The organism is Pseudomonas sp. OA65 (assembly GCF_017498305.1).
Classification (GTDB): domain Bacteria; phylum Pseudomonadota; class Gammaproteobacteria; order Pseudomonadales; family Pseudomonadaceae; genus Aquipseudomonas; species Aquipseudomonas zanjanensis.
In genome coordinates this window covers 141,413-197,031 of the sequence record NZ_JAGDEZ010000009.1, presented here as the reverse complement: position 1 = coordinate 197,031, position 55,619 = coordinate 141,413, and the positions used below count along the sequence as shown (strand labels likewise).

Genomic DNA, 55,619 nt, shown 5'->3' with positions numbered 1-55,619 from the left:
GCCACGTCGCGGGTGCGCGGGGCATTGAGTTCGGGGCGAAACGGCAGGCAACCGAGCAGGCGGAAATCGCCGCTGCGCAACAGGGGCGAGTGTTCCTTGAGCCGTGCGGAAAACGCTTCCATGCTTTCGTCGGTGCGGACCTTGTTCAGGATCACCCCGAGGACTTTCGGGTCCTTCGGCCCGCCGAACAACTGCGCTTGCAACTCCACCCGCCCGGAAAGCTCGGTCAGCACTTCGTTTTCCGGTGCCGACACCAGGATGACCTCGGCGTCGAGGCTCTTGGCCAGGTGCAGGTTGACCCGGGCGGCGTAGCTGGCGTTGCGGGTCGGGACCATGCCCTCGACAACCAGCACGTCTTTGCCGATGGCCGCTTGCTGGTAAAGCGTGATGATTTCTTCCAGCAACTCATCGAGCTGGCCATCGCCGAGCATGCGCTCCACATGCGTCAGGCCCAGGGGTTGCGGGGGCTTGAGGCCATGGGTGCGGGCCACCAGCTCGGTGGAGCGCTCCGGCCCGGTGTCGCCGGGATGCGGCTGGGCAATGGGTTTGAAAAAGCCGACTTTCAGCCCGGCCCGTTCAAGGGTACGCACCAGCCCGAGGCTGATGGAGGTCAGACCCACACCAAAATCGGTGGGCGCGATAAAAAAAGTTTGCATGCGAATTCTCTAAGGGGGAATGGCGCGACCTATGACTGGCCGTCTACCCACGATTCAGTCGCCAAGGTTATCGCTAACCGGGCCTTGAGCGCACCAGCCGCAAGCAAAGGGCTGGCCTATTTTTCCAATACGTTGCGCAGGGTCCAGCACCCAGGCCCGAGACTGCCACGGCGGTTGGTGGCGCAGGTGCTGGGTGTGGCCACAGGACAGCTCGGCCACCCAGTGTCCGTCCTCGTCCTGATGGAAACCGGTGACCGTCGGTCTGTTCGAGCTAGCCCGTTTGTCCGGGTTCCGTTCGCTTTCGGGCAAATCCTTGTTTAGACTTGTCCGTTCTTCATTCTTATGCAAAAGGTCTCGCCCCATGCTGATCGCCGCCAATAAGGCTGTCTCCATCGACTATACCCTGACCAACGACGCTGGTGAGGTCATCGACAGCTCTGCCGGCGGCGCTCCGCTGGTCTACCTGCAAGGCGCGGGTAATATCATTCCAGGCCTGGAAAAGGCCCTGGAAGGCAAAGCCGTCGGTGACGAGCTGCAAGTGGCCGTTGAACCGGAAGACGCCTATGGCGAATATTCCGCTGAACTGGTCAGCACCTTGAGCCGCAGCATGTTCGAAGGCGTGGATGAGCTGGAAGTGGGCATGCAGTTCCATGCTTCGGCGCCCGATGGCCAGATGCAGATCGTCACCATCCGTGATCTGGAAGGCGACGACGTCACCGTTGACGGCAACCACCCGTTGGCCGGTCAGCGCTTGAACTTCCAAGTCAAGATCGTTGACATCCGTGACGCCAGCCAGGAAGAAATCGCCCATGGTCACGTCCATGGTGAAGGCGGCCATCACCATTGATTTGTGCGCTACGCTCAAGTTGACTGGAGAGGCGCCCTATGGCGCCTTTTTAGTCGCTTGCTGTTAGCATCACCCATGGCTGTTTCGAAAAGATCCGCAAACCTGGAGTTCGTCATGAGTGCTTTCCACGACCTTAAACTGACAGCCCTGGATGGCCAGGAGCTTCCTCTGGCGCCTTTCAAGGGGCAAGTCGTGCTGGTGGTCAACGTCGCCTCCAAATGTGGCCTCACGCCTCAGTACGCGGCGCTGGAAAATCTCTATCAGCAATACAAGGACAAGGGCTTCAGCGTGCTGGGCCTGCCCTGTAATCAGTTCGCCGGGCAAGAGCCGGGGACCGAACAGGAAATCCAGGAGTTCTGCAGCCTCAACTATGGCGTGACATTCCCGCTGTCCAGCAAGCTGGACGTGAATGGTCATGAACGTCATCAGTTGTACCGCCTGCTGGCGGGCGAGGGTGCCGAGTTTCCCGGGGACATAACCTGGAACTTCGAAAAATTCCTGCTCGGCAAGGACGGCCGGGTGCTGGCGCGTTTCTCACCTCGCACGGCGCCGGATGATCCTGCCGTGATCCACGCGATCGAAAAAGCGCTGGCTTGATCCCAATGATGTATGGCGGTCCCTTTGTGACGAGGGAGCTTGCTCCCGCCGGGCTGCGAAGCGGCCCTGGCTTTTTTGCGGTCGCTGCGCAACCGAGCGGGAGCAAGCTCCCTCGCCACAGGGGATGTGCTTGAGGCTGTGATACTCAGCGCTCCCTTTTGATCCTTGATCATTCAAATCAATAGTGCTACCCAGCACTCCTCATGCTCCATATTATCGTCGTCATATCCGACCTGTGACTTCGTCCCGTGGAGTGCCCCATGCCTGTAAAAGCCCTGTTCAAACCCTTCCACCTCGGCGCGTTCGAGTTGCCGACCCGGGTGGTGATGGCGCCGATGACCCGTTCCTTTTCGCCGGGCGGCGTGCCGAACGCCAAGGTGATCGAGTACTACCGTCGTCGCGCGGCGGCCGGGGTCGGCCTGATCATCACCGAGGGCACGACGGTCGGACACAAGGCCTCCAACGGCTACCCGAACGTGCCGCATTTCTACGGCAATGCCGCCCTGGCCGGCTGGAAGAAAGTGGTCGATGCGGTGCATGCCGAAGGCGGCAAGATCGTGCCACAGCTGTGGCACGTCGGCAGTGTGCGCCGCATCGGCACCGAGCCGGACGCCAGCGTGCCGGGCTATGGCCCGACCGAAAAGCTAAAGGATGGCCAAGTGGTGGTCCACGGCATGACCCAGGCGGACATCGACGAGGTCATCGCCGCTTTTGCCCAAGCGGCAAAGGACGCCCAGAGCATCGGCATGGACGGGGTGGAAATCCACGGTGCCCACGGCTACTTGGTGGACCAGTTCTTCTGGGAAGGCAGCAACCAGCGCACCGACGGATATGGCGGCAGCCTGGCCAACCGCTCGCGCTTTGCGATCGAATTGATCCGTGCCGTGCGCGCGGCGGTGGGCGAGGGCTTCCCGATCATTTTCCGCTTCTCCCAATGGAAACAGCAGGATTACACCGCGCGCCTGGTGCAGACGCCTGAAGCCTTGGGCGAATTCCTCAAGCCCTTGTCCGAAGCGGGCGTGGATATTTTCCACTGTTCGACGCGACGTTTCTGGGAGCCGGAATTCGAAGGCTCCGAGCTGAACCTGGCCGGCTGGACCCGCAAGCTCACTGGCAAGCCCACCATCACCGTCGGCAGCGTCGGCCTGGATGGCGAGTTCCTGCAGTTCATGGTCAACACCGATAAGGTCGCGCAACCGGCCAGCCTGGAAAAGCTGCTGGAGCGCTTGAACAACGATGAGTTCGACCTGGTGGCGGTGGGACGTGCGCTGCTGGTGGATCCGGACTGGGCGCAAAAAGTCCGTGAAGGGCGGGAGCAGGAGATCTTGCCGTTCAGTCGCGAGGCGTTGATGACCCTGGTTTAAGCGTGTCTGATCCGGCGCCATCGCGAGCAGGCTCGCTCCCACAATGGATCTCGGCTGAACGCAAACTTTGTGCGCGCTGAAGATCAAAATGTGGGAGCGAGCCTGCTCGCGATGACGATTTCAGTATCACCGAACAATCAGCGCACAGTCGGCGCAGCAGGCATCACCTGCTCCCCGACACAAACCCCGCGCAACTGCGCCTCGAATTGCTCGATCACCGACGCCCAGCCCTGGCGACTGGCATGTTGGCGCGCATTGAGCCGCACGCAACGCAAGGTCTCGCGCTCTTCCAGCAGCCAACGGGCGGCATCGCAGAACGCCTCTTCATCCCCCGGCATCGCCAGCACGCCGTTGTAGCCGTGGCGAATATGTTGCGCCGCGGCGGCCTGGTCGTAGGCCACCACGCCCAGCCCGGACGCCAGCGCCTCCAACACCACATTGCCGAAGGTTTCGGTCAGGCTCGGAAAGACAAATACATCCCCGGAGGCATAGTGGCTGGCCAGCGCCTCGCCGCGTTGCGAGCCACAAAAGATCGCCTCGGGCAATTCCTGCTCCAGCGCGGAGCGCTGCGGGCCGTCGCCAACCACCACCAGCTTCATCCGCCGCCCCGGGAAAGCGCTGCACAGCGTGGCGAAACTGCGCTTGAGCAGTCCGAGGTTTTTTTCCGGTGCCAGGCGTCCGACGTGGATCACGGCGATGTCATCGTCGCCCAGGCCCCACGCCTCGCGCAGGCTCGTCGAGCGTTTGATCGGATGGAACAATTGGCTGTCCACGCCCCGGGACAACAACGCCACGCGCTCGAAATGGCGTCGCTCCAGTTCCATGCGCTGGCTGAGGCTGGGCACCAGGGTCAGGCTGGAGCGGTTGTGGAACCAGCGCAGGTAATGAGTGAGTCCGCGACTCAACAGCCCGAGGCCGTACTGCTGGGTGTATTGCTGGAAATTGGTGTGGAAACCGCTGACCACCGAGATGCCCAGGCGCCGTGCCGCCCGCAGGGCTGACAAACCCAGCGGCCCTTCCGTGGCGATGTAGAGCACGTCCGGACGACGGCGTTTCCAGCGCCGGAGCAGTTTGTGCATCGACGCCTGGCCCCACTGCAAGCCCGGATAGCCCGGCAGCGGCCAGCCCCGGCACAGCAACAACTGGTCGTCACTGGCCTGGCGCGGGTCGTCGGTCTGGCGAGGTCGTATCAGCTCGACCTGATGCCCGCGGGCGCGCAGGCCGTCGTACAGGCGGCCCAAGGTATTGGCCACGCCATTGATTTCCGGCGGGAAGGTTTCGGTGATCAGGGTAATGTGCAGGGGTGTGGTCATGACCCCAGTGTCGACCGGGGCCATTTCGTCATTGTGACGCCAGGATGATGGATTTGTGACCAGCTCAGCCCTGACGGGCCAACGCGGTCTCGGCGCCTTGCTCACGGACCCAGAACAACGTCGCCCCGGCCACCGCTGCCGGCATCATCAGGATGTTCACCACCGGGATCAGCAGCACCAGGTACACGCTGCCGCCAAAGCCCAGGCTCTGCCAGCGTTTTTCCCGCAGCCAGGCGAGCATTTCGTTCCAGCCCAGCTTGTGGTTGTCCGCCGGGTAGTCGATGTACTGGATCGCCATCATCCACACGCCGAACAGCAACCACAGTGGCGCCGCCACCAGATTGACCACGGGGATGAACGACAGCACGAACAGCCCCAGGGCGCGGGGCAGGAAATAACCAAGCTTGCGTGCCTCGCGGCCGAGCGTCCGCGGAATCATGGCGATCAACTCGGCCCAACTGAAGGCCGGAAAGTCATCGGTGCCGCGGATGACCACCTCGACTTTCTCCGCGAGAAAACCGTTGAACGGCGCGGCTATGATGTTGGCGAGCATGGTGAAGGTGAAAAACACCATCAGCACGACGAGCACTACGAACAACGGCCAGAGCACATAGCTGAGGAAACTCAGCCATTCGGGCAGCGACGGCATCAATGTATCGACCCACAGGCTGAACTGATGGCCGGCCAGATAGATCAATCCGACGAACAGCACCAGGTTGATTGCCAGGGGCAAGAGTACGAACAAGCGCAGGCCCGGGCTCAAGACCAGCTTGAGGCCCTCTCGCAAATATTGCGGGCCGGACAGGACGGGGGCGGGCATAGGTGGCTCCGAGCGAAGGTGAACGCGCCGACCTTACCGGCTTTGCCCCGCCCGGGAAAGCGGCGACACGGCGTGTAACAACGTTTCCAGAGGCGAAGTCCCCTATTGAAAGGCTCGTCGCAGATAGAGCTCACCTATGAGCTGGATTGTTAAACCGTATTTCCTTAATCTTCGCTCCCTCGATACGCTGCACCCATTCTTTTTCAGGACTGTCGAACCCAAGCCTTCCCCAAGTGCGTCAACGGTCCTTTTTTATTCGCGCCGCTCACCCGGCGTTCCGGCCCGCAAGGTCCGGTCAACAGGAGCAGGTCATGTCTGAAGTGCGTCATTCGCGAGTGATTATCCTTGGTTCCGGCCCTGCCGGTTACAGCGCTGCGGTTTATGCGGCCCGTGCCAACCTCAAGCCGCTGCTGATCACCGGCATGCAGGCCGGCGGTCAATTGACCACCACCACCGAAGTCGACAACTGGCCGGGCGACGTCCACGGCCTGACCGGCCCGGCCCTGATGGAGCGCATGAAGGAACACGCCGAGCGCTTCGAGACCGAGATCGTCTTCGATCACATCAATGCCGTGGATTTCGCCGCCAAGCCGTACACCCTGACCGGCGACAGCGCGACCTACACCTGCGATGCCCTGATCATCGCCACCGGTGCCAGCGCTCGTTACCTGGGCCTGCCGTCGGAAGAAGCCTTCATGGGCAAAGGTGTTTCCGCCTGCGCCACCTGCGACGGCTTCTTCTACCGCAACAAGCCAGTGGCTGTGGTCGGTGGCGGCAACACCGCCGTCGAGGAAGCCCTGTACCTGGCCAACATCGCCAGCACGGTCACCTTGATCCACCGTCGCGAAACCTTCCGCGCCGAGAAGATCCTGATCGACAAGCTCAACGCCCGCGTCGCGGAAGGCAAGATCATCCTCAAGCTCAACGCGACCCTGGACGAAGTGCTGGGCGACAACATGGGCGTGACCGGTGCCCGCCTGAAGAACAACGACGGCAGCTTTGACGAGATCACAGTGGACGGCGTCTTCATCGCCATCGGCCACACCCCGAACACCTCGTTGTTCGAAGGTCAGCTGGAACTCAAGGACGGCTACCTGGTGGTCAAGGGCGGCCGCGACGGCAATGCCACCGCCACCAGCGTCGAAGGCATCTTCGCCGCCGGCGACGTGGCCGACCACGTCTACCGCCAGGCGATCACCTCGGCGGGTGCCGGTTGCATGGCAGCCCTGGACACCGAGCGTTATCTAGATGGCCTGCAGAACGCTTCGTTCTGATTCATCGGGCGTAAAAAAACCGGCTTCGGCCGGTTTTTTTGTGCCTGTCACAAGATCTACGGATGGATGCTGGACCCTGTGGGAACGGGCTTGCTCGCGAAAGCGATGTGTCAGTCAACGTTGATGTCGACTGGAACACCGCTTTCGCGAGCAAGCCCGCTCCCACAAGGTTTTTTGTGTTGTCAGACGCAGTGCATTTCAGACCAGCTTCGCCAGGCATGCCTCCAAAATATCCAACCCCTCTTCCAGCACCGCCGGCTCGGTCGTCAACGGCGCCAGCAACCGAATGATGTGCCGCGACTTACCACTGGGCATCAGCAGCAGACCCGATTCCCGTGCCAGGGCCAGCAGTTGCGTCAGTTGTGCCGAGGCCGGAGTGCCATCGGCGTGGGCCAGCTCGATGCCGCGCATCGCGCCGACGCCGGTCAGGCGGCCCAGGTAAGGGCTCAGCCCGCGACGGCGCCAGGATTCGTAGCGGCTGACGATCGCCTCTTCCTTTTGTGCACCCCAGGCGTTCAGGTTGGCGTCGGTCATTTCGTCCAGGGTCGCCAGTGCGGCGGCACAGGCAATGGGGTTGCCCGAGTAGGTGCCGCCGAGGCCGCCCTTGGGCAGGTTGTCCAGCAGCGCCTTGCGTCCCACCACGGCTCCCAGAGGCACGCCGCCGGCAATGCTTTTGCCCAGCAGGACCAGGTCTGGCTCGATGCCCAACCGGGGGAAGGCAAAGCGCTGGCCGGTGCGGCCGAAGCCGGACTGGATCTCATCGACGATCAGCACAATGCCCCTGTCGTCGCAGAACCGCCGCAGGAGCTGGGCGAAGGGCACATCCATCGCCAGGAAACCGGCCTCGCCCTGCACCGGTTCGACGATGAAACAAGCCACGTCATTCACATCGATCTCGACACTGAACAGCCGCTCCATGGCCTTCAAAGCCTCATCGCAAGTGACGCCGTTGTCCTGGCTGGGGTACGGCAGGTGATACACCGGCCCGGGCAGCACGCCGACTTTCTGTTTGTAGGGGGCGACCTTGCCGTTGAGGTTGAGGGTCGCCAGGGTGCGGCCGTGAAAGGCACCGTCAAACGCGATCACGGCGGTACGGCCCGTGGCGCCACGCACGATTTTCAAGGCGTTCTCCGCCGCCTCGGCGCCGCTGTTGGTGAGCATGCCGCTGACCGGATAGTCCAGTGGGATGAACGCCGCCAGGCGCTCCATCAACTCGATGTAGGGTGCGTGAGGCGCGGCGTTGAAGGCGTAGTGAGTCAGCCGGGTGGCCTGTTCGCGGATCGCCTCGACGATGCGCGGATGGCAATGGCCGAGGTTCAACACACCAATGCCGCCGACGAAATCGATGTAGCGTTTGCCATCGATGTCCCAGACCTCGGCATTCTTGCCGTGGCTGAGGCTGACGGGATGCACGATGGAGATCGATTGGCTGATGGTTTCGCTGCTCATGGATGACGTCCGGACGAAGAAGTTGCCGTTATCTAAGCCGCGAGCAGAGGGGGCCGGCAAACGAAATAAAGTCGCCGGGTCAATCTTAAAAGTCGGGATGTGGAGCGGGAGGATTTATTTGCGGGGGAAGACCTGTGGGAGCATGGCTTGCCCGCGATGAACGATAACGCGGTTCGGCTGTTAAACCTCGGCGCGCCCATCGCGGGCAAGCCATGCTCCCACAGATGAATGCCCTCGCCACAGAAGAGGGCTGCAAGAAGTCTGTGGATCAGCGCCGTTGCAGCGGCTGCGCCTCGAACGTCACGCCGGCCAGCCCATGGGCCATCAGCGCGCGGATATTGCCGTGGTCACTGCCTTCGGGCGTGGCCAGCACCGAACGGTAATGTTCGCCGAACGCCAGCAGCGCTTCTTCATCGCTCAAGCCTTCGAGCAGCGCCAGGCCCAGGGTCTTGCACGAACCTTCGTTCTGCCCGGCGGCGTTTTCCACGCCACCGTTGTTGAAGGCCTGGGGCTGGTAGTCGTAACCGGCGGCGATAAAGGCCAGGGTGTCGGCGAAGGCATGTTCGCCGCTCTTGAGACGGGTACGCAGGGTATTGAGATCAGGCATCGGGTTTTCCTTTGGCGAACGCCGCTTGTTGTTCGGCGCTGGCTTCTTTCTGGTAGTGGGCTTTCCACTCGGCGTACGGCATGCCGTAGACCACTTCGCGGGCGTCGTCGAGGCTGACCTCGACCTGGCGTTCATCGGCGGCGGCCTTGTACCACTTGGACAGGCAGTTGCGGCAGAAGCCGGCAAGGTTCATCAGGTCGATGTTCTGCACATCCTTGCGGCTGTCCAGGTGGGCAACCAGCCGACGGAAAGCGGCGGCTTCGAGTTCGAGGCGTTGTTGGTCGTTCATGGGAGTCTCTGCGAGGCAGCTTCAAGGGGCAAGCTTCAAGCTGCAAGAGTGGATTTGCGGTGGTCAGGCTTGAAGCTTACAGCTTGAGGCTTGCAGCTGCTACGAAGTAGCCCGGCTTGCCGCAAGGGTAATCGACACCGACTCGGCGAAGCGCAAGGCGTGCGGCTTGTCGACTTCGACTTCGGCGTACAGCACCGATTCGTTGGCCATGACCAGGTCGAGCAATTCCTGGGTCAGGCGTTCGAGCAGGGCGAAGCGGTTGCCTTCCACGTGGGCGATGATCGCCTTGGTGATGGTGCGGTAGTTCAGCGCGTGGTCGATGTCGTTGTCGCGCACCGCTTCTTGGGCTGCGTAGAGGATGGTCAGGTTGATCAACACATCCTGCTTGTTGAGGATTTCATCCTCGTTGATGCCGATGAAGGTGCGCAGGCGCAGGTCCTTGACCTTGATACGTGCCATGGCTGGCTGAAGTTGTGGCATTTACTTGCTCCGTCGAATCAATTGCAGGAACTCCTGGCGCGTGGTGCTGGAATCGCGAAAGGCGCCGAGCATCACCGAGGTGTTCATGGTCGAGTTCTGTTTTTCGACACCGCGCATCATCATGCACATGTGCTGGGCCTCGATCACCACCGCCACGCCGGCGGCCTGGGTGACCTGCTGCACCGCGTCGGCGATTTGCCGGGTCAGGTTCTCCTGGATTTGCAGGCGGCGGGCGAACATGTCCACCAGCCGGGCGATCTTCGACAGCCCCAGGACCTTGCCGGTAGGAATATAAGCCACATGGGCCTTGCCGATGAAGGGCAGCAGGTGATGTTCGCAGAGTGAATAGAGTTCGATGTCGGCGACGATCACCATTTCATCGCTGTCAGAGGCGAACAGCGCGCCATTGACGATCTGCTCGACGCTTTGTTCATAGCCATGGCAGAGGTACTGCATGGCCTTGGCGGCACGCACCGGGGTGTCGAGCAACCCCTCGCGCTCGGGGTTTTCCCCCAGGCCTATAAGGATTTCGCGGTAGTGCTGGGGCAGGGATAGCGTCATGGTGCATCCTCGAAACAAGGCTATTTGACGTGCCGCCCGCCGTTGACGGTCAGGGTCGTGCCGGTGACATAAGGGTTGTCCAGCAGATAACGCAGGCTCTGGTAGATCACTTCGCTGCCAGGTTCGATACCCAGCGCCGACTTGGCCAGGGCCTTGGCGCGGTAAGCCGCGTCGTCTTCGGGGTTGAACAGTAGCAGGGCCGGGGCGATGCCGTTGACCTTGATCGCCGGGGCGAATTTGGCCGCGAACGACAGGGTCAGGCTTTCCAGGCCGGCCTTGGTGGCGCAATAGGCGATATGCCGGGCGCTGCCCTTGCGGGTCACGTCATCGCTGATGTGCACGATATCCGCAGGCGTCGAACGCAGCAGCAGTTCGGCGCCATGCAGGTTGATCAGGTAAGGCGCGAGCATGTGCACGCCGAACATGGCGCTGAAGGCCGTCGCTTCGTTGCCAGGCGCCTCGGTCATCCAGGCCGAGGCGTTGTGCACGATGGCCCGCAGCTGGTTGGTGTGCTGTTTGAGTTGTTCGATAAAGGCCAGGATCCCCGTTTCGCTGGAGAAGTCGGCGAACAGCACCGTCGCCCCCAAGTCGCGCAGCGCCTGCACGCCGGGGCGTTCGGTGCGATAGGTCGCGATCACCGGGTGCCCGTCCTCCAGCAAGCGGCGGGCGCAGTGCAGGCCGACGCGCTGGGCTGCACCCGTGATCAGGATCGGAGCGGTAGCGCTGGACATGGGACGGCTCGGTTCACGGCAAGAGCAAAACTATAACAGCGACGGGCGGTGTGTACCTATTGATGGCTAATCCAGCGGATATATCGCCGTATTCCACTGTGGGAGCGAGCCTGCTCGCGATGTGCTGGGTCAGCCAACACAAATATCTCCTGACACACCGCTATCGCGAGCAGGCTCGCTCCCACAGAGACCGCGGCCAGGGCTGGCAGCATCATCGATTCTGTGTGAAAGGCTTGGCCGGTAATGCCCGCTGTGGCGGGCCGTTGAGCCAGTTCGCCAGCAGGTGGGTCGACATCGGGATAAACAGATAGACCATCAGCGGCGTCAGGATGAGTGTGCTGATAAAAACGCGGTTCAACAGGCCCAGTTCGCCCAGCAACGGCCCCAACAGGAAGTTGAACAACAGCGACACGGGAAAGAACGCGAGCCAGATGGCTACGGCCTGTTTCCAGCGGGGCGGACGCTGGCCGACCGCGCCGAACCAGCCATCGATGCCACGCACCCGGTGTTCGGAGGGATGGGCGAACAGATCACTGCCCCGTCCCAGCCAGGCCGTGCGTGAGGCGGAGTGTTCCCAGGCATGCAGGGTCTGTTCGTCGGCAAACCGGAAGATGATCTGGAATTCATCGTCCTGGGGCGGTGGCGCGAGCACGCCGGAACCCAGGTAGCCGGGGAAGTCGGTGGCCAATTGTTCGCCTTCGCGCAACCAGGCAATCAGATCTTCATAGCGCCCGTTGGCGACGCGGCGGGCCACCATCAGGGTGACGGGTGAGGTAGACATTTTGTATCTCCGTAAGACAGGCGCAGAACTCCGGGTAGGAGATTTTGCAGGAGACGCCCCGGGGTGGTGGGTAGCGTCTGGTCGCCATAAAACACGCAAGGATTATTCCCGATTGCGCAAAAAACAACAAAACCGCATATCAAGTGTTTTTGTTCTTGTCATCGTATGTCTTAGGAGGAGTAAACTGGGATCCAATTTGCTAGTCGGATTGCTGCGAAAATGAGCGTGATCACAGAGGATAACTATGTTTTCCAAGCGTCAGGTGCCTTGACGCGGGAAGATCTGTTCCCCATTCGCGAAGTCGCGCGCATGACCGGCGTGAATCCCGTGACCCTGCGTGCATGGGAGCGGCGCTACGGTTTGATCCAGCCTACCCGCACCGAAAGCGGGCATCGCTTGTACTCGTTGGGCGATATCGAAAAGGTTCGCAGCATCCTGGCCTGGATCGATCGCGGCGTGGCAGTGAGCAAAGTGGGCAAGATCCTGGCCAAGACCGAGTCGGTGCAACCGGTCTCCACGCTGATTTCATCCGATCTGGTCAAGGCCGATTACGCCCAGTGGCAGCAACAGGTGGCTGACGCGGTTGGCAACTTTGACGATGTGGAACTGGATCGTGTCTACGGGCAGGTCTTTTCCACCTACAGTGTGCCAATCGTATTCCAGGACATCCTGATGCCGCTCTGGCAACAAATGCTGTATCGCCAGCCAGAGTTCGGGCAAATCAGTGAATGGGTGTTTTTCGATGGATTCCTGCGTTCGCGCATCGTCCAGCGGCTTTTGCTCAAGCGCGAAAGTGGGGTGCCTCGGGTCCTGGTCTGCGCCTTGGCCGGCCAGTGTCGTGAGCTGGAGTTGCTGGTCACGGCGCTGTTCCTGTCCAAGGCGGATGTGGGCGTCAGGGCGCTGTCGATCGGCCTGCCATTCGATGAACTGTCCCTGGTGTGCCAAAAGGTCCAGCCGCTGGCATTGGTGCTGGTTTCCAATCACGCGCCGACCCCGGACTTGCCCAAGCGCTTGGGCAAACTGGCGATCAGCCTGGATTGTCCGTTGATGCTGGCCGGTGAAGTATCCGACCTGGCGCAGGAATGCCTGGCTGGCTCGCCAATCGGTTGCCTGGGCACTGAAGGAGCGGTGATGCGCAAGCGCCTGCATCAATTTCTGGCAGGCAATCTGGATACCTGAACGGGTTGTGCTAGAGGTGCATGGTGGGATGGGTCAGGCGATGTTGCTGCAGGATGTACTGGCGCAGGCGCTCGGTCTCGTCCTGGTCGTTCTGGTTCAGATGATAGGCAAGCCATCCTCGATCGGTTTCCCGTTCGAAGGCACCGCGCAACGAAATTCTCTCGTAGCCTGACGGGCTGAACCACAAGGCAAATTGCTTCGGTGGTTTGGTACGGCTGCGGTTTTCCAGCAATACGCCCTTGCAGGACACTTCGTGGACCCAGAGTGGTCCCGGCTGGCCCTTGATATTTTCCAATGCTACCGGCTCGTCGAGGACCAGGCGCCACGGGCGAATCTTCGGTCCGTCCTCGTAAATGCTTGGCACACCCAAGCGCAGGTGCATCGCATGGAATTCGTCTTCCACCAGATGCAGCGGAAAGGTCATTTGCTGGTTTTCAAAATTGGCTTGCAGCGTGACCTGCTCATTTGCTGCCAGACGCGTCAGCAGGTCACGAATCTGCGACCCGCCGTTGACCAGCAAGCTCGACGTGACATCCCGCTCGTTCAGCTGCGGGTTGTGTTGCATGGTCCGGATGAAATCCAATTCATCCTGCGTCAAGAGGGCATCGCGCTGCATGTTCGGCTCGAAATAATAATTTACGTGTTCACTGGTGATTGTAGTGACTGACAGTTAATTCGGGGTTTTGTTTGCGCCGTTCGTCGCTTCGAGCCGGGCGATCGTTTCCCGGGCTTCGGCTAACTCCTTTTCCAGCTGGACGACCCGTTGTTGAGCCTTGACCTGAGTGGTGACGTCTTTTTGCACACCGACGAAATAGGTATGCCCGTCCGCCTGGTTTTTTACGGTGGACAAGGACAGCTCATTCCAGAACGGCGTGCCGTCCTTGCGGTAGTTACGCAGCACTTCACGACAGGCACCGCCCTCTCGCAAAGCCTCGCGAATCGCCTTCAGGGACGGTTGGTCCCGATCACCTGATTGCAAGAACCTGCAATCCTGATAAAGGATTTCGTCGCGGTGATAGCCGGTCAATCGTTCGAAGGCCGGGTTCACGTAAATCAGGATATTGTCTTCGCCTTCTTTTTCAGCGATGACAATCCCGTCGTTCGAAGCATTGATGACCAGTTGCATCAGTTGAGCGTTGATCATTGGAAAGCGGCCTTTGAACATTCTTTGATGCGACATCTTAGAAGAAATCGATAGGCTGTCTACTGGCCATCATGGCTGTTGAGAGCCATTCGCAGCCCGGCAGGCGCAACTGATACTATCCCGGCTCTTTTTTCAGGTTCAGGATCAGATCGATGAAAGTCGCCATTCTTTCCGGCTCAGTGTATGGCACCGCCGAAGAAGTCGCCCGGCATGCCACCAAACTGCTTCGCGAGGCGGGCTTCGATGCCTGGCACAACCCGCGCGCGACCTTGGCGGATGTGCAGGCATTCGCGCCAGAGGCTTTGCTGGCAGTGACGTCCACGACCGGCATGGGCGAGTTGCCAGACAGTTTGATGCCGTTGTATTCGACCATCCGCGAACAATTACCAGGGTTCTTTCGCGGCTTGCCTGGCGCGGTGATCGGCCTGGGCGACGCCAGCTATGGGGACACCTTCTGTGCCGGCGGCGAGCAGATGTGCGAGCTGTTCGCCGAACTGGGCGTGCGCGAGGTGTTGCCGATGCTGCGTCTGGATGCCAGCGAAAGCGTCACGCCGGAAACCGACGCCGAACCGTGGCTGGCTGACTTGATCGAGGCGTTGCGCCGTTGAAGGCCAGGCGTGACTCGTTTGGCCAGTAAGCTGGCTGCTAACGCAACTACCGCCGTTGGAAGAGCCGACTAGACTGATTTTCTTGGAGAGGACGTTTTGATGACGAAAATCCCAGGAAGCCGGAGGTCAGAACCGTGAGCGTAGCGCCCGTCCAAACGACACACAGCATCAAGGATCAGGTCAGTGCCGCGGAATGGCAGACCCGGGTGGACCTTGCCGCCTGTTATCGGCTTGTCGCGCTGCATGGCTGGGATGACCTGATCTTCACCCATATCTCCGCGAAGGTCCCCGGCACCGAGGATTTCCTGATCAACCCCTTCGGGCTGATGTTCCATGAAGTTACCGCTTCGAGCCTGGTCAAGGTCGACCAGGCGGGCAACAAGTTGATGGACAGCCCCTACGACATCAACCCGGCCGGCTACACCATCCACAGCGCGGTGCATGAGGTGCGCCATGATGTCGCCTGTGTGTTGCACACCCACACCGCCGCTGGCGTCGCGGTATCGGCGCAGAAGCAAGGTGTGTTGCCGATCAGCCAGCAAGCGTTGTTCGTGCTGTCGAGCCTGGCCTATCACGCTTACGAGGGGGTGGCCTTGAATCATGAAGAAAAGGCCCGCCTGCAGGCCGACCTGGGCGAAAGTAATTTCCTCATGCTGCACAACCATGGCTTGCTGACATGCGGCGGAACCATCGCCGATACCTTCCTGATGATGTTCACCTTTCAACGGGCCTGTGACATCCAGGTCCTGGCCCAGAACGGCGGGGCCGAATTGATAGCCATCGAGCCGCAGATTCTGGCCGGCGCCCGAGCGATGATCGCCGGCGTGACCAAAAGCGCCCAAGGCATGGGCGGTGCCTTGGCCTGGCCGGCGTTGCTGCGCAAGCTCGATCAACATGACACCGGGTATAGAAGCTGATGTCCATGGCCCAGATTCCCCTGCGTATCTGGCGCCAGCGCAGCCAGATCTTCCTGTTCCGTGGCCATGCCATCCGTTATTGGGTCGCGGGGCAAGGCGAGCCGCTGCTGTTGATCCACGGTTTCCCTACCGCCAGTTGGGATTGGCATTACCTGTGGCAACCCTTGGCGCAACGCTATCGGGTGATCGCGTGCGACATGCTCGGTTTCGGCGATTCCGCCAAACCGACGGATCACGTCTACAGCCTGCTGGAGCAGGCCGATCTGCAACAGGCTTTGCTGGCGCACCTGAATGTGAAAGGCGCGGTGCATGTGCTGGCCCACGATTACGGCGACAGCGTCGCCCAGGAGCTGCTCGCGCGGCATTACGAAGCACGCATTTACCTTGCCAGTTGTGTCTTTCTCAATGGCGGTCTGTTCCCTGAAACCCACCGTCCGGTGTGGGCCCAGAGAGTTCTGCTAAGCCCCGTGGGCTGGCTCCTGGGACGAATGTTTTGCCGGGAAAGCCTGGCCAGCAGCTTTCGGCAGATTTTCGGCCCCTCCACCGGCCCTACCGAAAGCGAACTGGATGACTTCTGGAGCCTGGTGGAGGCCCATCGCGGTCCGCGGATCATGCACAAACTCATCGCCTATATTCCCGAGCGGCGCGTGCAGCGTGATCGCTGGGTGCAGGCGATGCGGCGCGGCGAAGTGCCGTTGCGGGTGATCGACGGCGCGGTCGATCCGATTTCCGGTGAACACATGGTGGCGCGCTACGAGGCCCTGATCCCCAACCCGGACACGGTGTTGCTGCCCGACATCGGTCACTATCCACATACCGAGGCGCCGATGCAGGTGCTCAAGCATTACCTGGCGTTTCGCGAGGCCATCGCCGCACCGCGCAGGCAAATGGCCTGTTCCTGACGACGCGAGCTTGTGTGGGAGCGAGCCTGCTCGCGAAGGCGTCAGCACATCCAGCATCCATTCTGACTGAAAGACCGCTATCGCGAGCAGGCTCGCTCCCACAGTAGATCGATTGTGAATACAGAATGTGTGAGCAACAAAAATCCCCTTGTGGGAGCGAGCCTGCTCGCGATAGCGGTACATCTGCCAGCCAGGAAAATCAAAGGCGCCGCCATGGCTTGGGCCCGCATCATCCCCCCGCCTTATCGGCCACCATTCACTGGCAACCGTGTTGATTGTGACCGGCCGACAGGTGCCGGACACTCGTGCCCATCGTCCTATCCGCCTGCTGGAGTTCTGCCATGAATGAGTCTGTGCGCTTCGAAGATAAAGTCGTGATCGTCACGGGAGCCGGCGGTGGCCTGGGACGCGCCCATGCGCTGCTGTTCGCCAAACAAGGCGCGAAGGTGCTGGTCAACGACCTGGGCGGCTCGGCTCAAGGGGAAGGGGCCAACGCCTCGGCAGCAGACCGGGTGGTCGCCGAAATCCGCGAGGCGGGCGGCATCGCCGAGGCCAACCACGACTCGGTGACCGATGGCGACAAGCTGGTCCAAAATGCGCTCGACGCATTCGGTCGCGTCGATGTGGTGGTCAACAACGCCGGGATCCTGCGGGACAAGACGTTTCACAAAATGGACGACGCCGACTGGGACCTGGTCTACCGCGTCCACGTCGAGGGTGCCTACAAGGTGACCCGGGCCGCCTGGCCACACCTGCGTGAGCAAAACTACGGACGGGTGATCTTCACCGCGTCCACCTCCGGCATCTACGGCAACTTCGGCCAATCCAACTACGGCATGGCCAAGCTTGGCCTCTATGGCTTGACCCGAACCCTGGCCATCGAAGGCCGCAAGAACAACATCCTGGTCAATGCCATCGCCCCCACCGGCGGCACGCGCATGACCGAAGGCCTGATCCCGCCGCAGGTGTTCGAGCAACTCAAGCCCGAACTCGTCAGCCCGCTGGTGGTGTACCTGGCCAGCGAGACCTGCCAGGAAACCTCTGGTCTGTTCGAAGTGGGCGGCGGCTGGATGGGCAAGGTGCGCTGGGAGCGCAGCCTGGGCGCTGGCTTCGATCCACGCAAAGGCTTTTCCCCCGAAGACGTCGCCGCCCATTGGCAGCAGATCTGCGATTTCCAGGATGCGGTACACCCGAGTGACAATCTGGAAGCCTTGAAGGAAATGATGGCGAATCTGCAACGCCACGCCATCTAAGCCCTTATCGCCCGGGCCGGTTGCCGCTCGCTGCGGTAACCGTGCTCACGCGGGCTGTACCTAAAAGCCGCCAGGTTCGCGGCGGTCTCGCTATCCATCACGCCTTGATATCTCGCCGGACGGCGTCCATCTGTAAAGCGTGTGCCAGGCGCTGCAAGCCGGCACTCATCGTAGCGGACCCCGTGTCATTGCCATGCGCATTCTGCTGTCATCCCAAGCAAACAACCCCACATAAAAAAGGCCGCTGCAAAAAGCAGCGGCCTAAGCGTGACGTTGCAAAGGAGCTACAAACCAACGTCGGTAAACACGGGGTGATGGACCGATACGCCAATCCATCCGAAGACGGTGCGCCAGGCATGAGGGATGCCATGAGGCTGGTGCTTGCAGGCTCGTTGCCTTGAAAGCCCGGCCAGCATAGGCGTCGAGCTTGGCGGGAAACAGCCCGGATCCGGACATGCACCGTTGCAGGGCGCGTAACAGTCCAAGGCGGGGCATGAGTATGCGCGGCGCTGATGACCCATCATCCAGACCATTCATGCACGGCGCAAAGGCGCGCGCCCCATGGGCTGTAATCCTTTTGAGGTACAACGCGAATACCTCCTTGGTGCGCTTATCGCCTGTGGCGTGCGGCAGTAGGGTGAAGGCTCTGTCACTCACCGGGGAAGACGCATGACAACAATAACAATGCGCGCCATCTTCAAGCCGCAGGCGCTGGCCGTTGCGGTGGCCTTGGGTTGCTGTGCCCAGGCGCAGGCCGTTTCATTCAACATTGGCGAGATCGAGGGTCAGTTCGATTCGTCGCTGTCCGTGGGCGCGAGCTGGGGCATGCGCGATGCCGACAAGGACCTGGTCGGTACGGTCAACGGTGGTACGGGCCAATCCTCCACCGGTGATGACGGACGGCTGAACTTCAAGAAAGGCGAGACCTTTTCGAAAATCTTCAAGGGCCTGCACGACCTCGAGCTCAAGTACGGCGATACCGGTGTGTTCGTCCGTGGCAAGTACTGGTACGACTTCGAGCTCAAGGATGAAGGCCGCGAGTTCAAGGACATCAGTGACAACAATCGCAAGGAGGGCGCCAAGTCCTCGGGCGCGCAGATTCTTGATGCTTTCGTCTACCACAACTATTCCATCGCCGATTTGCCAGGCACCGTTCGCGCCGGCAAGCAGGTGGTCAGTTGGGGGGAAAGTACTTTCATCGGCAACTCCATCAACAGCATCAACCCGGTGGACGTGTCCGCGTTCCGTCGCCCCGGTGCGGAGATCAAGGAGGGCCTGATCCCGGTGAACATGCTGTTCGCCTCCCAGGGCCTGACCGACAAGCTGACCATCGAAGGGTTCTACCAGTTGGAGTGGGACCAGACCGTGGTGGATAACTGCGGCACGTTCTTCGGCAACGACGTGGTGGCCGATGGTTGCACCAGTGGCTACACCGTGGGCAGTCCGGCGATTGCGCCGTTCGTGCCGCTGACACAGGCATTCGGCGAGGAAATCCAGGTCTCCAGCGAAGGGGTAATCATTCCCCGTGGCGGCGATCGCGACGCCCGCGACTCCGGCCAGTGGGGCACGGCGTTGCGCTGGCTCGGCGATGACACCGAGTACGGCCTGTACTTCATGAATTACCACAGTCGTACGCCGACCGTCGGGACCACCACGGCGGGGCTTTCGACGCTGGCGGCGTTGCCGGGCATGGTCGCGATTGCCAACGGCCTGGCCCCCGGCAGCGGCGCGGGCCTGGCGCAAAGCGTGATGCTGGGCCGCGGTGGCTACTATCTGGAATACCCGGAAGACATCCGCCTGTACGGCGCCAGTTTCTCCACGACGTTGCCCACCGGCACCGCCTGGACCGGCGAAGTCAGCTACCGTCCCAACGCGCCGGTGCAGGTCAATACCAACGATCTGACCCTGGCCTTGGTCAACCCGATTGCCGGTGGCGCCGCATCGCCCATCGCCACCTCGCCTGGCGCCGACAACACAGGTTACCGCCGCAAGGAAATCACCCAGGTCCAGAGCACCCTGACGCACTTCTTCGATCAGGTGCTGGGTGCCGATCGCCTGACCCTGGTAGGCGAGGCAGCAGTGGTGCATGTCGGTGGCCTGGAGTCCAAGGACACGCTGCGTTATGGCCGGGATTCGGTCTATGGCCAATATGGCTTCCAGGGCGACACCGACGGCTTCGTCACCTCGACGTCCTGGGGCTATCGCGCCCGGGCGATCCTCGATTACTCCAACGTGATCGGCGGTGTGAACTTCAAGCCCAACCTGTCCTGGTCCCACGACGTGGCGGGCTATGGCCCCAACGGTCTGTTCAACGAAGGCGCCAAGGCTGTCAGCGTGGGCGTCGATGCCGATTACCGCAACACCTACACCGCCAGCTTGAGCTACACCGACTTTTTTGGCGGCGATTACAACGTTCTCGAAGACCGCGATTTCCTCGCGCTGAGCTTCGGCGTGAACTTCTGATCTGGCTGACAAGGAAAACCCAATGCGCAAGATGATCCTGCAATGCGGTGCCCTGGCCTTGAGCCTGCTGGCCGTGAACGTGATGGCGGCGGTGTCGCCGGAGGAAGCGAACAAACTGGGCACCAGCCTTACGCCGTTGGGCGCGGAAAAAGCCGGCAACGCCGATGGCTCGATCCCGGCCTGGACCGGCGGCATCCCGAAAAACGCCGGGGCGGTGGACAGCAAGGGCTTTCTGGCCGACCCCTTCGCCAATGAAAAACCACTGTTCACCATCACTGCCGCGACCGTGGACAAGTACAAGGACAAACTCTCCGAAGGGCAGGTCGCGATGTTCAAACGCTACCCGGAGACTTACAAGATCCCGGTCTACCCGACCCATCGCAGCGTCGGCCTGCCGCCGGAAATCTACGAGTCGGCCAAGCGCAGCGCCCTCAACGTGACGTCCATCAACGACGGCAACGGCTTGTCGAATTTTACCGGCAACCGCTACTACGCCTTCCCGATTCCCAAGAACGGCGTGGAAGTGCTGTGGAACCACGTCACCCGTTATCACGGTGGCAACCTGCGCCGGGTCATCACCCAGGTCACGCCGCAAACCAATGGCAGCTTCACGCCGATCCGCTTCGAAGAAGAAATCGCCGTGCCGTTCCTGATCAAGGACGCCGACCCGGAAAAGGCCAGCAACGTGCTGACCTATTTCAAGCAATCGGTCACCGCGCCGGCGCGCCTGGCCGGCAACGTGTTGCTGGTGCATGAGACCCTCGACCAAGTAAAGGAGCCGCGCCTGGCGTGGATCTACAACGCCGGCCAGCGCCGTGTGCGTCGCGCCCCGCAAGTGGCCTACGACGGCCCGGGCACCGCCGCCGACGGGTTGCGTACCTCCGACAACTTCGACCTGTTTTCCGGGGCGCCGGACCGCTACGACTGGAAGCTGATCGGCAAGAAGGAAATGTACATTCCATACAACAGCTACAAACTCGATTCGCCGAGCCTCAAGTACGACGATGTGGTCAAGGCCGGCCACATCAACCAGGACCTGACCCGCTACGAGCTGCACCGGGTCTGGGAAGTGGTGGGCACGGTCAAGCCTGGCGAGCGGCACATTTATGCCAAGCGCCACATGTACATCGACGAGGACAGTTGGCAGGCGGCGCTGGTGGATCACTATGACGGTCGCGGCCAACTGTGGCGGGTGGCCGAAGGTCATGCCCAGTTCTACTACGACCATCAGAACCCGGGCTACACCCTCGAGGCGCTCTACGACATCATCGCCGGCCGCTACATCGCGCTGGGGATGAAGAACGAAGAGAAACACAGCTACGAGTACGGCTTCGAGGCCAGGGCGGCCGACTACACGCCGGCGGCGTTGCGTTCGACCGGGGTTCGGTAGGCCTGACGGTTGAAAAGATGACTGTGGCGAGGGGGATTTACCTGTGGGAGCAAGGCTTGCCCGCGATGAACGATAACGCGGTTCAGCTTTAAGACCTTAGTGTTGCCATCGCGGGCAAGCCTTGCTCCCACAGCACTTTATTGCCACCAAGGTTGATCCAGACATGACGACCGGCAGCGCCCCTGCCGGTCGTTTTTTTATGGGCACCAATCAGCGCGCTGAATACTTCTCCAAAGGTCGACGACACAGGTCTAGGGTGGTGAGATAACAATAAACAGGATTTTCCCCAATGACCGCCATGACCCCGTGTCCGGACCGTCCAGGATTGCTGCCTCGCCTGTCCTCGACGCATGTGCCGCGGCGGTCCTTGAGCGAGCCGCTGCTGACTTCCGAAGCGCGGGTAAAACTGCTCTGCGCGCCAGCGGGCAGTGGCAAGAGTGCGTTATTCGCCGAGTGCTTTTTGCAGGCCCCCAGTGACTTCCGGTTGCATTGGCTGCCCCTGGGGGGCGCGGCGTTGAGCGCGGCGCAAATGTGCGAATGCCTGGCCCAGACCCTCGGGTTGCCGATGCTGGATGAAGCGGGGCTGTTGGCTCATCTGGCGCGTTTGCAAACGCCCACCTGGTTGTTCCTGGACGACTATTGCCGGGTACCGAATCCCGAACTGGACCAGTTGCTCGACCGTCTGTTGAATACCTGCAGCCCGGCGCTGCACCTTTGGCTCAATGGTCGCCGTCGTCCCCACTGCAACTGGCCGCGGCTGTTGCTCGATGACGAGTTGTACGAATTTGACCCACAGGCGTTGTTCTTCAGCCCTGACGATGTCCAGCCACTGCTACGTCATCTGCCCGGTCCCCAGGCCGCCCGCACGGCCCGCGAGGTGATCCAGCGCAATGGCGGCTGGTGTGCCGGGGTGCGCATCAGCCTGCTTGAGCGCTGCGAATGGGCACGCAGTCATGCATCGCCAGGGCGGCCGGGGACTTTGCTCGACTACCTGGAGTACGAACTGTTCAGCACGCTGACCCCGGATCTGGCAGAGGCCTGGCGGGTGCTGGCGCATCTGCCGCGCTTCAATGCCCGCTTGTGCGAGCACCTGTTCGGCGACACGGTGGGCGCGCAATGCCTGCCGTTGTTGCTGGAGCTGGGGTGTTTCATCGAACCGTGGGAGCAGACCTCGGATTGGTTGCAGATCTTCCCGGCCCTGGCCCGGTTGGTGCGTGAAGAGCCCTGGTCCCAAGGCCGCTCCTGGCATCGACGGGCCTGCCAATGGTTTGCGGCCGAGCAGGACTGGCAGATGGCGTTCGAGCAAGCCATGTTGGCCGAGGAGTTCGAGACCGCCGTCAGCTTCTTGCAGCATTTGAGCTTCGAGCACGTCTTGCAGCGCCGCAACGTGGTGCTGTTGCTGAGCTTGCACGATCAACAGGGCGACGCGTTGACCCTCGGGACGCCGCAATCGGTGGGGCTGGTCACCGCTGCGCTGTTGTTCGCCGGGCGCTTCGACCAGGCGTCAATGTGCATCGAACAACTGGCCAGATTTATGCCGCAGCCTTCGGCCTGTCGGCAGCGACAGGTGCTGTCCAGGTGGCAAGTCTTGCAGGGGTGGTTGCTGCACCTCTCGGGCGATGGCGAACCGGCGCGCGAGCATTTTCTCCAGGCCCAGGCCAGCCTGGACCCGGAGGCCTGGTCCCAACGGGTGCTGTGCCTGGGTGGGCTGACGCAGCAGGCGCTGCTGGCTGGCGATCTGGCCTCGGCGCAATGGATCAACCGCCAGGCGTTGTGCCTGGCGCGTGCAGAGGGTTCGCTGGTCTTCGAAGGTTTGCTGGAACTGGATCACGCCCAGGTTCTGGAGCAGCGCGGCGCGCCGCATCGGGCCGATCATTTGCTGGCCGCCGTCCAAGCGCTGCTGGATAAACCGGGCCAGGATTTTTCTCCTTTGTTGGGGCGTATTGCCTTGCGGCGCGGGCGCCTGGCGCTGCGTATGGGCTTTGAAGAGCGAGCCACCGAGCACTTCCAAACGGGGCTGGAAACGGGCCTGCACAGCCAGGACAAACAGGTGCTTTATGGTTTTCTCGGCAAGGCCTGCCTGGCGGCCAACCAAGGCGACTATGGCGAGGCCTTCATGCACCTGCGCGATGCCGAGCGGACCATGCAGCAGCGGCACATCCCCGACACCGTTTACCGTGGCGTATTGTTGCAAACCAGCTGCCAGTTCTGGTTGCAGCAGGGACGGGCGGAACTGGCCCATGAAGCCTTGACCCGCGTCTTGCGGCATTTTCGCGGACCGCAGGCCAAGCACGCGCCTCCCGCGACCCTGGAGTTGATTGCGCGACTTGAATACCTGCTGGTGCTGGCCGAGGTCTACCTGCAGCGGGCACAGGAACCGCAGGCGCGCTTGCAGGCCATGATCGCCCAGGCACAGCAGGGTGAAATGCACAGCCTGGAAACCGAACTGCACCTGGTGCTGACAGAGGTCGTCTGGTTGTCCGGTGATCGTGCCCAGGCCCGTTCACTGTTGCAGGAAGGTCTCAAGCGAGTTACTTGCTGGCGGGCCCAGCAAGCCTTATGCGAGCTGCGCTTGCGCCAGCCCGAGCTGTTGCGCTGGGGCCAATCGGCAGAACAGGTCGAGTCGCCTGCCGCCGTCGAGGACACCTTGCTCAGTCATCGCGAACTGGAGGTCCTGGAGCTGATTGCCCAAGGTCATTCAAACCAACAGATTGCCGAACAGTTGTTCATTTCGCTACATACGGTGAAAACCCATGCGCGACGAATCCACAGCAAGTTGGGCGTGCAACGGCGTACGCAAGCGGTGGCGAAAGCCAAGGTCATGGGGGTGATGGGTTAGAGCAATGAATGATTTAACTTCACGCACGCTTACACTTACTTTTTTTACAGTCGACTATTGGCCTGTGTATAACGTGTGGGACTGAAGTTAACGATAAGTTGCCACTTCATTTAAACCGAGATGCCGTGCTGTTGTATTCAGCCGCATAATCAATAACAGCTCGAACAGGAAGTTCGAGGCCATCAAATGACAAGGATGTTTTATATGAATACCCCGTTGTTCTCTTCCTACTCCGAAAGACTGATCGCGTTGAAGAACACCCGCGTGGATTTTGCCGTGCAGGTGCTGCTGGGTCATTATCTGGAGCCACTGGGCATCAACCCATTCACGGTCTACCTGAATACATTGCAACGCTTTCCAAGTCAGGAAGTGGAAAGCTCCCAAACGTTGTTCGACGAAACCATGGCCTGCGTTGAAAAGCAAAGCCTGCCCACCTATACGCAAGGCCAGAGTCAACTATCCAGCAAGCGTTATTCTTTTGCTGCCGAAGACCGGCTCAAGACATTGGACTTGATAGCATTTGAAAAAATCGTCATAGATATTGTTTTAAGTTTGACTCAAAAGCCGGCAATCGAGCTGTCCCTGCGTCCCCTCAGGCCCTTGACCGCCGAGGACGTGCATGGCGCATTGAAAGTCCACGCGCCGAATATCAACCCCGGCGGCGTATACGTGACCAGCTTCATTGAGAATGGCCCCGACCAACGCCTGGTGTCGTCTTCCGAGGGGCTGGTCGAGTACCTGCTGGGCCATTTCCAGAATAATGTGATTCCTTATCACTCGGAGGGCAGCCACCAGGGTATCTATACCGCTCGCTTCAGCGGGGAAGACCGCCATGTCCATCCGCAATTGATCACTACACACCTCAATGATCTAGTGATCAGGATTGTCCCGGATTTCCTGGACTGATCCTGGCGCCGCCTCATACCCCATCCGCCAACTCACGGCCCGGGTCGCCGCCAACAGCCGTTGCGCCGCCGGGCCGTTTTCGTCGGCATGGAACAACGAGGTCGGGCCAACAATGGTCATCACCGCCTTCACCTCGCCGACCGCATTGAAGACCGGGGCGGACAAGGCGTCCACGCCCGGCATCAGCAAGCCATGCACATGGTGCAGGCCGCGGCTGCGAATCTGCTCGCAGAGGGTGGCGTAGGCGTGGTCGTCGGCCAGGGCGTGCTGCTCGGTGCCTTGCACTTCCTGCTCGCGCAGGCCGATGGTCTCGCGCTCCGGCAGATATGCACTGAACACCAGCCCGGTGGACGAACTGAGCAACGGCAAGACCGAGCCCAGTTGCGTCACCACGGTCACCGACCGCACGGCGGGCTCGATGCGCACCACGGTCGCGCCATGATTGCCCCACACCGCCAGGAAGCAGGTTTCGTTCAAGTCGTCGCGCAACTCGGCCAAGGGCAGGGCGGCCACTTGCAGTACGTCCATGCCGTTCAGCGCTGCCAGGCCCACGCGCAGGGCTTCGCGGCCCAGGCCGTAGTGGTTGGTGGCGGCGTTCTGCTCGGCAAACCCGCTGGCGATCAAGGCCTGCAAGTAGCGATGGACCTTGCTCGCCGGCATTTGCACGTGCTCGGCCAGGCGCGACAGCGACGTGGAGGGGGAGAGTTCGGCCAGGGCCTTGAGAATGTCGGTGCCGACTTCGGCCGAGCGAACTTTCTGTTTACCGTTGCTGAGCGGGTTTTCCATGGAGGCGCAGGTCCAGAGGCGAATGGGCTAATGCTTGTCAGTTAAGTGGATAGCACGGGCAAACACACAAACCGTGGCGAGGGAGCTTGCTCCCGCTGGGCCGGTCCGACGCCTCGGGCTAGCAGCCCCAAAAACAGGGCCGCTTCGCGACCCAGCGGGAGCAAGCTCCCTCGCCACAGGGTTACTGCCGGGCTTTATTTCGCTTAACTGATCGGCATTGGGGCGAATGGGCGTCTTTATAGCTTGACGGTGGTTACTGAGCAAATTACGTTATGCGTAATCGAATTACGATAAAAATAACCCGGTGCGCCTCAACCACTCCGTAGAGTGACGGGCCGCATTCCAGGAGGCTCCATGAACCTCGATTCCCCAGCGTTGGACCTGGCTTACCAATCAGGCTTCGGCAACGAATTTGCCAGCGAGGCATTGCCTGGCGCCTTGCCCGTCGGCCAGAACTCGCCACAGAAAGCCCCGTACGGTCTCTATGCCGAGTTGTTCTCTGGCACGGCCTTCACCATGGCCCGCAGCGAAGCGCGGCGCACCTGGATGTATCGCATCCGGCCATCGGCCAATCACCCGGCCTTCACCAAGCTCGAACGGCAATTGGCAGGCGGTCCTTTGGGCGACGTCACCCCCAATCGCCTGCGCTGGAACCCGCTGGACATTCCCGCCGAACCTACTGACTTCATCGACGGGCTGGTGCGCATGGCGGCCAATGCCGGCGCGGACAAACCGGCCGGCGTCAGCCTTTATCACTACCGCGCCAACCGCTCCATGGAGCGGGTGTTTTTCAATGCCGACGGTGAGTGGCTGATCGTGCCGCAACTGGGACGGCTGCGGATCGCCACCGAACTGGGCGTGCTGGAACTGGCACCGCTGGAAATCGCCGTGCTGCCCCGGGGCCTGAAGTTTCGCGTGGAACTGCTCGACCCCCAGGCCCGTGGATATCTGGCCGAAAACCATGGTGCACCGTTGCGTCTGCCGGACCTCGGGCCCATCGGCAGCAATGGCCTGGCGAACCCGCGGGACTTCCTGACGCCGGTCGCCCATTACGAAAACCTCGCGCAACCGACCACCCTGGTGCAGAAATTCCTCGGTGAGTTGTGGGTGTGCGAGCTGGATCACTCGCCCCTCGATGTGGTGGCCTGGCACGGCAATAACGTGCCGTATAAATACGACCTGCGCCGTTTCAACACGATTGGGACGGTCAGTTTCGATCACCCTGACCCGTCGATTTTCACCGTGCTGACCTCGCCCACGAGTGTCCACGGCCTGGCCAACCTCGATTTCGTGATTTTCCCGCCACGCTGGATGGTGGCGGAGAACACCTTCCGTCCGCCGTGGTTCCACCGCAACCTGATGAACGAATTCATGGGCCTGATCCAGGGCGCCTATGACGCCAAGGCCGAAGGTTTCCTGCCGGGCGGTGCGTCCTTGCACAGCTGCATGAGCGCCCATGGGCCGGACGGCGAGACCTGTACCAAGGCGATCAACGCTGATCTTCAGCCGGCGAAAATCGACAACACCATGGCGTTCATGTTCGAGACCAGCCAGGTATTGCGTCCAAGCCGTTTCGCCCTGGACTGCCCGCAACTGCAAACCGACTACGATGCTTGTTGGGCCTCGCTGCCTGTCACGTTCGACCCGACCCGGAGATAACCATGACTCAACTTTCCCCTGTCCGTAGCTGGGTCGCCAGCGCCAACGGCCACGCCGACTTCCCGTTGCAGAACCTGCCATTGGGTGTCTTCAGCGTCGATGGTGGTGCCCTGCGTAGCGGCGTGGCGATTGGCGAGCGGATTTTCGATCTGCAGGCGGCGCTGCACGCGGGCCTGTTTGACGGCGCGGCGCGACAAGTCGTCGAAGCCATGGCCGACGGCCAATTGAATGAATTTTTCGACCTGGGCCGCAGCGCCCGGGTGGCCCTGCGTGAACGACTGCTGGAACTGTTGCGCGAAGACAGTCCGTTGCGCGGCAAGGTCGAAGCCCTGGAGGCGAAGCTGTTGCTCCTCGCCGCCGACTGCCAGATGCACCTGCCCGCCAGGATCAACGACTACACCGACTTCTACGTCGGTATCGAACATGCCCAGAATGTCGGCAAACTGTTCCGCCCCGATAACCCGCTATTGCCCAACTACAAATACGTGCCTATCGGCTACCACGGTCGCGCCTCGACCATTCGTCCGTCCGGGACCGACGTGCGTCGTCCCAAGGGCCAGACCCTGCCGGCCGGCCAGACCGAGCCGACCTTCGGCCCGTGTGCGCGGCTGGACTATGAGTTGGAGCTGGGCATCTGGATTGGCAAGGGCAATGCGCTGGGCGAACCGATCCCTATCGGCGATGCCGCCGAGCACATTGGCGGCTTCTGCCTGCTCAACGATTGGTCCGCCCGGGACATCCAGGCATGGGAATACCAGCCCCTGGGGCCGTTCCTGTCGAAGAGTTTCCTCACCAGCATTTCGCCGTGGGTGGTCACGGCTGAAGCCCTGGAACCGTTCCGCCGCCCGCAGCCGGCGCGCCCGGAAGGCGATCCGCAACCGCTGCCGTATCTGCTGGACACCCGTGACCAGGCCGGCGGCGCCCTCGACATCGAATTGGAAGTGCTGTTGCTGACTGAGGCGATGGTCGAGCAGAACCTGCCGGCCCAGCGCCTGACGTTGAGCAATACCCAATACATGTACTGGACTGTGGCGCAGATGGTTGCGCACCACAGTGTAAACGGCTGCCAGTTGCAGGCCGGCGACCTGTTTGGCTCGGGCACCTTGTCTGGGCCTGAAAACCATCAATTCGGCAGCCTGCTGGAAATCACCGAAGGCGGTAAAAAACCGATCGAACTGGCGTCTGGCGAAGTGCGCCGATTCCTTGAGGACGGTGATGAAATCATCTTGCGCGCCCGTTGCCGCCGCGACGGTTTCGCTTCCATCGGCTTCGGTGAGTGCCGGGGCAAGATCTTGCCGGCGCGTTGAGGGGCAGCCATGGAACTTTATACCTACTACCGTTCCACCTCGTCCTACCGGGTGCGCATCGCGTTGGCCCTCAAGGGCCTGGATTACCAGGCCTTGCCCGTCAACCTGATCGCTGCCCCGGGGGGCGAGCACCGCCAGCCGGCCTACCTGGCGATCAACCCCCAGGGCCGGGTGCCGGCGTTGCGTAGCGATGAGGGCGCGTTGCTGGTTCAATCACCTGCCATCATCGAATACCTGGAGGAGCGTTATCCCCAGGTGCCGTTACTCAGCGTCGACCTGACGGTCCGCGCCCGGGAGCGTGGTGTCGCCGCGTTGATCGGTTGCGACATTCATCCCCTGCACAACGTCAGCGTGCTCAACAAGCTGCGGCAATGGGGCCACGATGAAGCGCAGGTGACGGAGTGGATCGGGCAGTGGATCAGCCAAGGATTGGCGGCGGTGGAGCAGATGATTGGCGACGACGGCTATTGTTTCGGTGCAGCGCCGGGGTTGGGGGATGTGTTCCTGATCCCGCAGCTGTACGCCGCCGAGCGGTTCACTGTTTCCTTGCAAGGGTATCCGCGAATCCGGCGCGTGGCGGCGTTGGCGGCTGGGCATCCGGCGTTCCGGCAGGCGCACCCGGCGAATCAGCCGGATACCCCCACTTGATATTGATGTTGGCTGGTCTGCCGTCTTCGCGAGCAAGCCCGCTCCCACATTGATCCGGGTGTACGCCGATCAAATGTGGGAGCGGGCTTGCTCGCGAAGGCGATTCAACGGTCGACAAAGAGGTGCAGCCTCACGACAACTCAATGCACCACCGAATTCGGCGGCAAATGCCCCAAGCGCTCCGTCAGTCGGATTCGCTGGATCGGATCGTCACTGAGCATCAGCGCATGCTCCAGGTCGAAGCGTTCGGCATTGGGGCAATCGAGGCGCTGGTACAGACTGGCGCGGGCCAGATAGTCGGCGGCGCTGGCGTTGCCCAGTTCCAACACCCGTTCGGCATCGATCAATGCGGCAATGTAATCGTCGTTCGCCAAATGCAGTTGGCGCAGGTTGCGCGACAGGCGCTGCAGCATTTGTATCGGCTCGGCGTTGACCAGATGTTCCGCCTTGAGTGGCATGTTTGCGCCGTATTGGCGCTGCAGCAGTTCCCGGCAATCGTTGGGGTACAACCGGCGGCCACCGCAGGGGTCAAGCAGGTGGTCGGCCCCAGGTACCTTCAACAGGAAGTGCCCGGGGAAATTGACACCGACCATCGGAATTTCCAGGCCGCGGGCCAACTCCAGGGCGATCAACCCGAGGGCCAGGGGCTGCCCGCGTTTGCGCGCCAGGACTTTATCCAACAGCGCCGCTCGCGGTCGCAGGGGCGTGAAATCGTCCTGGGCGAAACCCAAGTCGTTGAGCCGTCGTAGCAGAGGTTGGCCCAGCTCGCTGACAGGCAGCAGCGGCAGGCCATGGCTGACCCGCTGTTGCAGTTCCTTGAATTCCTTCAGCAAGGCCGAAACGTCGACGTCGCGATCATGTTCGGCAGCGATCCACAACGCCGCCTCGAACAACGCTGGGGGCGAGCGGTGCAGACAGTCAAAAAAGGCTTGGCGCGGTTTCATCGAACTCTCCGGGCTATGCTCCCGTTTTAGCCCTGCCATGGATTTTCGTCCAGTCTCGAACAGACGCTGCGACAGGTTATGCCGAAAAAGACTGACCACACGGGCGACTTATTCCGGCGTGCTCCAGCAATTTTCGATTGCACGCCTATACTGGCGAAACAAACAAAAGTGATTCGGGAGCCTTACGATGTTTGCTCTCATGCAAAGCTCCCGCCTTGAATCGCTGCACCTAAGCGTAGACCCGACGACCGGGTTGAAGGCGGTGATTGCCATCCATTGCAGCCGTCCCGGGCCCGCCCTGGGGGGCTGTCGTTATCTTGCCTACCCCGACGACGAAAGTGCCGTGGCCGACGCCGTGCGCCTGGCCCAAGGCATGAGCTACAAGGCGGCGCTGGCCGGCTTGCCGGTAGGCGGCGGGGTGGCGGTGATCATGCGTCCGGCCCATGTCGAGAGTCGGGCGGCGCTGTTCGAAGCCTTTGGTCGTTGCATCGAGCAGTTGGACGGGCGCTACATCACAGCCATCGACAGTGGCACGTCGGTGGCCGACATGGATTGCATCGCCCAGCAGACCCGCCATGTCACCAGCACCACCGCCGCGGGAGACCCCGCGCCCCACGCGGCAATGGGTGTCTTTGCCGGCATTCGTGCCACCGCCATGGCTCGCCTGGGCAGCGATAACCTCGAAAGCCTGCGGGTGGCGATCCAGGGCCTGGGCAATGTCGGTTATGCCTTGGCTGAACAACTGCACGCGGCGGGTGCCGAATTGCTGGTCAGCGACATCGACCCTGGCAAGGTGCAACTGGCCATGGAGCAACTGGGCGCCCATCCGATCGCCAACGACGCGCTGCTCAGCACCCCCTGTGACATCCTCGCCCCCTGCGGCCTGGGCGGGGTGCTCAACAGCCAAAGCGTGGCACAACTGCGCTGCTCGGCCGTTGCCGGCTCGGCCCACAATCAATTGAGCAACCTGCAGGTGGCCGACCAGTTGGAAAGACGCGGAATTCTCTATGCGCCGGACTACGTGATCAACTCCGGCGGGCTGATTTACGTCGCCCTGAAGCATCGTGGTGAAGAACTGCCGACGATCACTGCACACTTATCGAAAATCGGTGCCCGACTCACGGAAGTCTTCGCCCACGCCCAGGCGGAAAAGCGCTCACCGGCCCGGGTGGCCGATGAGTTGGCGGAGCGCTTGTTGTACCGCTGAAAAACCAATTGTGGGAGCGAGCTTGCTCGCGATAGCGGCCGTACATTCAATGTCTTCATCGACTGTCCACCGCTATCGCGAGCAAGCTCGCTCCCACAGGTTTTTCTGGTGCTCACAGACTGATCATTTCAGGCAAACACTCACCCTGTGGCGAGGGAGCTTGCTCCCGCTCGGCGGCGCAGCCGTCGTAAACCGGCTGATGCGGTCTGCCTGAATGATCGCAGCGATCCAATGGGGCCGCTTCGCAGCCCAGCGGGAGCAAGCTCCCTCGCCACAGTTTGTGCTCGCCGCTCTATGCGCTTCGTGCTGTCCTTATCCAGCCATTACCTCAGCAGATACACCGGAAAGCATTCGCACAAATGCATCACCCGGCGCCGGGTGTTATCCAGGCGTGCCGCGTTGTCCGGCTGTTCCAACAGGTCGGCGATCAGGTTCGCCACTTCGGCACATTCCGCTTCACCAAAACCGCGTGTGGTCAGGGCTGGGGTGCCGATGCGAATGCCACTGGTGATCGCCGGTTTCTGCGGGTCATTGGGGATCGCGTTTTTGTTCAGGGTGATGTGGGCATTTTCCAGCAGTGCCTCGGCGTCTTTGCCGGTGATGTTCATCGAGCGCAGGTCGAGCAGGAACATATGGCAGTCGGTACCGCCGGAAACCACCCGCAAGCCACGCCGGGTCAGGACATCGGCCATGACCCGGGCGTTGTCGATCACCCGCTGCTGGTAATGCTTGAACCCGTCGCCCAAGGCTTCGTTGAAGGCCACGGCCTTGGCGGCGATGACATGCATCGCTTGCCCGGATAGCCTTCGGCGTACTTGTTGGTGAGCACGGAACCCTGGGCCTGGCGCACTTCTTCGCTGACGTAGTTTTCCGAAGCGATCAGTTCCAGGTGGGTTTCCTGGCGGTTGCGCTCGCGGTCGATCAGGCGGGCAACGGCGGGGTCGAAATTTTGCAGACTCATGGTGTGGATCCTCAGGCAAACGCTTCGCCAACGGCACAGGCATGTGATGCGACGGCGCCAGTGAAGGGGCTGAATGGAGTGCAGCGGGGCAGGTGTCTTTCGAGCCGACGCCGATGAGCGATGCCGTTTCCGCTCCAGATGAAGTTGCGGCGAGCGGTCATGGTCGGCTGCCCTCGGCGATAACGGCGGCTTTGCTTTCCCGGGTGTAGGTCAGCACGAAATGCGCCACGAGACCGAAGATCAACCCCCAGAACGCGGCTGCAAGGCCGAGGAAGCTCATGCCCGAAGCGGTTACCAGAAAGGTGATCAGCGCGGCTTCCCGTTGCTTCTCATCCGCCATGGCGCCGGTCAGCCCAGCACTGATCGCGCCAAACAGGGCGAGGCCGGCGAGGGAGGCGATCAATTCTTTCGGCAGGGCGGAAAACACCGAGGCCAGGGTCGCGCCGAAAGTGCCCATCAGGATGTAGAACACCCCGCAGGCAATCCCGGCGATGTAGCGTTTGTCGCGGTCCTCGTGGGCTTCGCGGCCGGTGCAGATCGCGGCGGTAATGGCCGCCAGGTTAAGACCGTGGGACCCGAACGGGGCCATCAGGGCCGAGCCAATAGCGGTGACCGAAATGATCGAGCGCGCCGGCGTGTTGTAGCCCGAGGTGCGCAATACGGCCATGCCGGGCACGTACTGGCCGGTCAAGGTCACCAGCGCCAGTGGCAGGCCGATGTTGATGATTGCGTGCCAGCTCCATTCAGGCGCGATGAAGACCGGATGAGCCACGGCGATGGTGATTGAGTTGCTGTTGAGTTCACCGAACGAGGCGGCCACCGCGCAGCCGACGATCAGCACCGACAGGATGGCGTAGCGTGGCGAAAACCGCTTGAAGACCAGGTACGCGGCGATCATTGCCAGCACCATCGCCGGCTGCAGCTTGATCGACGTGAATAGCTCGGCACCGAAGCGGAACAGGATGCCGGCGAGCATGGCGGCGGCAATGGCCTTGGGCAGGCGGCTCATCAACTTGTCGAACGCCCCGGACAAACCGACCACGGCGATGATCACCGACGCCACCACATAGGCACCAACGGCCTGGGGCAGGGTCACGGTGGGCAGCATGGACACCAGCAGCGCGGCTCCCGGTGTCGACCATGCGGTGATGACCGGGACACGCAGGCGCCAGCTCAAGAGCAGGCCGGTAATCCCGCTGCCGATGGAAATGGCCCAGATCCACGAAGACACCACGTCGTTGGGCAGGTGCGCTTCCTTGGCTGCCTGGAACACGATGATGAGCGGGCCGGCGTAGGAAATGATCACGGCGATGAAGCCCGCGATAACCGCTGACAGGGATAGATCCTTTCTGAATGTGTCCATGATGTCTCGACTTGGCGCGGCAGGAGCGCGCAGTGGGGGATTGAGTCGATTGATTCGATTCAAGATCAGTGTATTTGAATAAATTGAGTTGATTCAATGGGTGACGTGATTGTTACGAGATATTTTTCTGCTATCACGGATATGTTTGGGGGTTTTATCAATTAACTAATTGATTTATATGGATATTATTTTTAATAAGATTTCTTTATACGACCTTGATAAGCAATTCAATAATCGCATCAATCGACTCAATGAATCGAATGCATCGGATTATTAGTGGCCTAACCTCCATGTGATATGCTCGGATATTCATCATTTCTACGATGGCAGTGATCATTCATGTGGGTTCCCCAGCTAAGCGAGTTCAGCCAGCCGATGTATCTGTCGATTGCCGATGCGTTGGCGCGCGATATCAATAACGGCGTACTGAACGAGGGTGATCGCCTGCCGACCTTGCGGGAGCTGGCCACCACCTTGAATGTCACGCCGGGCACCATCAGCCGGGCCTATAGCGAAGCTCATCGGCGTCGGCTGGTGCAGGGGGAAGTGGGGCGTGGCACCTATGTGCTCAACCAGAAGCAGCTGGAACTGCCCGCCAGCAACAGCGCCGCCGCGCCGCTGAACCTGGGGCAGTCCGAACTGCTCGACCTTTCGATCATCAAGCCCTATAGCGAGACCCTGGAGTACTGGTTGCGCGGCGCGCTGGTGGGCATGGCCAAAAGCACCGATTTTGCGCGCGCGCTCGATTATGCGCCGGACGGCGGCCACCCGGCCCATCGCGAGGCAGGGGCGCAATGGTTGCGTCATTCATTGCCCGACGCGCAATGGCAGCAAGTGGTGATTACCGCCGGGGCCCAGCATGGCTTGATGGTCGCGATGAGCGCCCTGACCAACGCTGGCGACCTGGTGCTCTGCGAGGCGCTGTGCTACCCGGGCATCATTTCCCTGGCCCACGGTCTTGAGCGTCGCCTGCGTGGCGTGCCGATGGATGACGAAGGCATCATTCCCGAAGCCTTGCGGGAGCTGTGCCTGCAAGAGAAACCGGCAATGCTCGTCTGCGTGGCGACCTGCCAGAACCCGACGGCGGCGATCATGTCGCAGAAACGTCGGGCCCAGATTGCCGCGCTGGCCGAGGAGTTCGACTTCATCATCCTGGACGATGACATCTACGGCTTCCTGGCCACCGATCCGTCGATCAAACCCCTGTCGGCCTTTGCGCCGGATCGCTCGGTTTACCTGACCAGCCTGTCGAAATCGGTCATGCCGGCGCTTCGCATTGGTTACATCTACAGTCCGCCGAAATTGCTCTCGCGCCTGACGTCGATGGTGCGCAGCAGTGTGTGGATGCCGTCGCCATTGACGGCGCAACTGGCCAGCAATGTGATTACCGAAGGCCTGGACAAGAAATTGATCCGCATCCAGCGCAACGAGGCGGCGGGGCGACAAGCGATCGCCCGGGAAATCTTTGCCAACTTCGAGCTCAAGACCCAGCCGTACTCCTATCACGTCTGGCTGACGCTGCCCGAGCCATGGACCAGCGACGAATTCACCATGCTCGCCCGGGCCAACGGCGTATTGGTGCTCAGTGGCACTCAATTCCAGGCTGAGCGTTCCGGCGCCACCCGGTGCGTGCGGCTGGTGCTGATGTCGCCCACCAGCCAGGACGAACTGCGCTTCGCCCTGACCAAGTTGGCCAGCCTGATCGATTCAGATCCACGTCGTTATTATTGAAAAAGATCGCAGCCTTCGGCAGCTCCTACGCAGTGTAGGCGCTGCCGAAGGCTGCGATCTTTTTGGTTATTCGTCCGACGGGTTGAGCAGTTCGGACAAGGCGTCCGGCTGGCTCTTGAATGCCTTGGCGAACACATCGCGATTCTTCGCCATGTAGATCCCGGCTTCCTCGACCTGTTGCTCGCTCAGCGATGGAACGGCTTTTTGCAACACTTCGGCCAGCAATTCGGCGAGTTCCAGCATTTTGTCATGACGGTCAGCTTCGGCTTTATCCATGAACAAGCGCTCCAGATCTCGGCTGCTGCGGTATACCACTTCGACGGCCATTCACCACCTCACATGCCTTCACATTGGTTTGTCTTTGTGACTACTGTATTTATATACAGGCAAAAGAATAAGCGAATCCTCTTGCTTTGGATAGTGGCTTTTTAATGTAGACCGATTTCAGCATGTGAGCGCGAAGCGTGTGGGAGCAAAGCTTGCGGGAGCACAGTTTTTGTGGGAGCAAAGCTTGCTCGCGATCAGGCCGCATGAATCTCCCAAAAAGTGCCCGATACCAGCCTATCGCCATCTCACCCTCACTCGCTGGCCTTTTTTCTGCATGCAGAACAACCGTCACGTCCAACCCGCATCATCCGGTCGAACCGACCTAAGGAAACTACATCGTGAAAATCAACTGGGCCGAGAACCTGCGCCAGAACGTCCATCAACTGGCCGAGTCCCTGGGAAACCTCTTCGTCGAGACCTTCCACTACCTGGCGCTATTCGCCATCGGTGCGGTGACCGCGTGGGCGGCGGTGATGGAGTTCTTGCAGATGCTCGAGGCGGGGCACATCAAGATCGATGACATCCTGCTGCTGTTCATCTACCTGGAATTGGGGGCGATGGTCGGGATCTACTTCAAGACCAACCACATGCCGGTGCGATTCCTGATCTACGTGGCAATCACCGCGCTGACGCGGCTGCTGATTTCCAACGTTTCCCACCACAGCCCGCCCGACCTGGGGATCATCTACCTGTGCGGTGGCATCTTGCTGCTGGCGTTTTCGATCCTGGTGGTGCGCTACGCTTCGTCGCAGTTTCCCTCGGTGAAGATCGAGCACCCGCACCGCAAGGTTGGCGCGGGCTCCAGCGAGCATGCCGAAGTGGAGAAAGGTGAAATCTAGATCCCGGCGGCCGAGGGCGCCGGCCCCTGTGCATGCGGCGGTGGCAGCTTGATGTTGTCACCGCCGGTCATGGCTTCGAGGATGGCCACGGCGCTGTGGCCCTGCTCGATGGCAATGCCGAACTGAATGCTTTGCACCAGGCGCTTGAGCCGCTCCGGGTCGTTGCGCTGCTGGGCGCTGATCATGCGTTTGGCGACGATGCGCCCGCTCTTGGACAGGGTCAGCATGATGCTGCCATCCAGTCCCTGGATACTCAGGTTGATTTGATAATGCGGCGCAAAAGCGTCGGTAATGATCTGAAAAGGGTTGTCCATGATGCGTCACCGCCTGATTGAACGTGCAGTTGTTGACCGGCCGTGATCGGGATTAGTTCGCAACACCGGACCATCGGCCATTCCATGATCGTGTTCATCTCAAACTCCTGGGACCAGGCAGGCTTCAAAAAACCAGAGATTGCAGCCTGCGGCAGCTCCTACAGGGAGTTAGCAAGGGGCATGCCGGAAAAAGCGTTGGACAATGATCCCGGCGCCCAAGCGCCGAGCGCTCTGGAATGCGCCTGCCCGTTTCGGGGCAATTACGTGCGGATGTTCGTTGGCGGTGCAGGAAGGGAGGCGATTTACGCAGGGGGAGCAGGGCGGGGCAACTCCCGACATTAACAGCGCTTTTGCCCGTTGTCTGGCTTTATTTGCATATGAATATTTATCTTTTTTTAGGGGTTGAATTGTTCTTCCGCCAGCCCGACTCTGTATTCAAGGGGCCGCTGCGCTAACGTCGACGGCCCCCGGCGAGCTAGCTGAAATAAGGGATGAACTATGCAAATCCAAGTCAACAGCGATAACCATATTCAAAGCAGCATCCGACTGGAGGAGTGGGTACGTACTACCATCGAAAGCACGCTCGAACGTTACGAAGAAGACCTGACACGGGTCGAGGTTCATTTGCGCGATGAGAACGGCGATAAGCCCGGTCCTCATGACCTGCGTTGCCAGCTTGAAGCACGGCCAAAGGGCCATCAGCCGATTTCCGTGACCCACAAGGCCGAATCGCTGGAACTGGCGATCGAAGGTGCAGCCACCAAACTTGAAAGTGCCCTGGAGCATTTGTTCGGCAAACTGCGCGGCAAGCGCGCCGCCACCAAAGGTCCGACCGACTCGATTGCCCTGGCTGACGCCATGCTGGAAGAAGAATTCCTGGAGAACGAGCGGGCTGCACTCAACGGCTAAGCACGATCACTTAAAATTACTCACCGAACAAACGGGCCTGCAATCGCAGGCCCTTTTTTTATGAGTGATCCGTTGTCTGGAGAGGTGCAATCCATGTGGGAGCGAGCCTGCTCGCGATAGCTGTCTGACTGAGACGGTTGATGTTGAATTTGCCGCCGTCATCGCGAGCAGGCTCGCTCCCACACTGGACCAGGGTGAGCAAAAACTTCTTCGACACAACTCCCTGTGGGCGAGCTTGCTCGCGATGGCGATCGCCGGGCTAGCGCAAAAACGCCTGCCGATAGGCCCCGGGCGTCGCGCCCAAGGCCTGGCGAAAACGGTGGGTGAAATGACTGGCGCTGGCAAACCCGCAGGCCAGCGCGACATCGCCCAACGTTCGTGACGTGCTGCGCAGCAAATGCCGCGCGCGGGCCAAGCGCCGAGCCAGCACATATTGGTGGGGTGGGAGCCCGAAACTTTCGCGGAACATCCGCGCAAAGTGATATTCGGACAACGCACACAGCGCCGCCAGTTGCCCGAGGCTGATGGCCTCGGCCAGATGGCTGTCGACGTAATCCACCAGTAACCGCCGCTGGTGAGCAGCCAGGCCGCCTTTGAGGCGAAGGCCCTGGCGCTGGCCGACCTGGCTGAGCAGCAAGTGGTTGAGCAGGTCATGGGCCAGGCTGGTGGTCAGCAGGCGTTCGCCGGGTTCGTCCCAGTTCAGTGCGATCAACTGGCGAAAGCGCTGGGCCTGTTGCGGGTCGTCGAGGAACGTTTCCTCGTGGAGTTGCACCTGCCGGGGCTCGCGGTCCAGTAGCGTGATGCAGCCGAGGGCGAATTGTTCAGCGCTGAAATACAGGTGGGCAAGGCGAATGTCGCCGTTGATGACCCAGGCGGACTCATGCCCGGCCGGCAGGATGCAGAGTTTGTCTGGTGCGCCTGTGGTATCGGGCCGTTCGCGACGAAACGTGCCGGTGCCGCCCGCGATGTAGCACGACAACGTATGGTGCGTCGGCGCCTCGTAGTCCCGGGCGTCGTGGTGATTGGTCCACAAAGCGGCCGCCATGCCGTCCCCGAGCTCGGCGCTGTGCTCGAGGCGAGCGTTAGGCGAGCTGTTTAGGGCTTGGAAGACTTGTAGGGTCTGCAGTGTGGACATGATCGGTTCTCCAACGCTTGCATCCTACTCCGTAGGCCGTTCCCTGCCAGCCCATCGCTCATAAAAACCGCAAGTTTACGCAAGCGCCGGGCAAGCGTCGGCGTGACACTGGGGGCCATTGCCAGGAGTCACCGTCATGAACCTCTCGTTGTACCTGCTCACCGTGCTCATCTGGGGCACCACCTGGATCGCCCTGAAACTGCAGTTGGGTGTCGTCGCCATCCCGGTGTCGATCGTTTATCGCTTTGGCCTCGCGGCATTGATCCTGTTTGCCATGCTCTTGCTCAGCCGGCGCTTGCAGGTGATGAACCGGCGCGGCCACTTGATTTGCGTCGCCCAGGGCCTGTGCCTGTTCTGCATCAATTTCATGTGCTTCCTGACCGCCAGCCAGTGGATCCCCAGTGGTTTGGTCGCCGTGGTGTTTTCCACCGCCACGCTCTGGAACGCCCTCAATGCCCGGGTTTTCTTCGGTCAACGGATTGCCCGTAACGTATTGCTGGGCGGCGCCTTGGGGCTGTTCGGGTTGGCATTATTGTTCTGGCCGGAACTGGCCGGTCACAGCGCAAGCCCACAAACGCTGCTGGGCTTGGCACTGGCACTGCTGGGGACGTTGTGTTTTTCGGCGGGCAACATGCTGTCGAGCCTGCAACAGAAAGCCGGCCTCAAGCCCCTGACCACCAATGCCTGGGGCATGGCCTATGGCGCGGCGATGCTGGCGGTGTGGTGTGCGCTCAAAGGCATCCCATTCGACATGGAATGGAACACGCGCTACATCGGTTCGTTGTTGTACCTGGTGATCCCGGGGTCGGTCATCGGCTTTACCGCCTACCTGACGCTGGTGGGGCGCATGGGGCCGGAGCGGGCGGCGTATTGCACCGTGCTGTTTCCGGTGGTGGCGTTGAACGTCTCGGCCTTTGTCGAGGGCTACCAGTGGACGGCGCCGGCCTTGGTGGGGTTGGTGCTGGTGATGCTGGGTAACGTACTGGTGTTTCGCAAGCCCCGGCCAGTGTCGGCGAGAGTTGCGCTGGGTGCTCGCTGAGGCATAACGTCTGGCAATAATCCTGTGGCGAGGGAGCTTGCTCCCGCTGGGTTGCGAAGCGACCCCAAGGTGTATCTGCCACCACGGTGCATCAGATAAACCGCAAGGGGCTGCTGCGCAGCCCAGCGGGAGCAAGCTCCCTCGCCACCGCGTGTTCTATTTCCAGACTTGTGGGTTGACAAGGTTCTTCGGTCGCTCACCCAGTAAGGCACTGCGCAAGTTATCCACAGCAAGATTGGCCATTGCCTCACGGGTCTCGTGGGTGGCGGAGCCGATATGGGGCAGGGTCACGGCGTTTTTCAGCTGGAACAATGGCGATTCGGCCAGCGGTTCTTTCTCGTAGACATCCAGTCCGGCACCGCGGATACGACCGTTCTGCAAGGCTTCGATCAGCGCTGGCTCATCCACCACCGGGCCACGGGAAATGTTGACTAGGATGGCACTCGGCTTCATCAGCCCCAGTTCACGCTGGCCGATCAAATGACGGGTCTTCTCGCTCAATGGCACCACGAGGCAGACGAAGTCGGCTTCGGCCAACAACTGGTCCAGTTCACGAAATTGTGCACCCAACTGGTTCTCCAGCTCGGTCTTGCGACTGTTGCCGCTGTACAGGATCGGCATGTTGAACCCCAGCCGGCCACGCCGGGCAATGGCTGCGCCGATGTTGCCCATGCCGACGATGCCTAGGGTCTTGCCATGTACGTCGCTGCCGAACAGTTGCGGGCCGACGGTCGCCTGCCATTGCCCGGCCTTGGTCCAGGCATCCAGTTCGGCCACGCGCCGGGCGCTGCTCATCAGCAGGGCGAAGGCCAGGTCGGCGGTGCTTTCGGTGAGCACGTCGGGGGTGTTGGTGAGCATGATCCCGCGCTCGTTGAAGTAGGCCAGGTCGTAGTTGTCGTAGCCCACCGACACGCTGGAGACCACTTGCAGGTTCGTGGCGCTCTGCAGTTGCTCGCGGCCAAGCTTGCGACCGACACCAATCAGCCCATGGACGTGGGGCAAGGCTTCGTTGAACTGCGCGTTGATGTCGCCGTTCGACGGATTGGGGACGATCACCTCGAAGTCCTGGCGCAGGCGCTCGATCATGGGAGGTGTGATACGGCTGAAGGCAAGTACGGTTTTTTTCATCGTGCAAGGCTCATCTGCAGGGAATACCAAGCACGCTAACATTCCTGGCGCGGGTTAGGCGAGAGGGGAAGCGATTGAACGCAGTAAATCCCTTTGTGGGAGCGAGCCTGCTCGCGATGGCGTTGCATCAGTCACATAGAGGTGACTGACAGATCGCTATCGCGAGCAGGCTCGCTCCCACAAGGGCTCTACTTCATCCCTTGAATATCTATGCAGCCCGCAGGGAAATGAAGGCGTAGTTGACCGGTGCCTCGGTGACCACGCTTGCGCCACTGGCCGTCACTTGGCTGGCAACGTCCTCGCCGGACAGGTGGAACTGCCATTCACCCGCTTCGGGGTCCAACGGCTGTGAGCGGGCCTGATCAATCGCGGCGGCGAACGCGGCCATGTTCGGCAGGTAGGCCGTGAATCCATCGCCTTTCAACGCCGTCGTGTGGATGCCCAAGGACATACAGATACGCTCCTTGATCGCGATTTCTTCACGATCAGCCTGGCGTGAACGCTCGATCAACCGGGCCAGCTCCTGGTCCACCAACTCACCGCCGACGATCAACTGCGGTCCCGTTTCCCACGACTCCGGCGGGCAATCTTTGGCGGCGGTGTTGAGCGGGATGTGTGGGTTGATTTCCATGGGGTAGATGCGGCAAACCAATGGCCTGCGCTCGTAGATACGGCACAGGTTGTCGGCGTCCAGATTATGGCAAGGGCCAGGGTTATAAGCGGCGAAGGTGATTGCCACGAGCGCCTCGCTCGCGCCGCTACGGACCACCGCCGAACGGCGTTCGGCATGTTCGCGCTGCGCCACCGGAAGGCCGAGGCCATTGGGCAGGAAGGCCTCGACCAGGACAATCACCTGGCCGCCGTCATTGGCCCACATCCTGGCTTCGTCGAGCGTCAGGGGAACGTGATGACCGGTGCAGCATTTACCGCACCCTACGCAGGAAAACGTTGTGTTCATTGATCGACCGAAGGCAATAGGCTGAAAGCGGCGACAGAAAAACGCCGCGATGAGCCGTGCGAAGCAAGTTGTGCGCCATTCATCGAGGGGCGTCGGCGGGGCGGACCGAGTCCCATTCGGTGACGAAGGCGGTCTTGGTTTTCTTGCGGTAGAGGCACAGCTCGGTGCCGGTTGCGCCTTTCATATGTTTCTGTGGGTATTGGCCTTGCAGCAACAGTGCGGTGTAGCCCACCCGGTCGTCGAATTGTGCGGCGGTGCCGACGGGTTCGGGGGCTTTCAGGCCGCTGGCCTTCAGGCAACTGGCGAGCACTTTTTTATCGTAGGCGGCCCAGGCGTCGGGGCTGGAAGCCTGGGCCTGGAGGGCCATGGCGGCAGTGAAGCCGAGGAGCATCAGCGCAGGGGTTTTCATCAACAATGTCCTTGTTCAGGGGAACCAGGTCAGGAGTATGCCTGAGGTCGGGACAGGGTTCAGAGGCCGCGAAGCCAGCAGCCTCCTGGAACTTGGCCCGCATTGACGCGCATGATTTTCAGCGACCTTGTTCGGCGACGGCCTTGGCCGCGGTGATCAGGCACTTGGTCAATTCGGGCGACGAAAATTTGGTAAGCACCCCGTTTGCGCCGGCCAATCGTGCTTTCTCACTGTTCATGGCGCTGTCGAGCGAGGTGTGCAGCAATACGTAGAGGTGCGCGAAATCCGGTGTCTCGCGCAGGGTCCGGGTGAGGGCGTAGCCGTCCATTTCCGACATTTCGATATCGGAAACGATCAGGTTGATCTCCTGCGCAGTGCCCTGCAGCTCCAGCAGGCAGTCGATGGCTTCCTTGGCGCTGCGGGCGGTGTGGCATTGCAGACCCAGGTTGCGCAGGGTGTGCACCGATTGCTGCAAGGCGACCTGACTGTCATCGACCACCAGGATCCGGGCGTTGCCCAGGACCTCGGCGTCTTCCATGCTCAGCTCGGTCGGTGCGGTTTCGATCTGCGCCGGCGCGATGCCGTGGATGACCTTTTCGATATCCAATACTTGCACCAGCGTGCCGTCCACCGAGGTCACGCCGGTGATGAACGCACGCACACCGCCGGAACCGTAGGGCGGCGGTTTGATGTCGGTGGTCAGGCAATGCACGATCTTGCTCACCGCCTGCACATGCAAGCCCTGTTTGGAGCGGCTGACGTCGGTGACGATCAGGCAGCCGCCGTCCGGGTCTTCCAGTGGCCGCTCGCCAATGGCGCGGCTCAGGTCGATCACCGACAACGATGTCCCGCGCAGGGTGGCGATGCCTTTGACGTGCGGGTGGGACTCCGGCAGCTTGGTCAATGGTGGGCAGGGAATGATTTCACTGACCTTGAGCAGGTTGATCGCCATCAGCTTGCCGCTGCGCAAGGTAAACAGCAGAAGCGAAAGTGAATCTGCGCGGGCTTTGTTGGAAGACATAAAAACCTTCTGTGGAAAAAGGTGGGGCGAGCATGAAGGTCGCCAGAACAGCTTGTGATATTGGGTTATCGACTTGTCGGGGGCAGGCTTTAGGGTGAAAGCCTGTCGATCACATGGATCGTTGTAACAAGATCCTTGTGCGGGATAGCTTTTGTGGCGAGGGAGCTTGCTCCCGCTCGGCCGCGCAGCGGTCGTAAGATTCGAAACCGCGCTGCGGTTGATGGGCCTGCTTCACGCCCAGCGGGAGCAAGCTCCCTCGCCACAAAAGCACCTCCAACCACTATTTCAGGCCAAGCCGTTTGGCCATCCGCCCCAGGTTCGCGCGGTCCAGCCCCAGCTCCCGGGCGGCGCTGGCCCAGTTGTGTTGGTGACGCTCCAGGCAGGCGGCGATCAAATTGCGTTGGAATTCGTCCACCGCTTCGCGCAAGTCCCCCGTCACGCCTGGTGTGGCCGGTGCCGGGGTGTTGGATAACGGCTCGGCGTTATCCACAGCAGCCTGGGGCAAGTCCAGGTCCTGGGCGCTGAGACTGAGGATTTTCGGGCGCGCCGGGCATCGGCCCAAGGCCTTCAGGGCGCTGCGGCCGATCAGGTGTTCCAGCTCGCGCACGTTGCCCGGCCAGTCGTAGGCCAGCAGTGCGGCCTGGGCATCGCTGGTCAGGCGCAGGCTGCCCAGGCCCATGCGCGAACGATTCTGTTCGAGGAAAAAACCGCTGAGCAGCAGCACGTCCCGCCCGCGTTCGCGCAGCGCCGGCACCTGCAAGGGATACACGCTCAAACGATGATAGAAGTCGGCTCGATAACGGCCGTTGCGCACTTCTTCGGCGAGGTCGCGATTGGTGGCCGCGATCAGGCGAACATCGACTCGGTGCTCCTTGTCCGAACCCAGGCGCTGCAGTTGGCCGCTTTGCAACACCCGCAGCAACTTGGCCTGGACAGTCAGGGACAACTCGCCGACTTCGTCGAGGAACAAGGTGCCGCCGTCGGCCAGTTCAAACTTGCCGCGCCGGTCGTTCGTGGCGCCGGTGAAGGCGCCACGGACATGGCCGAAGAGTTCACTTTCCACCAGCGTATCCGGCAGGGCGGCGCAATTGAGGCTGATGAGCGGCTGGTCGGCGCGTTTCGACGCGGCGTGGATGGCCTGGGCGACCAGTTCCTTGCCAACACCGGTTTCGCCGGTGATCAATACCGTCAGGTCGCTGCCGCCCACCAACGTGATCTCTTCCACCAGGCGCTTGTGGGCCTTGCTCTGGCCGACCATGTCGCGGTGTTGCTGGCCGCTGGCCTGGCGATAGACCTCGGCGCGGCGATGTTCGTCCTCGGCTTTCAAGGCCAGGCGCTCGATGCGCTCGGCGGCGCTGACCGTGGCGGCGGCGAGGCTGGCGAAAGCTTGAAGGGCACTGAGGTCGATGGGTTCGAAGCGCTCCGGATCCAACGAATCCAGGGTCAGCAGGCCCCAGGGGCGCTCGTCGATGAACAGTGGGCAACCCATGCAGTCGTGGACTTCCAAGTGCTCAGCCAGCCCCTCGACCAGCCCGTCGTAGGGATCGGGCAGGCCGCTGTCGGCGGCGAAGCGGGTGGGGTGCGGATTGGCCAGCAGCGCTTCGAAACGCGGGTGTTCGCTGACCCTGAATCGCCGACCCAGTGTGTCGGCGCTCAAGCCATCCACGGCGAGCGGCACCAGGCAGTCGCCATCCAGGCGCAGCAACGCTGCCGCATCGCAGGGCAGCAGGGTGCGCAGGGTGCCGAGCAGGCGCCGATAACGTTCACCTTCAGGCAGTTCACGGGACAGGTCGGCCACCAGCGGCAGCAGGGAAGTCAGCAGGGCGGTTGCGGTCATAATGACTCCATGTAGTCGTAACGACTATAAATTCAGTCGTGTCGGTATGACTACATTGTTATTAACTTGCTGATATTAAAGGTAAAAAAATCTGGCACGGAAACTGATATGACATAGGTAACTGTTATCGATCATACGTCAGGAGTCACCCTATGCTCAGTCGAGAAGAACGCGCCATCATTCGCTCCACCGTGCCCTTGCTGGAAAGCGGTGGGGAGGCGCTGATCACTCACTTCTATCGCATGATGCTGTCCGAATACCCGCAAGTGCGCCCCCTGTTCAACCAGGCTCACCAAGCCAGTGGCGATCAACCGCGTGCGTTGGCCAACGGCGTGTTGATGTACGCGCGGCACATTGATCAGCTTGACCAATTGGGCGACCTGGTGGCGAAAATCGTCAACAAGCACGTTGCCTTGCAGATCCTGCCGGAACATTACCCGATTGTTGGTGCGTGCCTGTTGCGGGCAATCGCCGAGGTGTTGGGCGCAGAGATCGCCACGCCCGAAGTGATCGCGGCATGGGGCGCTGCCTACAATCAGCTGGCCGATATCCTGATCGGCGCTGAAGCTGGCATGTACGACAAGAAGGCCGAGGCACCGGGTGGCTGGCGTGGCGAGCGTGAGTTCATCTTGGCGGCCAAGGTCCAGGAAAGCTCGGAGATCACCTCGTTCTACTTTGAGCCGGCAGACAAGGGCCCAATCCTGGTCGCTGAGCCGGGCCAGTACATCGGCATGAAACTCATCCTCGACGGCGAGGAAGTGCGCCGCAACTATTCGCTGTCGGCCTTGGCGGACAATGGTCAATACCGGATCAGCGTCAAGCGCGAGCCGGGCGGGCGGGTGTCGAACTTCCTGCATCATCATTTTGAGGTCGGCAGTCGCATCCAGTTGTTCCCGCCGTCCGGGGATTTCTACCTGAGCGCCAGCGAAAAACCGTTGGTGCTGATCAGCGGCGGCGTTGGTATTACCCCGACCCTGGCCATGTTGCAGGCCGCACTGCAAACCGAGCGGCCGGTGCATTTCATTCACTGCGCACGCAACGGCCGCGTCCATGCCTTCCGTGACTGGATCGACGATTTGGCCAAGCGGCATCCGCAACTCAAGCGTTTTTACTGCTACGACGAAGACGACGGGGTGAGCCCGGCGGCGGACAAGGTGGGGCTGTTGAGCCAGGAGCAACTGGCGCAATGGTTGCCGGAGCAGCGTGACCTGGACGCCTATTTCCTTGGGCCGAAGGGCTTCATGGGCGCCGTCAAGCGCCACCTCAAGGCCTTGGGCGTGCCGGACCGGCAGAGCCGCTACGAGTTCTTTGGCCCGGCGGCGGCACTGGAATAAGGTCGCCGCGGCAACCGGGACACCGGGTTGCCTCATCGCGAGCAGGCTCGCTCCCACAAGGGATTAGCGGTGGACACAACTCTTGTGAACACTACAGAGAAACCTGTGGGAGCGGGCTTGCTCGCGAAGACGGCGGCACATCCAACATTGATGCAAGCTGACCCACCGCTTTCGCGAGCAGGCTCGCTCCCACAAGGGGGCAGCGCTGACCATCAAACCAGGGCAAACTCCCACAAGGGATTAGCGGTGGACACAACTCTTGTGAACACTACAGAGCAACCTGTGGGAGCGGGCTTGCTCGCGAAGACGGCGGCACATCCAACATTGATGCAAGCTGACCCACCGCTTTCGCGAGCAGGCTCGCTCCCACAAGGGGGCAGCGCTGACCATCAAACCAGGGCAAACTCCCACAAGGGATTAGCGGTGGACACAACTCTTGTGAACACTACAGAGCAACCTGTGGGAGCGGGCTTGCTCGCGAAGACGGCGGCACATCCAACATTGATGCAAGCTGACCCACCGCTTTCGCGAGCAAGCCCGCTCCCACAAGGGATTAGCGGTGGACACAGCTCTTGTGAACACTACAGAGAAACCTGTGGGAGCGCTGACCATCAAACCAGGGCAAACTCCCTGTGGGAGCGAGCCTGCTCGCGATGGCGGCGGCAGGTCCGTCCCTGTCCAACTGACCAGGCATTAATCCGCACTTAACCTTCCTGCTGTCTATTCCCCCCAATGTCGACGCCCGCTGCTCGTTCACTGTCATGGTCAGCGTGTAGACTTCGGTACATCCGATTGCGCGCCGGGTGTTGCGAGGCTGCGCGTCGATTCATGCAGACAAAGGGAAACGCAATGAGTGAGGAAATGATGCGGTTAGGCCGTGAGCGGCGCTATCTGGTGCTGCTAGGGCTGATCTGCCTGGCACTGATCGGCGGTGCGCTGTACATGCAGGTGGCCCTCGGCGAGGCGCCGTGCCCGCTGTGTATCCTGCAACGCTATGCGTTGTTGCTGATCGCGATCTTCGCCTTCATCGGCGCCGCCATGCGCACCCGCCGCAGCCTGACGATTTTCGAGGGCCTGGTGGTGCTTTGCGCCCTGGCCGGGGCCGGTGTGGCCGGGCATCACGTGTACACCCAGTTCTTCCCTGCGGTCAGTTGCGGTATCGACGTATTGCAACCGATTGTCGATGACCTCCCGCTGGCGAAGATCTTCCCACTGGGGTTCCAGGTTGATGGCTTTTGCTCCACCCCCTATCCACCGATCCTGGGCCTGTCCCTGGCGCAATGGGCGCTGGTGGCCTTCGTATTGACGGTGGTCCTGGTGCCGTTGCTGGTGTCGCGTAACCGCAAACCGCTTCGCTGAAACGCCCCAACGAAACGCCCCGGTTTCTCCCTTGGAGTGCCGGGGCGTTTTACGTTTCATGCCCGGGGCGGAGCGTCCTTGATCCGGAGCAAGAATGACCTGCGACAACGTGCGACACGTTGTCACATATCTTGCGACGCTCAGGCCTTTCGACGGCGATTAAGCGCACATTCCTGTAACAAAAAACCGTCTGGTTTCGCAGCCGGCCTCTCCCTTGTAGCAGGCATTTTTAACAGCGCAGCGTCAGGCGGCGCAGGCCCCTGAAAATGGGCGCTTGCCGGGCAAAAAAGCCCTTCTGAATCCTCTCGAGCTGTCTAAATCGGGCGTAGTAGACCTACGTTTTTTGGGGTTCTTGTTGAGAATTAATTTCGATAAGATGCTGGCCCGTTGCAATATCAGCAAGAGATTGTTGCCGGATCGGATAAAAATTATTTCGGGATGAGACATGGTCTACAGCGCGTCACCTCACTACAATCGCCCGCACCGATTTTCCGACCCGGCTCAAGCTTGAGCACGAGAGTGGTCGAAGGGCGCCAGCGCCCCATGCGACCCCAGGTGTCGGTGCCTCCAACTTTCCGCACCAAATGGAATTGGGCTTGAACTAGGCCTTTTGACCAACGAATAAGAACTCACTGCTGGCCCAGGATGTGTCGAACAGCCGCTGACGTTCGACGGGCAGCCCTTATTCAATCCAAGAAAATGCCAACCCTTGGCAGGGTGAAGTGTTGGCGATCAAAACCCAACTGCATTGCGCAAGCTGCTTTAGAGGTCGTGAGATGAGTAAAAACAGGTACCCCCGATTACTAGGCTTGTTGCCGCTGCTCGGCACGTTGCTGCTGGGAGGCTGCAACATGACCTTGCTCGATCCCAAGGGCCAGGTCGGCCTGGATGAACGAAACCTGATCATCACCGCCACGCTGCTGATGTTGCTGGTCGTTGTGCCGGTTATCGTCATGACCTTCCTGTTCGCCTGGAAGTACCGCGCAACCAACACCCAGGCCACCTACACGCCGAAATGGTCGCATTCGACCAAGATCGAAGTGGCGGTATGGACCATTCCGGTGTTGATCATCATTGCCCTGGGTTATGTCACCTACAAGTCGACCCACGCCCTGGACCCGTATCGTCCGCTGGATTCGGACGTCAAGCCGATCACCATCGAAGTGGTCTCGATGGACTGGAAGTGGCTGTTCATCTATCCGGAACAAGGCATTGCCACGGTCAACAAGATCGTGTTCCCGGCCCACACGCCGATCAATTTCAAGGTCACCTCCGACACCGTGATGAACTCGTTCTTCATCCCGGGCCTGGGCGGCCAGATCTACGCGATGGCCGGCATGCAGACCAAGCTGCACCTGATCGCCAACCAGAACACCGAACTTGAAGGTATCTCCGCCAACTACAGCGGCGCGGGTTTCACCGGCATGAAGTTCAAAGCGACCGCCACCACCCAGGAAGAATTCGACGCCTGGGTCAACGAAGTGAAGAAGGCACCTAAACAGCTTGAAAAAGCTGAATACGAAGCCCTTTCCAAGCCGAGCCAGAACAACCCAGTCGAACTCTACTCGTCGGTTACGCCGAACCTGTTCCAGACCATCATCGATAAGTATGAAGGGATGAATCCGGGCAAGCCGATGCACCACGAGAAGAAAGACAAGGAAGTGGCTCACAACATGGAAGGGATGGACATGAGCTCGCATTCAGCTGCCGGGGCAGAGGAGTAAACGATGTTAGGTAAATTAAGTTGGGAAGCGATCCCGTTCCACGAGCCGATTGTCATGGTGACCCTCGCCATCATCGCGCTCGGTGGTCTGGCATTGTTCGCCGGTATCACTTATTTCAAGAAGTGGACCTACCTGTGGACTGAGTGGCTGACCTCGGTCGACCACAAGAAAATCGGCGTGATGTACATCATCGTCGCCATGGTCATGCTGCTGCGCGGTTTTGCCGACGCCATCATGATGCGTACCCAGCTGGCCATGGCCACCGAGGGTTCGCCTGGCTACCTGCCGCCTGAACACTATGACCAGATCTTCACCGCCCACGGTGTGATCATGATCATCTTCATGGCGATGCCATTCTTCACCGGCCTGATGAACCTTGCAGTGCCGCTGCAGATCGGCGCGCGTGACGTTGCCTATCCGTTCCTGAACTCCCTCAGCTTCTGGCTGCTGGTGTCCGGCGTGGTGCTGATCAACGTATCCCTGGGTGTTGGCGAATTCGCCAAGACCGGTTGGGTCGCCTATCCGCCGTTGTCGGGGCTGCAATACAGTCCGGGCGTGGGGGTGGATTACTACATCTGGGCGCTACAGCTATCCGGGTTGGGGACAACGCTGACGGGGGTCAACTTCCTGGCCACCGTGCTGAAAATGCGTACCCCTGGCATGAAGCTGATGGACATGCCGATCTTCACCTGGACCTGCACCTGGGCCAACGTGCTGATCGTCGCTTCGTTCCCGATCCTCACCGCTACCCTGGCTTTGCTGACGCTTGACCGCTACATGGATTTCCACATTTTCACCAATGAACTGGGTGGAAATCCGATGATGTACGTCAACCTGTTCTGGGCCTGGGGTCACCCTGAGGTGTACATCCTGATCCTGCCGGCGTTCGGTATTTTCTCCGAAGTCATCTCGACCTTCTCCGGCAAGAAACTGTTTGGCCACCACTCGATGATCTACGCTTCCGGCGCGATCTCGGTACTGGGCTTCATGGTCTGGCTGCACCACTTCTTCACCATGGGCTCGGGGGCCAGCGTCAACGCCTTCTTCGGCCTGGCGACAATGCTGATCTCGATCCCGACAGGTGTGAAGCTGTTCAACTGGCTGTTCACCATCTACCAGGGCCGCCTGCGTTTCACCAGCCACGTGCTGTGGACCCTGGGCTTCATGGTGACCTTCGCCATCGGCGGCATGACCGGCGTACTGCTGGCCATCCCGGGTGCTGACTTCGTGCTGCACAACAGCCTGTTCGTGATCGCGCACTTCCATAACGTGATCATCGGCGGCGCCGTGTTCGGCTACATCGCAGGCTTTGCGTTCTACTTCCCGAAAGCGTTCGGCTTCAAGCTGCACGAAGGTTGGGGCAAGGCAGCGTTCTGGTTCTGGATCTCGGGCTTCTTCGTCGCGTTCATGCCGCTCTATGCACTGGGCTTCATGGGCATGACCCGTCGCCTGAACGCCACCACCAACCCTGAGTGGGTGCCGTACCTGTACGTCGCCATGTTCGGCGCGGTGATGATCGCGGTCGGTATCGCCTGCCAGTTGATCCAGCTGTACGTCAGCGTGCGTGATCGCAAGAAGCCGGAAAACATGTGCGAACACGGTGATCCGTGGAATGCCCATACCCTGGAATGGTCGACTTCGTCGCCACCACCGTTCTACAACTTTGCCGTGCTGCCGAAAGCGGAAACCATCGACCCGTTCACCGAAGCCAAGGAAGCCGGTACCGCGTACCAGGTTCCGGCCAAGTACGAGCCGATCCACATGCCCAACAACACCGCCACTGGTGTGGTCATGGGCGCGCTGTTGACCGTGTTCGGTTTCGCGATGATCTGGCACATCTGGTGGCTGGCCATCGTCAGCCTGGTCGGCACCGTGGCGTATTTCGTGATCCATGCCGCCCGTGACGATCAGGGCTACATGGTGCCGGTGGATGTCATCGAGCGCATCGAAGCCGAGCAGCACAAGCGCCTGGTAGCGGCCGGGAAAGTCCCCGCCACCGCCACCCGTGTTGAAACCTCGTTGGAACAGGCTTAAACCATGTCGAACTTAGTGACCAATGTTGGACACGCCCATGGTCATGACCATGGGCACGATGACCATCACCACGACTCGGGCGAGATGACCGTATTCGGTTTCTGGCTCTACCTGATGACCGACTGCATCCTGTTTGCGTCGATCTTCGCGGTCTACGCGGTGCTGGTTAACAACGTCGCCGGTGGCCCGTCGGGCCACGAAATCTTCGAACTGCCTTATGTACTGGGCGAAACCGCGCTGCTGCTGTTCAGTTCGATCACCTACGGCTTCGCCATGCTGGCGTTGTTCAAGGGCAAGAAAACCCAGGTGTTGGGCTGGTTGGCCATGACCTTCCTGCTGGGCGCCGGTTTTATCGCCATGGAGATCAACGAGTTTCATATCCTGATCGCCGAAGGCTACGGCCCTAGCCGCAGCGGCTTCCTGTCCGGGTTCTTCACCCTGGTCGGCACCCACGGCCTGCACGTGACCAGCGGCCTGATCTGGATGGCGATCATGATGTACCAGGTCCAGAAAAACGGCCTGACCGCCACCAACAAGACCCGCCTGAGCTGCCTGAGCTTGTTCTGGCACTTCCTGGACGTGGTGTGGATCTGCGTATTCACCGTTGTTTATCTGATGGGGACCCTGTAAATGGCTAACGCACATTCCCATGATGGCCATGACGCCGGCCACGGCAGCGTCAAGTCCTACGCCATCGGTTTCATCCTGTCGGTGATTTTGACCGTCATTCCGTTCGGCCTGGTGATGTACCCGTCGCTGCCCAAGACCCTGACCCTGTGGATCATCCTGATCTTCGCCGTGGTCCAGGTATTGGTGCACCTGGTGTACTTCCTGCACCTGGACCGCTCCGCTGCCCAACGTAACAACGTGGTCGCGTTTGTGTTTGCCGCGATCGTGATTGTCCTGCTGGTCGGCCTGTCGTTGTGGATCATGTTCAGCATCCACACCAACATGATGGCGCACTGAGGAAAGTCCGGATGTCCCTGAAGCACTTTATCCAAATCACCAAGCCGGGGATCATTTTCGGTAACGTGCTTTCTGTGGCAGGCGGGTTTTTCCTGGCCTCGAAAGGGCATGTCGATCTGGCCATCTTCCTGGCGGCGATGATCGGCACTTCCCTGGTGGTGGCGTCCGGTTGCGTGTTCAACAACTGCATCGACCGCGACATCGACATCAAGATGGAACGCACCAAGAATCGGGCGCTGGTCCAAGGCCTGATTCCGGTGCAACTGGCCCTGGCCTTCGCCACGGTGCTGGGCGTGGCCGGCGTGGCGCTGTTGTACTGGGTGGCCAATCCGCTGGCGGCGTTGTTCGCGGTGATCGGTTTTGTCATCTACGTCGGCCTCTACAGCCTGTACCTCAAGCGCAAGTCGGTCCACGGCACGCTGGTGGGCAGCCTGTCGGGGGCGATGCCGCCGGTGATCGGCTACGTGGCGGTCAGCAACAGCTTCGACATGGCGGCGCTGACGCTGCTGGTGATGTTCAGCTTGTGGCAGATGCCGCATTCCTACGCCATCGCGATCTTCCGCTTCAACGACTATCTGGCGGCCTCGATTCCGGTGCTGCCGGTCAAGCGCGGCATCCGCGTGGCCAAGAAGCACATCCTGCTCTACATCCTGGCCTTCCTGGTGGCGACCTTGATGCTGACCTTCAGCGGCTACGCCGGCATGAGCTACCTCGCCGTCGCCGCTGCCATGGGCATGTACTGGCTGTACATGGCCTGGACCGGCTACAAGGCGGTGGACGATACGGTCTGGGCACGCAAGCTGTTCGTGTTCTCGATCTTCACCATCACCGCCCTGAGCGTCATGATGTCCCTGGATTTCAAGGTGCCGAGTGAGTTGTTGCTGACTTACGCGCCTTAAGCGCCAGAGCTGCAAAAAAAGCCCCGCCTTCGAGAGAAGCGCGGGGCTTTTTTTGATATGGGCCATGGCTAGCCGCTGTCATTCGTCGCAATAGATTGTTGCTTGTTGATCTATACGCGATTTGCCTATAGTTTCTGCCATGCGAACCTTATTTTTTGAAACGACTACGTTCACTGCCACGGTTGGCCATTACCTGACCGATGATGAATATCGCCTGCTTCAGTTCTATATGCAGCAGCATCCAGAGGCCGGTGACGTCATGCCACGTACCGGTGGCTTCCGTAAGCTGCGTTGGTTCGATGAACGTCGTGGCAAAGGGAAGCGAGGTGGCCTGCGGGTCATTTATTATTGGTTGAGGCATGATCGTCAGTTCTGGATGTTTGCGATTTATGACAAGGACGATCTGGAAAACCTGACCTCCGAGCAAGAGAAGATGCTCAAGCGCGCCATAGAAGCTGAGTTGAAAGTACGAGGTACCTTATGAAAAAGCGCGATCTGTTTGCCGAGATGATGCAAGGCGTCGAGGAGATGGCCGCTCACCGCGAGGGCAAGATTACCCTTCGCCAGATTTCTATTGAAGACAAGCCGGTTCCCGAGGTGTCAGCCCAGGAAATCGTAGCTTTGCGCGACAGGCTTCATATGTCCCAAGCCGTCTTCGCCAAGAGCATCAGGACCAGCCCAGGTACCCTGAGAAACTGGGAGCAGGAAAAGTCCAAGCCTAATGCCCAGGCGGCTTTGTTGATCAAATTGGTCGAGAAGTTTCCGGATATGGTCGAGCGGCTTGGTGCTGTTTGATCCGCTCATAGCCATGGGAAAGCCCCGCCTTCGAGAGAAGTGCGGGGCTTTTTCTTGGGTGTTATTTCGGCTGACGAAGTTCCTGTGGGAGCGGGCTTGCTCGCGAAAGCGGTGGGTCAGTTAAGTTGAAGTTGACTGACCGGGCGCATTCGCGAGCAAGCCCGCTCCCACAAAGGAAGGCTCAACCCGGGCTTTATTGCTGGGCGATGCTGTAGCCGTCGAACGCTTTCTGCTGTTGCAGCGCGGTGACGATGCTCTTGCGGGTAACCGGTTGTTCAGTGCCGTCATTGTCCAGGAAGGTTTCGCTTTCCAGCTCGGCCTCGTCGCCTTCGCCGACGAAGTTGAAGCCCAGGAACTCGAAGGCTTCGCGGTCGACGTTCGGCTTCGAGCGCGGCGTGCGCAGCGGCAGGGTGACGCTGATGCCGTCCTTGCTGATAACAAACACTTCGGCTTCCTTCTTGGGCCGCGAGGCCTTGCCCTTGCTGCCGCTTGGGTTGCTGATGGCCTGGTGGGTCTGGTTCAGCACTTTCAGGGCCAGGCCGTAGACCAGCTCCTGGAACGACGGGTCGTCCTTGTAGCTGGAAAGAATGCGGCTGATCGGGAAGCGGCTGCTCAG

The 55,619-nt window shown here is 60.7% G+C and carries 56 protein-coding genes and 1 pseudogene (2 of these 57 running past the window's edge); 30 read left to right on the top strand and 27 right to left on the bottom strand.

Annotation, left to right across the window (positions count from 1 at the left end):
- Together pta and J3361_RS10695 are read right to left on the bottom strand one after the other, a co-directional pair.
- Positions 1 to 656, bottom strand: the beginning of a protein-coding gene (gene pta, locus J3361_RS10700) for a phosphate acetyltransferase (RefSeq protein ID WP_207964432.1). Its footprint begins 1,444 nt before the window's first position; the window shows 656 of its 2,100 coding nt (coding positions 1-656); its start codon is at positions 654 to 656; its stop codon lies off the left edge, out of view.
- A gap of 54 nt (positions 657 to 710) precedes the next feature.
- Positions 711 to 1,049 (bottom strand): DUF3565 domain-containing protein, encoded by a 339-nt coding sequence (locus J3361_RS10695; protein ID WP_207964429.1) that lies wholly within the window; start codon positions 1,047 to 1,049, stop codon positions 711 to 713.
- Between J3361_RS10695 and J3361_RS10690 the strand changes: the two genes are divergently transcribed.
- The 3 genes from J3361_RS10690 (at position 1,018) to J3361_RS10680 (ending at position 3,464) form a co-directional block, all read left to right on the top strand.
- On the top strand, positions 1,018 to 1,503 hold the full coding sequence (locus J3361_RS10690) for a peptidylprolyl isomerase (protein ID WP_207964428.1): 486 nt from the start codon (positions 1,018 to 1,020) through the stop codon (positions 1,501 to 1,503). The genes J3361_RS10695 and J3361_RS10690 overlap by 32 nt on opposite strands.
- 114 nt (positions 1,504 to 1,617) lie before the next feature.
- Positions 1,618 to 2,100: a glutathione peroxidase gene (locus J3361_RS10685; RefSeq protein WP_207964426.1), complete on the top strand. Its 483-nt coding sequence runs from the start codon at positions 1,618 to 1,620 to the stop codon at positions 2,098 to 2,100.
- A 260-nt stretch (positions 2,101 to 2,360) separates the two neighbouring features.
- The gene (locus tag J3361_RS10680; RefSeq protein ID WP_207964424.1) at positions 2,361 to 3,464 is read left to right on the top strand and encodes an NADH:flavin oxidoreductase; all 1,104 of its coding nucleotides are present in this window, start codon (positions 2,361 to 2,363) and stop codon (positions 3,462 to 3,464) included.
- Positions 3,465 to 3,601: 137 nt separating this feature from the next.
- On the opposite strand, the gene J3361_RS10675 is transcribed toward J3361_RS10680, so the two are convergent.
- Together J3361_RS10675 and cysZ are read right to left on the bottom strand one after the other, a co-directional pair.
- Complete coding sequence (locus tag J3361_RS10675; RefSeq protein ID WP_207964422.1) at positions 3,602 to 4,801, bottom strand: glycosyltransferase family 1 protein; 1,200 nt, start codon at positions 4,799 to 4,801, stop codon at positions 3,602 to 3,604.
- Positions 4,802 to 4,841: 40 nt separating this feature from the next.
- Complete coding sequence (gene cysZ, locus J3361_RS10670) at positions 4,842 to 5,597, bottom strand: sulfate transporter CysZ (protein ID WP_053125122.1); 756 nt, start codon at positions 5,595 to 5,597, stop codon at positions 4,842 to 4,844.
- 311 nt (positions 5,598 to 5,908) lie between these two features.
- Between cysZ and trxB the strand changes: the two genes are divergently transcribed.
- Positions 5,909 to 6,871 (top strand): thioredoxin-disulfide reductase, encoded by a 963-nt coding sequence (gene trxB / locus J3361_RS10665; protein WP_207964420.1) that lies wholly within the window; start codon positions 5,909 to 5,911, stop codon positions 6,869 to 6,871.
- Positions 6,872 to 7,069: 198 nt separating this feature from the next.
- Here the strand turns inward: trxB and J3361_RS10660 are convergent, their stop codons facing one another.
- The 7 genes from J3361_RS10660 to J3361_RS10630 all read right to left on the bottom strand — a co-directional run bounded on the left by J3361_RS10660 (position 7,070) and on the right by J3361_RS10630 (position 11,769).
- On the bottom strand, positions 7,070 to 8,320 hold the full coding sequence (locus J3361_RS10660) for an aspartate aminotransferase family protein (RefSeq protein WP_207964418.1): 1,251 nt from the start codon (positions 8,318 to 8,320) through the stop codon (positions 7,070 to 7,072).
- A gap of 268 nt (positions 8,321 to 8,588) precedes the next feature.
- The gene (locus J3361_RS10655; protein ID WP_207964417.1) at positions 8,589 to 8,927 is read right to left on the bottom strand and encodes a HopJ type III effector protein; all 339 of its coding nucleotides are present in this window, start codon (positions 8,925 to 8,927) and stop codon (positions 8,589 to 8,591) included.
- Positions 8,920 to 9,216, bottom strand: a complete 297-nt coding sequence (locus J3361_RS10650) for a DUF1244 domain-containing protein (protein ID WP_207964415.1) — start codon at positions 9,214 to 9,216, stop codon at positions 8,920 to 8,922. Before J3361_RS10650 ends, J3361_RS10655 begins: the two co-directional genes overlap by 8 nt.
- Before the next feature lie 99 nt (positions 9,217 to 9,315).
- On the bottom strand, positions 9,316 to 9,696 hold the full coding sequence (gene folX, locus J3361_RS10645; protein ID WP_025211888.1) for a dihydroneopterin triphosphate 2'-epimerase: 381 nt from the start codon (positions 9,694 to 9,696) through the stop codon (positions 9,316 to 9,318).
- Positions 9,697 to 10,257: a GTP cyclohydrolase I FolE gene (folE, locus tag J3361_RS10640; RefSeq protein ID WP_186705049.1), complete on the bottom strand. Its 561-nt coding sequence runs from the start codon at positions 10,255 to 10,257 to the stop codon at positions 9,697 to 9,699. It lies immediately after the preceding gene.
- A gap of 20 nt (positions 10,258 to 10,277) precedes the next feature.
- Positions 10,278 to 10,988, bottom strand: coding sequence for a dihydromonapterin reductase (gene folM / locus J3361_RS10635; protein ID WP_207964413.1), 711 nt, complete (start codon positions 10,986 to 10,988; stop codon positions 10,278 to 10,280).
- A 211-nt stretch (positions 10,989 to 11,199) separates the two neighbouring features.
- Positions 11,200 to 11,769 (bottom strand): antibiotic biosynthesis monooxygenase, encoded by a 570-nt coding sequence (locus tag J3361_RS10630; protein WP_207964411.1) that lies wholly within the window; start codon positions 11,767 to 11,769, stop codon positions 11,200 to 11,202.
- A gap of 219 nt (positions 11,770 to 11,988) precedes the next feature.
- Between J3361_RS10630 and J3361_RS10625 the strand changes: the two genes are divergently transcribed.
- Positions 11,989 to 12,948 (top strand): MerR family transcriptional regulator, encoded by a 960-nt coding sequence (locus J3361_RS10625; RefSeq protein ID WP_207964410.1) that lies wholly within the window; start codon positions 11,989 to 11,991, stop codon positions 12,946 to 12,948.
- Positions 12,949 to 12,958: 10 nt separating this feature from the next.
- On the opposite strand, the gene J3361_RS10620 is transcribed toward J3361_RS10625, so the two are convergent.
- A complete protein-coding gene (locus J3361_RS10620) occupies positions 12,959 to 13,564 on the bottom strand; it encodes a hypothetical protein (RefSeq protein WP_207964408.1) in 606 nt (201 codons plus the stop codon).
- A gap of 54 nt (positions 13,565 to 13,618) precedes the next feature.
- Positions 13,619 to 14,092: a PAS domain-containing protein gene (locus tag J3361_RS10615; RefSeq protein WP_207964406.1), complete on the bottom strand. Its 474-nt coding sequence runs from the start codon at positions 14,090 to 14,092 to the stop codon at positions 13,619 to 13,621.
- A 152-nt stretch (positions 14,093 to 14,244) separates the two neighbouring features.
- On the opposite strand from J3361_RS10615, the gene J3361_RS10610 reads away from it, so the two are divergent.
- The 8 genes from J3361_RS10610 (at position 14,245) to J3361_RS10575 (ending at position 25,370) form a co-directional block, all read left to right on the top strand.
- On the top strand, positions 14,245 to 14,700 hold the full coding sequence (locus J3361_RS10610; RefSeq protein ID WP_207964404.1) for a flavodoxin: 456 nt from the start codon (positions 14,245 to 14,247) through the stop codon (positions 14,698 to 14,700).
- Between the two features lie 134 nt (positions 14,701 to 14,834).
- Positions 14,835 to 15,617, top strand: a complete 783-nt coding sequence (locus tag J3361_RS10605) for a class II aldolase/adducin family protein (protein WP_207964402.1) — start codon at positions 14,835 to 14,837, stop codon at positions 15,615 to 15,617.
- Entirely contained in the window at positions 15,617 to 16,519 is a 903-nt protein-coding gene (locus tag J3361_RS10600) for an alpha/beta hydrolase (RefSeq protein WP_207964400.1), read from the top strand. Before J3361_RS10605 ends, J3361_RS10600 begins: the two co-directional genes overlap by 1 nt.
- A gap of 341 nt (positions 16,520 to 16,860) precedes the next feature.
- Entirely contained in the window at positions 16,861 to 17,772 is a 912-nt protein-coding gene (locus J3361_RS10595) for an SDR family oxidoreductase (protein WP_207964398.1), read from the top strand.
- A gap of 669 nt (positions 17,773 to 18,441) precedes the next feature.
- Complete coding sequence (locus J3361_RS10590) at positions 18,442 to 20,235, top strand: DUF1302 domain-containing protein (RefSeq protein WP_207964396.1); 1,794 nt, start codon at positions 18,442 to 18,444, stop codon at positions 20,233 to 20,235.
- A 22-nt stretch (positions 20,236 to 20,257) separates the two neighbouring features.
- Positions 20,258 to 21,625: a DUF1329 domain-containing protein gene (locus J3361_RS10585; protein WP_207964394.1), complete on the top strand. Its 1,368-nt coding sequence runs from the start codon at positions 20,258 to 20,260 to the stop codon at positions 21,623 to 21,625.
- A 289-nt stretch (positions 21,626 to 21,914) separates the two neighbouring features.
- Positions 21,915 to 24,464 (top strand): LuxR C-terminal-related transcriptional regulator, encoded by a 2,550-nt coding sequence (locus J3361_RS10580; RefSeq protein ID WP_207964392.1) that lies wholly within the window; start codon positions 21,915 to 21,917, stop codon positions 24,462 to 24,464.
- A 204-nt stretch (positions 24,465 to 24,668) separates the two neighbouring features.
- A complete protein-coding gene (locus tag J3361_RS10575; protein WP_207964390.1) occupies positions 24,669 to 25,370 on the top strand; it encodes a hypothetical protein in 702 nt (233 codons plus the stop codon).
- Here J3361_RS10575 and J3361_RS10570 read toward each other — a convergent pair.
- Positions 25,335 to 26,156 (bottom strand): IclR family transcriptional regulator, encoded by an 822-nt coding sequence (locus tag J3361_RS10570; protein ID WP_207964388.1) that lies wholly within the window; start codon positions 26,154 to 26,156, stop codon positions 25,335 to 25,337. The two genes, J3361_RS10575 and J3361_RS10570, sit on opposite strands and share 36 nt — an antisense overlap.
- 354 nt (positions 26,157 to 26,510) lie before the next feature.
- Between J3361_RS10570 and hmgA the strand changes: the two genes are divergently transcribed.
- The 3 genes from hmgA to maiA are packed head-to-tail and all read left to right on the top strand — an operon-like array spanning position 26,511 to position 29,770.
- Positions 26,511 to 27,815 carry a homogentisate 1,2-dioxygenase gene (hmgA, locus tag J3361_RS10565; protein ID WP_207964386.1) on the top strand — a complete coding sequence of 435 codons (1,305 nt, stop codon included), beginning with the start codon at positions 26,511 to 26,513 and terminating at the stop codon, positions 27,813 to 27,815.
- Between the two features lie 2 nt (positions 27,816 to 27,817).
- The gene (fahA, locus tag J3361_RS10560) at positions 27,818 to 29,122 is read left to right on the top strand and encodes a fumarylacetoacetase (RefSeq protein ID WP_207964384.1); all 1,305 of its coding nucleotides are present in this window, start codon (positions 27,818 to 27,820) and stop codon (positions 29,120 to 29,122) included.
- Between the two features lie 9 nt (positions 29,123 to 29,131).
- Complete coding sequence (gene maiA, locus J3361_RS10555) at positions 29,132 to 29,770, top strand: maleylacetoacetate isomerase (RefSeq protein WP_207964382.1); 639 nt, start codon at positions 29,132 to 29,134, stop codon at positions 29,768 to 29,770.
- A 140-nt stretch (positions 29,771 to 29,910) separates the two neighbouring features.
- Here the strand turns inward: maiA and J3361_RS10550 are convergent, their stop codons facing one another.
- Positions 29,911 to 30,714: a transglutaminase family protein gene (locus J3361_RS10550; RefSeq protein ID WP_207964380.1), complete on the bottom strand. Its 804-nt coding sequence runs from the start codon at positions 30,712 to 30,714 to the stop codon at positions 29,911 to 29,913.
- Between the two features lie 187 nt (positions 30,715 to 30,901).
- On the opposite strand from J3361_RS10550, the gene J3361_RS10545 reads away from it, so the two are divergent.
- On the top strand, positions 30,902 to 31,921 hold the full coding sequence (locus tag J3361_RS10545) for a Glu/Leu/Phe/Val dehydrogenase (RefSeq protein WP_186705070.1): 1,020 nt from the start codon (positions 30,902 to 30,904) through the stop codon (positions 31,919 to 31,921).
- 323 nt (positions 31,922 to 32,244) lie between these two features.
- On the opposite strand, the pseudogene glyA reads toward J3361_RS10545, so the two are convergent.
- The 3 genes and pseudogenes from glyA to J3361_RS10535 all read right to left on the bottom strand — a co-directional run.
- A pseudogene (glyA, locus tag J3361_RS10540) lies at positions 32,245 to 32,709 on the bottom strand (serine hydroxymethyltransferase); the annotation flags it as partial.
- Positions 32,631 to 32,882, bottom strand: a complete 252-nt coding sequence (locus tag J3361_RS29480) for a hypothetical protein (protein WP_243458819.1) — start codon at positions 32,880 to 32,882, stop codon at positions 32,631 to 32,633. The gene J3361_RS29480 and the pseudogene glyA, both read right to left, overlap by 79 nt.
- Before the next feature lie 157 nt (positions 32,883 to 33,039).
- Complete coding sequence (locus J3361_RS10535; RefSeq protein ID WP_207964377.1) at positions 33,040 to 34,245, bottom strand: benzoate/H(+) symporter BenE family transporter; 1,206 nt, start codon at positions 34,243 to 34,245, stop codon at positions 33,040 to 33,042.
- A gap of 339 nt (positions 34,246 to 34,584) precedes the next feature.
- Between J3361_RS10535 and J3361_RS10530 the strand changes: the two genes are divergently transcribed.
- The gene (locus tag J3361_RS10530) at positions 34,585 to 35,976 is read left to right on the top strand and encodes a PLP-dependent aminotransferase family protein (protein ID WP_207964375.1); all 1,392 of its coding nucleotides are present in this window, start codon (positions 34,585 to 34,587) and stop codon (positions 35,974 to 35,976) included.
- 66 nt (positions 35,977 to 36,042) lie between these two features.
- Here J3361_RS10530 and J3361_RS10525 read toward each other — a convergent pair whose 3' ends face one another.
- Positions 36,043 to 36,303: a YebG family protein gene (locus tag J3361_RS10525; protein WP_003205410.1), complete on the bottom strand. Its 261-nt coding sequence runs from the start codon at positions 36,301 to 36,303 to the stop codon at positions 36,043 to 36,045.
- Between the two features lie 338 nt (positions 36,304 to 36,641).
- Between J3361_RS10525 and J3361_RS10520 the strand changes: the two genes are divergently transcribed.
- Positions 36,642 to 37,142 (top strand): phosphate-starvation-inducible PsiE family protein, encoded by a 501-nt coding sequence (locus tag J3361_RS10520; protein ID WP_053125067.1) that lies wholly within the window; start codon positions 36,642 to 36,644, stop codon positions 37,140 to 37,142.
- On the opposite strand, the gene J3361_RS10515 is transcribed toward J3361_RS10520, so the two are convergent.
- Positions 37,139 to 37,456 carry a DUF3509 domain-containing protein gene (locus J3361_RS10515; protein WP_207964373.1) on the bottom strand — a complete coding sequence of 106 codons (318 nt, stop codon included), beginning with the start codon at positions 37,454 to 37,456 and terminating at the stop codon, positions 37,139 to 37,141. The genes J3361_RS10520 and J3361_RS10515 overlap by 4 nt on opposite strands.
- 498 nt (positions 37,457 to 37,954) lie before the next feature.
- Here J3361_RS10515 and J3361_RS10510 point away from each other — a divergent pair, with 498 nt between their 5' ends.
- Complete coding sequence (locus J3361_RS10510; protein ID WP_207964371.1) at positions 37,955 to 38,365, top strand: HPF/RaiA family ribosome-associated protein; 411 nt, start codon at positions 37,955 to 37,957, stop codon at positions 38,363 to 38,365.
- Between the two features lie 259 nt (positions 38,366 to 38,624).
- On the opposite strand, the gene J3361_RS10505 is transcribed toward J3361_RS10510, so the two are convergent.
- Complete coding sequence (locus J3361_RS10505; RefSeq protein WP_207964369.1) at positions 38,625 to 39,500, bottom strand: helix-turn-helix domain-containing protein; 876 nt, start codon at positions 39,498 to 39,500, stop codon at positions 38,625 to 38,627.
- Between the two features lie 136 nt (positions 39,501 to 39,636).
- Between J3361_RS10505 and J3361_RS10500 the strand changes: the two genes are divergently transcribed.
- The gene (locus J3361_RS10500; RefSeq protein WP_207964367.1) at positions 39,637 to 40,539 is read left to right on the top strand and encodes a DMT family transporter; all 903 of its coding nucleotides are present in this window, start codon (positions 39,637 to 39,639) and stop codon (positions 40,537 to 40,539) included.
- 156 nt (positions 40,540 to 40,695) lie between these two features.
- Here J3361_RS10500 and J3361_RS10495 read toward each other — a convergent pair whose 3' ends face one another.
- From J3361_RS10495 to norR, 5 genes are all read right to left on the bottom strand, one after another.
- Positions 40,696 to 41,667, bottom strand: coding sequence for a D-glycerate dehydrogenase (locus J3361_RS10495; RefSeq protein WP_207964365.1), 972 nt, complete (start codon positions 41,665 to 41,667; stop codon positions 40,696 to 40,698).
- Between the two features lie 208 nt (positions 41,668 to 41,875).
- Positions 41,876 to 42,625 carry a YkgJ family cysteine cluster protein gene (locus tag J3361_RS10490; protein ID WP_207964363.1) on the bottom strand — a complete coding sequence of 250 codons (750 nt, stop codon included), beginning with the start codon at positions 42,623 to 42,625 and terminating at the stop codon, positions 41,876 to 41,878.
- 79 nt (positions 42,626 to 42,704) lie between these two features.
- The gene (locus tag J3361_RS10485; protein WP_207964361.1) at positions 42,705 to 43,034 is read right to left on the bottom strand and encodes a hypothetical protein; all 330 of its coding nucleotides are present in this window, start codon (positions 43,032 to 43,034) and stop codon (positions 42,705 to 42,707) included.
- Between the two features lie 118 nt (positions 43,035 to 43,152).
- A complete protein-coding gene (locus J3361_RS10480; protein ID WP_030139917.1) occupies positions 43,153 to 44,055 on the bottom strand; it encodes a chemotaxis protein in 903 nt (300 codons plus the stop codon).
- A 280-nt stretch (positions 44,056 to 44,335) separates the two neighbouring features.
- The gene (norR, locus tag J3361_RS10475; protein ID WP_207964358.1) at positions 44,336 to 45,892 is read right to left on the bottom strand and encodes a nitric oxide reductase transcriptional regulator NorR; all 1,557 of its coding nucleotides are present in this window, start codon (positions 45,890 to 45,892) and stop codon (positions 44,336 to 44,338) included.
- 152 nt (positions 45,893 to 46,044) lie between these two features.
- Between norR and hmpA the strand changes: the two genes are divergently transcribed.
- From hmpA to J3361_RS10430, 9 genes are all read left to right on the top strand, one after another.
- On the top strand, positions 46,045 to 47,226 hold the full coding sequence (gene hmpA / locus J3361_RS10470; protein ID WP_207964356.1) for an NO-inducible flavohemoprotein: 1,182 nt from the start codon (positions 46,045 to 46,047) through the stop codon (positions 47,224 to 47,226).
- Between the two features lie 849 nt (positions 47,227 to 48,075).
- Positions 48,076 to 48,585, top strand: coding sequence for a disulfide bond formation protein B (locus J3361_RS10465; RefSeq protein WP_060740730.1), 510 nt, complete (start codon positions 48,076 to 48,078; stop codon positions 48,583 to 48,585).
- 776 nt (positions 48,586 to 49,361) lie between these two features.
- Positions 49,362 to 50,309 (top strand): ubiquinol oxidase subunit II, encoded by a 948-nt coding sequence (gene cyoA, locus J3361_RS10460; RefSeq protein WP_207964354.1) that lies wholly within the window; start codon positions 49,362 to 49,364, stop codon positions 50,307 to 50,309.
- A 3-nt stretch (positions 50,310 to 50,312) separates the two neighbouring features.
- Positions 50,313 to 52,343, top strand: coding sequence for a cytochrome o ubiquinol oxidase subunit I (gene cyoB, locus J3361_RS10455; protein WP_186705090.1), 2,031 nt, complete (start codon positions 50,313 to 50,315; stop codon positions 52,341 to 52,343).
- Positions 52,344 to 52,346: 3 nt separating this feature from the next.
- Positions 52,347 to 52,973 carry a cytochrome o ubiquinol oxidase subunit III gene (locus tag J3361_RS10450; RefSeq protein WP_186705091.1) on the top strand — a complete coding sequence of 209 codons (627 nt, stop codon included), beginning with the start codon at positions 52,347 to 52,349 and terminating at the stop codon, positions 52,971 to 52,973.
- Entirely contained in the window at positions 52,974 to 53,309 is a 336-nt protein-coding gene (cyoD, locus tag J3361_RS10445) for a cytochrome o ubiquinol oxidase subunit IV (RefSeq protein WP_186705092.1), read from the top strand. It abuts the gene before it with no gap.
- A gap of 11 nt (positions 53,310 to 53,320) precedes the next feature.
- Positions 53,321 to 54,208, top strand: a complete 888-nt coding sequence (gene cyoE / locus J3361_RS10440; protein ID WP_003178131.1) for a heme o synthase — start codon at positions 53,321 to 53,323, stop codon at positions 54,206 to 54,208.
- A gap of 139 nt (positions 54,209 to 54,347) precedes the next feature.
- Entirely contained in the window at positions 54,348 to 54,692 is a 345-nt protein-coding gene (locus tag J3361_RS10435) for a toxin (protein WP_207964353.1), read from the top strand.
- Positions 54,689 to 55,003: a helix-turn-helix domain-containing protein gene (locus tag J3361_RS10430; RefSeq protein ID WP_030139928.1), complete on the top strand. Its 315-nt coding sequence runs from the start codon at positions 54,689 to 54,691 to the stop codon at positions 55,001 to 55,003. The genes J3361_RS10435 and J3361_RS10430 overlap by 4 nt, the downstream gene beginning before the upstream one ends.
- Positions 55,004 to 55,196: 193 nt before the next feature.
- Here J3361_RS10430 and J3361_RS10425 read toward each other — a convergent pair whose 3' ends face one another.
- On the bottom strand, positions 55,197 to 55,619 hold the 3' portion of the coding sequence (locus tag J3361_RS10425; RefSeq protein ID WP_207964351.1) for a hypothetical protein. 282 nt of this gene lie beyond the right edge of the window; the window shows 423 of its 705 coding nt (coding positions 283-705); its start codon lies off the right edge, out of view; it ends in the stop codon at positions 55,197 to 55,199.

Coding starts and splice junctions, on each gene's coding strand:
- J3361_RS10485 (WP_207964361.1), bottom strand. CDS start 43,034: ATGAAAACCCCTGCGCTGATGCTCCTCGGCTTCACTGCCGCCATGGCC.
- cyoE (WP_003178131.1), top strand. CDS start 53,321: ATGTCCCTGAAGCACTTTATCCAAATCACCAAGCCGGGGATCATTTTC.
- J3361_RS10600 (WP_207964400.1), top strand. CDS start 15,617: ATGTCCATGGCCCAGATTCCCCTGCGTATCTGGCGCCAGCGCAGCCAG.
- cysZ (WP_053125122.1), bottom strand. CDS start 5,597: ATGCCCGCCCCCGTCCTGTCCGGCCCGCAATATTTGCGAGAGGGCCTC.
- J3361_RS10580 (WP_207964392.1), top strand. CDS start 21,915: ATGACCGCCATGACCCCGTGTCCGGACCGTCCAGGATTGCTGCCTCGC.
- folX (WP_025211888.1), bottom strand. CDS start 9,696: ATGCCACAACTTCAGCCAGCCATGGCACGTATCAAGGTCAAGGACCTG.
- norR (WP_207964358.1), bottom strand. CDS start 45,892: ATGACCGCAACCGCCCTGCTGACTTCCCTGCTGCCGCTGGTGGCCGAC.
- J3361_RS10530 (WP_207964375.1), top strand. CDS start 34,585: ATGTGGGTTCCCCAGCTAAGCGAGTTCAGCCAGCCGATGTATCTGTCG.
- J3361_RS10610 (WP_207964404.1), top strand. CDS start 14,245: ATGAAAGTCGCCATTCTTTCCGGCTCAGTGTATGGCACCGCCGAAGAA.
- J3361_RS10690 (WP_207964428.1), top strand. CDS start 1,018: ATGCTGATCGCCGCCAATAAGGCTGTCTCCATCGACTATACCCTGACC.
- J3361_RS10620 (WP_207964408.1), bottom strand. CDS start 13,564: ATGCAGCGCGATGCCCTCTTGACGCAGGATGAATTGGATTTCATCCGG.
- J3361_RS10430 (WP_030139928.1), top strand. CDS start 54,689: ATGAAAAAGCGCGATCTGTTTGCCGAGATGATGCAAGGCGTCGAGGAG.
- hmpA (WP_207964356.1), top strand. CDS start 46,045: ATGCTCAGTCGAGAAGAACGCGCCATCATTCGCTCCACCGTGCCCTTG.
- J3361_RS10545 (WP_186705070.1), top strand. CDS start 30,902: ATGTTTGCTCTCATGCAAAGCTCCCGCCTTGAATCGCTGCACCTAAGC.
- J3361_RS29480 (WP_243458819.1), bottom strand. CDS start 32,882: ATGAGTCTGCAAAATTTCGACCCCGCCGTTGCCCGCCTGATCGACCGC.
- J3361_RS10465 (WP_060740730.1), top strand. CDS start 48,076: ATGAGTGAGGAAATGATGCGGTTAGGCCGTGAGCGGCGCTATCTGGTG.
- fahA (WP_207964384.1), top strand. CDS start 27,818: ATGACTCAACTTTCCCCTGTCCGTAGCTGGGTCGCCAGCGCCAACGGC.
- J3361_RS10685 (WP_207964426.1), top strand. CDS start 1,618: ATGAGTGCTTTCCACGACCTTAAACTGACAGCCCTGGATGGCCAGGAG.
- J3361_RS10695 (WP_207964429.1), bottom strand. CDS start 1,049: ATGGAGACAGCCTTATTGGCGGCGATCAGCATGGGGCGAGACCTTTTG.
- J3361_RS10450 (WP_186705091.1), top strand. CDS start 52,347: ATGTCGAACTTAGTGACCAATGTTGGACACGCCCATGGTCATGACCAT.
- cyoB (WP_186705090.1), top strand. CDS start 50,313: ATGTTAGGTAAATTAAGTTGGGAAGCGATCCCGTTCCACGAGCCGATT.
- J3361_RS10550 (WP_207964380.1), bottom strand. CDS start 30,714: ATGAAACCGCGCCAAGCCTTTTTTGACTGTCTGCACCGCTCGCCCCCA.
- J3361_RS10590 (WP_207964396.1), top strand. CDS start 18,442: ATGACAACAATAACAATGCGCGCCATCTTCAAGCCGCAGGCGCTGGCC.
- J3361_RS10525 (WP_003205410.1), bottom strand. CDS start 36,303: ATGGCCGTCGAAGTGGTATACCGCAGCAGCCGAGATCTGGAGCGCTTG.
- cyoA (WP_207964354.1), top strand. CDS start 49,362: ATGAGTAAAAACAGGTACCCCCGATTACTAGGCTTGTTGCCGCTGCTC.
- J3361_RS10650 (WP_207964415.1), bottom strand. CDS start 9,216: ATGAACGACCAACAACGCCTCGAACTCGAAGCCGCCGCTTTCCGTCGG.
- J3361_RS10625 (WP_207964410.1), top strand. CDS start 11,989: ATGAGCGTGATCACAGAGGATAACTATGTTTTCCAAGCGTCAGGTGCC.
- folE (WP_186705049.1), bottom strand. CDS start 10,257: ATGACGCTATCCCTGCCCCAGCACTACCGCGAAATCCTTATAGGCCTG.
- J3361_RS10585 (WP_207964394.1), top strand. CDS start 20,258: ATGCGCAAGATGATCCTGCAATGCGGTGCCCTGGCCTTGAGCCTGCTG.
- J3361_RS10655 (WP_207964417.1), bottom strand. CDS start 8,927: ATGCCTGATCTCAATACCCTGCGTACCCGTCTCAAGAGCGGCGAACAT.
- J3361_RS10575 (WP_207964390.1), top strand. CDS start 24,669: ATGAATACCCCGTTGTTCTCTTCCTACTCCGAAAGACTGATCGCGTTG.
- J3361_RS10510 (WP_207964371.1), top strand. CDS start 37,955: ATGCAAATCCAAGTCAACAGCGATAACCATATTCAAAGCAGCATCCGA.
- J3361_RS10660 (WP_207964418.1), bottom strand. CDS start 8,320: ATGAGCAGCGAAACCATCAGCCAATCGATCTCCATCGTGCATCCCGTC.
- J3361_RS10495 (WP_207964365.1), bottom strand. CDS start 41,667: ATGAAAAAAACCGTACTTGCCTTCAGCCGTATCACACCTCCCATGATC.
- J3361_RS10615 (WP_207964406.1), bottom strand. CDS start 14,092: ATGATCAACGCTCAACTGATGCAACTGGTCATCAATGCTTCGAACGAC.
- J3361_RS10570 (WP_207964388.1), bottom strand. CDS start 26,156: ATGGAAAACCCGCTCAGCAACGGTAAACAGAAAGTTCGCTCGGCCGAA.
- folM (WP_207964413.1), bottom strand. CDS start 10,988: ATGTCCAGCGCTACCGCTCCGATCCTGATCACGGGTGCAGCCCAGCGC.
- J3361_RS10675 (WP_207964422.1), bottom strand. CDS start 4,801: ATGGCCCCGGTCGACACTGGGGTCATGACCACACCCCTGCACATTACC.
- J3361_RS10515 (WP_207964373.1), bottom strand. CDS start 37,456: ATGGACAACCCTTTTCAGATCATTACCGACGCTTTTGCGCCGCATTAT.
- J3361_RS10535 (WP_207964377.1), bottom strand. CDS start 34,245: ATGGACACATTCAGAAAGGATCTATCCCTGTCAGCGGTTATCGCGGGC.
- maiA (WP_207964382.1), top strand. CDS start 29,132: ATGGAACTTTATACCTACTACCGTTCCACCTCGTCCTACCGGGTGCGC.
- J3361_RS10480 (WP_030139917.1), bottom strand. CDS start 44,055: ATGTCTTCCAACAAAGCCCGCGCAGATTCACTTTCGCTTCTGCTGTTT.
- J3361_RS10630 (WP_207964411.1), bottom strand. CDS start 11,769: ATGTCTACCTCACCCGTCACCCTGATGGTGGCCCGCCGCGTCGCCAAC.
- J3361_RS10435 (WP_207964353.1), top strand. CDS start 54,348: ATGCGAACCTTATTTTTTGAAACGACTACGTTCACTGCCACGGTTGGC.
- J3361_RS10680 (WP_207964424.1), top strand. CDS start 2,361: ATGCCTGTAAAAGCCCTGTTCAAACCCTTCCACCTCGGCGCGTTCGAG.
- J3361_RS10505 (WP_207964369.1), bottom strand. CDS start 39,500: ATGTCCACACTGCAGACCCTACAAGTCTTCCAAGCCCTAAACAGCTCG.
- hmgA (WP_207964386.1), top strand. CDS start 26,511: ATGAACCTCGATTCCCCAGCGTTGGACCTGGCTTACCAATCAGGCTTC.
- trxB (WP_207964420.1), top strand. CDS start 5,909: ATGTCTGAAGTGCGTCATTCGCGAGTGATTATCCTTGGTTCCGGCCCT.
- J3361_RS10595 (WP_207964398.1), top strand. CDS start 16,861: ATGAATGAGTCTGTGCGCTTCGAAGATAAAGTCGTGATCGTCACGGGA.
- J3361_RS10490 (WP_207964363.1), bottom strand. CDS start 42,625: ATGAACACAACGTTTTCCTGCGTAGGGTGCGGTAAATGCTGCACCGGT.
- cyoD (WP_186705092.1), top strand. CDS start 52,974: ATGGCTAACGCACATTCCCATGATGGCCATGACGCCGGCCACGGCAGC.
- J3361_RS10500 (WP_207964367.1), top strand. CDS start 39,637: ATGAACCTCTCGTTGTACCTGCTCACCGTGCTCATCTGGGGCACCACC.